Source organism: Streptomyces liliifuscus, from assembly GCF_016598615.1.
Taxonomy (GTDB): Bacteria; Actinomycetota; Actinomycetes; order Streptomycetales; family Streptomycetaceae; genus Streptomyces; species Streptomyces liliifuscus.
In genome coordinates, this window is the sequence record NZ_CP066831.1 from 10,073,140 (window position 1) to 10,130,810 (window position 57,671).

Annotated in this window: 42 protein-coding genes and 5 pseudogenes (2 of these 47 only partly in view); 26 read left to right on the plus strand and 21 right to left on the minus strand. The window is 69.6% G+C overall.

Annotated features, from left to right (window positions below):
• Both JEQ17_RS43970 and JEQ17_RS43975 read right to left on the minus strand, forming a co-directional pair.
• Window positions 1–830: pseudogene (locus tag JEQ17_RS43970) on the minus strand (alpha/beta fold hydrolase) (it extends 42 nt beyond the left edge of the window).
• Between the two features lie 86 nt (window positions 831–916).
• Window positions 917–2,514, minus strand: a pseudogene (locus JEQ17_RS43975) (bifunctional 3-(3-hydroxy-phenyl)propionate/3-hydroxycinnamic acid hydroxylase).
• A gap of 140 nt (window positions 2,515–2,654) precedes the next feature.
• On the opposite strand from JEQ17_RS43975, the gene JEQ17_RS43980 reads away from it, so the two are divergent.
• The 7 genes from JEQ17_RS43980 to JEQ17_RS44010 all read left to right on the plus strand — a co-directional run bounded on the left by JEQ17_RS43980 (window position 2,655) and on the right by JEQ17_RS44010 (window position 9,658).
• The gene (locus JEQ17_RS43980; RefSeq protein ID WP_200400498.1) at window positions 2,655–3,287 is read left to right on the plus strand and encodes a TetR/AcrR family transcriptional regulator; all 633 of its coding nucleotides are present in this window, start codon (window positions 2,655–2,657) and stop codon (window positions 3,285–3,287) included.
• Entirely contained in the window at window positions 3,284–4,072 is a 789-nt protein-coding gene (locus JEQ17_RS43985; protein ID WP_200400499.1) for a 2-keto-4-pentenoate hydratase, read from the plus strand. The genes JEQ17_RS43980 and JEQ17_RS43985 overlap by 4 nt, the downstream gene beginning before the upstream one ends.
• A gap of 217 nt (window positions 4,073–4,289) precedes the next feature.
• Window positions 4,290–5,354 (plus strand): acetaldehyde dehydrogenase (acetylating), encoded by a 1,065-nt coding sequence (locus tag JEQ17_RS43990; protein ID WP_200400500.1) that lies wholly within the window; start codon window positions 4,290–4,292, stop codon window positions 5,352–5,354.
• Complete coding sequence (gene dmpG / locus JEQ17_RS43995) at window positions 5,351–6,496, plus strand: 4-hydroxy-2-oxovalerate aldolase (RefSeq protein WP_200400501.1); 1,146 nt, start codon at window positions 5,351–5,353, stop codon at window positions 6,494–6,496. The genes JEQ17_RS43990 and dmpG overlap by 4 nt, the downstream gene beginning before the upstream one ends.
• On the plus strand, window positions 6,493–7,542 hold the full coding sequence (locus JEQ17_RS44000) for an amidohydrolase family protein (protein ID WP_200400502.1): 1,050 nt from the start codon (window positions 6,493–6,495) through the stop codon (window positions 7,540–7,542). The genes dmpG and JEQ17_RS44000 overlap by 4 nt, the downstream gene beginning before the upstream one ends.
• A gap of 292 nt (window positions 7,543–7,834) precedes the next feature.
• Window positions 7,835–8,815: a pectate lyase family protein gene (locus JEQ17_RS44005; RefSeq protein WP_200400503.1), complete on the plus strand. Its 981-nt coding sequence runs from the start codon at window positions 7,835–7,837 to the stop codon at window positions 8,813–8,815.
• Between the two features lie 60 nt (window positions 8,816–8,875).
• Complete coding sequence (locus tag JEQ17_RS44010; RefSeq protein WP_200400504.1) at window positions 8,876–9,658, plus strand: pectate lyase; 783 nt, start codon at window positions 8,876–8,878, stop codon at window positions 9,656–9,658.
• 194 nt (window positions 9,659–9,852) lie between these two features.
• Here JEQ17_RS44010 and JEQ17_RS44015 read toward each other — a convergent pair whose 3' ends face one another.
• Window positions 9,853–10,722: a sugar phosphate isomerase/epimerase family protein gene (locus JEQ17_RS44015; RefSeq protein WP_200400506.1), complete on the minus strand. Its 870-nt coding sequence runs from the start codon at window positions 10,720–10,722 to the stop codon at window positions 9,853–9,855.
• Window positions 10,719–11,738, minus strand: a complete 1,020-nt coding sequence (locus JEQ17_RS44020; protein WP_200400507.1) for a Gfo/Idh/MocA family oxidoreductase — start codon at window positions 11,736–11,738, stop codon at window positions 10,719–10,721. The genes JEQ17_RS44015 and JEQ17_RS44020 overlap by 4 nt, the downstream gene beginning before the upstream one ends.
• A 216-nt stretch (window positions 11,739–11,954) precedes the next feature.
• Between JEQ17_RS44020 and JEQ17_RS44025 the strand changes: the two genes are divergently transcribed.
• Complete coding sequence (locus JEQ17_RS44025) at window positions 11,955–12,980, plus strand: LacI family DNA-binding transcriptional regulator (RefSeq protein ID WP_200400508.1); 1,026 nt, start codon at window positions 11,955–11,957, stop codon at window positions 12,978–12,980.
• 58 nt (window positions 12,981–13,038) lie between these two features.
• Here the strand turns inward: JEQ17_RS44025 and JEQ17_RS44030 are convergent, their stop codons facing one another.
• Entirely contained in the window at window positions 13,039–14,802 is a 1,764-nt protein-coding gene (locus JEQ17_RS44030; protein ID WP_200400510.1) for a hydroxysqualene dehydroxylase, read from the minus strand.
• A gap of 317 nt (window positions 14,803–15,119) precedes the next feature.
• On the opposite strand from JEQ17_RS44030, the gene JEQ17_RS44035 reads away from it, so the two are divergent.
• On the plus strand, window positions 15,120–15,374 hold the full coding sequence (locus JEQ17_RS44035) for a hypothetical protein (RefSeq protein ID WP_200400511.1): 255 nt from the start codon (window positions 15,120–15,122) through the stop codon (window positions 15,372–15,374).
• Window positions 15,375–15,421: 47 nt separating this feature from the next.
• Here JEQ17_RS44035 and JEQ17_RS44040 read toward each other — a convergent pair whose 3' ends face one another.
• The 4 genes from JEQ17_RS44040 to JEQ17_RS44055 all read right to left on the minus strand — a co-directional run bounded on the left by JEQ17_RS44040 (window position 15,422) and on the right by JEQ17_RS44055 (window position 19,555).
• The gene (locus JEQ17_RS44040) at window positions 15,422–16,288 is read right to left on the minus strand and encodes an NAD-dependent epimerase/dehydratase family protein (RefSeq protein WP_200400512.1); all 867 of its coding nucleotides are present in this window, start codon (window positions 16,286–16,288) and stop codon (window positions 15,422–15,424) included.
• A 119-nt stretch (window positions 16,289–16,407) separates the two neighbouring features.
• The gene (locus JEQ17_RS44045) at window positions 16,408–17,268 is read right to left on the minus strand and encodes a LysR family transcriptional regulator (protein ID WP_200400513.1); all 861 of its coding nucleotides are present in this window, start codon (window positions 17,266–17,268) and stop codon (window positions 16,408–16,410) included.
• 33 nt (window positions 17,269–17,301) lie between these two features.
• Entirely contained in the window at window positions 17,302–17,859 is a 558-nt protein-coding gene (locus tag JEQ17_RS44050) for a GIY-YIG nuclease family protein (RefSeq protein WP_200400515.1), read from the minus strand.
• 73 nt (window positions 17,860–17,932) lie between these two features.
• A complete protein-coding gene (locus tag JEQ17_RS44055; RefSeq protein ID WP_200400516.1) occupies window positions 17,933–19,555 on the minus strand; it encodes a PucR family transcriptional regulator in 1,623 nt (540 codons plus the stop codon).
• A 194-nt stretch (window positions 19,556–19,749) separates the two neighbouring features.
• On the opposite strand from JEQ17_RS44055, the gene JEQ17_RS44060 reads away from it, so the two are divergent.
• Both JEQ17_RS44060 and JEQ17_RS44065 read left to right on the plus strand, forming a co-directional pair.
• Entirely contained in the window at window positions 19,750–20,571 is an 822-nt protein-coding gene (locus JEQ17_RS44060; protein ID WP_234048598.1) for a class II aldolase/adducin family protein, read from the plus strand.
• Window positions 20,572–20,788: 217 nt separating this feature from the next.
• Entirely contained in the window at window positions 20,789–21,430 is a 642-nt protein-coding gene (locus JEQ17_RS44065) for a hypothetical protein (RefSeq protein ID WP_200400517.1), read from the plus strand.
• Between the two features lie 92 nt (window positions 21,431–21,522).
• On the opposite strand, the pseudogene JEQ17_RS44070 reads toward JEQ17_RS44065, so the two are convergent.
• Window positions 21,523–21,930 (minus strand): annotated as a pseudogene (locus JEQ17_RS44070) (serine hydrolase); the annotation flags it as partial.
• Here JEQ17_RS44070 and JEQ17_RS44075 point away from each other — a divergent pair.
• Entirely contained in the window at window positions 21,914–23,056 is a 1,143-nt protein-coding gene (locus tag JEQ17_RS44075) for a sensor histidine kinase (protein ID WP_234048840.1), read from the plus strand. The pseudogene JEQ17_RS44070 and the gene JEQ17_RS44075 overlap by 17 nt on opposite strands.
• Window positions 23,041–23,685: a LuxR C-terminal-related transcriptional regulator gene (locus tag JEQ17_RS44080; protein WP_200400519.1), complete on the plus strand. Its 645-nt coding sequence runs from the start codon at window positions 23,041–23,043 to the stop codon at window positions 23,683–23,685. The genes JEQ17_RS44075 and JEQ17_RS44080 overlap by 16 nt, the downstream gene beginning before the upstream one ends.
• A 457-nt stretch (window positions 23,686–24,142) precedes the next feature.
• Here JEQ17_RS44080 and JEQ17_RS44085 read toward each other — a convergent pair whose 3' ends face one another.
• Entirely contained in the window at window positions 24,143–27,592 is a 3,450-nt protein-coding gene (locus tag JEQ17_RS44085) for a CARDB domain-containing protein (RefSeq protein ID WP_200400521.1), read from the minus strand.
• A gap of 509 nt (window positions 27,593–28,101) precedes the next feature.
• Between JEQ17_RS44085 and JEQ17_RS44090 the strand changes: the two genes are divergently transcribed.
• The 6 genes from JEQ17_RS44090 (at window position 28,102) to JEQ17_RS44115 (ending at window position 38,917) form a co-directional block, all read left to right on the plus strand.
• A complete protein-coding gene (locus tag JEQ17_RS44090; RefSeq protein ID WP_200400522.1) occupies window positions 28,102–32,385 on the plus strand; it encodes a discoidin domain-containing protein in 4,284 nt (1,427 codons plus the stop codon).
• Window positions 32,386–32,485: 100 nt separating this feature from the next.
• On the plus strand, window positions 32,486–33,496 hold the full coding sequence (locus JEQ17_RS44095; protein WP_200400523.1) for a LacI family DNA-binding transcriptional regulator: 1,011 nt from the start codon (window positions 32,486–32,488) through the stop codon (window positions 33,494–33,496).
• Window positions 33,497–33,718: 222 nt separating this feature from the next.
• A complete protein-coding gene (locus tag JEQ17_RS44100; RefSeq protein WP_200400524.1) occupies window positions 33,719–35,137 on the plus strand; it encodes an ABC transporter substrate-binding protein in 1,419 nt (472 codons plus the stop codon).
• Between the two features lie 144 nt (window positions 35,138–35,281).
• Window positions 35,282–36,244, plus strand: a complete 963-nt coding sequence (locus tag JEQ17_RS44105; RefSeq protein WP_200400525.1) for a carbohydrate ABC transporter permease — start codon at window positions 35,282–35,284, stop codon at window positions 36,242–36,244.
• A gap of 21 nt (window positions 36,245–36,265) precedes the next feature.
• Entirely contained in the window at window positions 36,266–37,141 is an 876-nt protein-coding gene (locus JEQ17_RS44110; protein ID WP_200400527.1) for a carbohydrate ABC transporter permease, read from the plus strand.
• Between the two features lie 159 nt (window positions 37,142–37,300).
• The gene (locus tag JEQ17_RS44115; protein WP_200400529.1) at window positions 37,301–38,917 is read left to right on the plus strand and encodes a glycoside hydrolase family 13 protein; all 1,617 of its coding nucleotides are present in this window, start codon (window positions 37,301–37,303) and stop codon (window positions 38,915–38,917) included.
• A gap of 58 nt (window positions 38,918–38,975) precedes the next feature.
• Here JEQ17_RS44115 and JEQ17_RS44120 read toward each other — a convergent pair whose 3' ends face one another.
• The 3 genes from JEQ17_RS44120 to JEQ17_RS44130 all read right to left on the minus strand — a co-directional run bounded on the left by JEQ17_RS44120 (window position 38,976) and on the right by JEQ17_RS44130 (window position 40,360).
• Window positions 38,976–39,467: a nucleotidyltransferase domain-containing protein gene (locus tag JEQ17_RS44120; protein WP_200402032.1), complete on the minus strand. Its 492-nt coding sequence runs from the start codon at window positions 39,465–39,467 to the stop codon at window positions 38,976–38,978.
• Between the two features lie 90 nt (window positions 39,468–39,557).
• On the minus strand, window positions 39,558–39,926 hold the full coding sequence (locus JEQ17_RS44125) for a low affinity iron permease family protein (RefSeq protein ID WP_200400531.1): 369 nt from the start codon (window positions 39,924–39,926) through the stop codon (window positions 39,558–39,560).
• A 17-nt stretch (window positions 39,927–39,943) separates the two neighbouring features.
• Window positions 39,944–40,360: a hypothetical protein gene (locus JEQ17_RS44130; RefSeq protein ID WP_200400533.1), complete on the minus strand. Its 417-nt coding sequence runs from the start codon at window positions 40,358–40,360 to the stop codon at window positions 39,944–39,946.
• A 242-nt stretch (window positions 40,361–40,602) separates the two neighbouring features.
• Between JEQ17_RS44130 and JEQ17_RS44135 the strand changes: the two genes are divergently transcribed.
• A complete protein-coding gene (locus JEQ17_RS44135; RefSeq protein WP_200400534.1) occupies window positions 40,603–40,953 on the plus strand; it encodes a PRC-barrel domain-containing protein in 351 nt (116 codons plus the stop codon).
• 29 nt (window positions 40,954–40,982) lie between these two features.
• Here JEQ17_RS44135 and JEQ17_RS44140 read toward each other — a convergent pair whose 3' ends face one another.
• Window positions 40,983–41,720, minus strand: coding sequence for a DUF6585 family protein (locus tag JEQ17_RS44140; RefSeq protein ID WP_200400536.1), 738 nt, complete (start codon window positions 41,718–41,720; stop codon window positions 40,983–40,985).
• Window positions 41,721–41,924: 204 nt separating this feature from the next.
• Between JEQ17_RS44140 and JEQ17_RS44145 the strand changes: the two genes are divergently transcribed.
• Entirely contained in the window at window positions 41,925–42,809 is an 885-nt protein-coding gene (locus JEQ17_RS44145) for a LysR family transcriptional regulator (RefSeq protein ID WP_200400537.1), read from the plus strand.
• Window positions 42,810–42,877: 68 nt separating this feature from the next.
• Here the strand turns inward: JEQ17_RS44145 and JEQ17_RS44150 are convergent, their stop codons facing one another.
• A complete protein-coding gene (locus tag JEQ17_RS44150) occupies window positions 42,878–44,509 on the minus strand; it encodes an ATP-binding cassette domain-containing protein (RefSeq protein ID WP_200402033.1) in 1,632 nt (543 codons plus the stop codon).
• A 399-nt stretch (window positions 44,510–44,908) separates the two neighbouring features.
• On the opposite strand from JEQ17_RS44150, the pseudogene JEQ17_RS44155 reads away from it, so the two are divergent.
• Window positions 44,909–45,973 (plus strand): annotated as a pseudogene (locus JEQ17_RS44155) (NAD(P)H-dependent amine dehydrogenase family protein); the annotation flags it as partial.
• Between the two features lie 296 nt (window positions 45,974–46,269).
• Entirely contained in the window at window positions 46,270–46,749 is a 480-nt protein-coding gene (locus tag JEQ17_RS44160; RefSeq protein WP_200400538.1) for a carboxymuconolactone decarboxylase family protein, read from the plus strand.
• A gap of 169 nt (window positions 46,750–46,918) precedes the next feature.
• Here JEQ17_RS44160 and JEQ17_RS44165 read toward each other — a convergent pair whose 3' ends face one another.
• On the minus strand, window positions 46,919–48,562 hold the full coding sequence (locus JEQ17_RS44165; protein ID WP_200400540.1) for a GMC oxidoreductase: 1,644 nt from the start codon (window positions 48,560–48,562) through the stop codon (window positions 46,919–46,921).
• A 314-nt stretch (window positions 48,563–48,876) separates the two neighbouring features.
• On the opposite strand from JEQ17_RS44165, the gene JEQ17_RS44170 reads away from it, so the two are divergent.
• Window positions 48,877–49,488: a hypothetical protein gene (locus JEQ17_RS44170; protein ID WP_200400542.1), complete on the plus strand. Its 612-nt coding sequence runs from the start codon at window positions 48,877–48,879 to the stop codon at window positions 49,486–49,488.
• A gap of 333 nt (window positions 49,489–49,821) precedes the next feature.
• Here the strand turns inward: JEQ17_RS44170 and JEQ17_RS44175 are convergent.
• Window positions 49,822–49,905 (minus strand): annotated as a pseudogene (locus JEQ17_RS44175) (IS5/IS1182 family transposase); the annotation flags it as partial.
• Window positions 49,906–49,985: 80 nt separating this feature from the next.
• Between JEQ17_RS44175 and JEQ17_RS44180 the strand changes: the two are divergent.
• Complete coding sequence (locus tag JEQ17_RS44180) at window positions 49,986–53,486, plus strand: NB-ARC domain-containing protein (RefSeq protein WP_200400543.1); 3,501 nt, start codon at window positions 49,986–49,988, stop codon at window positions 53,484–53,486.
• 125 nt (window positions 53,487–53,611) lie between these two features.
• On the opposite strand, the gene JEQ17_RS44185 is transcribed toward JEQ17_RS44180, so the two are convergent.
• Window positions 53,612–55,039 carry an AbfB domain-containing protein gene (locus JEQ17_RS44185; RefSeq protein ID WP_200400545.1) on the minus strand — a complete coding sequence of 476 codons (1,428 nt, stop codon included), beginning with the start codon at window positions 55,037–55,039 and terminating at the stop codon, window positions 53,612–53,614.
• 129 nt (window positions 55,040–55,168) lie between these two features.
• Entirely contained in the window at window positions 55,169–56,353 is a 1,185-nt protein-coding gene (locus JEQ17_RS44190) for a right-handed parallel beta-helix repeat-containing protein (protein WP_200402034.1), read from the minus strand.
• Between the two features lie 284 nt (window positions 56,354–56,637).
• Between JEQ17_RS44190 and JEQ17_RS44195 the strand changes: the two genes are divergently transcribed.
• Window positions 56,638–57,030, plus strand: a complete 393-nt coding sequence (locus tag JEQ17_RS44195; RefSeq protein WP_200402035.1) for a ferredoxin — start codon at window positions 56,638–56,640, stop codon at window positions 57,028–57,030.
• A gap of 114 nt (window positions 57,031–57,144) precedes the next feature.
• On the opposite strand, the gene JEQ17_RS50285 is transcribed toward JEQ17_RS44195, so the two are convergent.
• Window positions 57,145–57,671 carry the 3' portion of a histidine phosphatase family protein gene (locus JEQ17_RS50285; RefSeq protein WP_234048599.1) on the minus strand. Its footprint extends 199 nt past the window's final position, so the window shows 527 of its 726 coding nt (coding positions 200–726); its start codon lies beyond the right edge, outside the window — the gene reads right to left on this strand; its stop codon occupies window positions 57,145–57,147.

Genomic DNA, 57,671 nt, shown 5'->3' on the forward strand with positions numbered 1-57,671 from the left:
GAGCTCGGCCCGCTCGAACTGCACCCAGTGGCCGGTGTTGGCGACCAGATACAGGTCGCAGTTGGGCATGCGGTCGGCCAGCACGCGCCCGCCGCCGGGCCGGTTGACCCGGTCCTCGGCACCCCACAGCACGAGGGTGGGTACGGGGAGACGGTCCAGGCGCCGGTCACGGGTGAAGTCCATCCTCCACAGCGTGCGCAGCGCGTTCGGTCCGGACGGGCGACGCAACGGCGGGGCGGCGACGACCTCGGGGTCGATGCTGGCCCGGTAGCGCTCGTCGATCGCGGAGTCCGGGACGTCGGCGGCGTTGAACACCAGGTACTGGCGGATGAACGTCTCCAGCTTCAGCCGGGAAGGTCCGTCACCGCCGTAGTAGTTGAGCAGACTGTTCAGGCCCGGTGTCGGGAGCGAGCGGGTGGTGCCGATACCGCCGGGCCCCATGAGCACCATGCGGTCGACCCGGTCGGGTGTGTCCAGTGCGAGCCGCAACGCACACGCACCGCCGTAGGAGTTGCCGACCAAGTGGGCGCGCTCCAGTCCGAGTTCGTCCATGACCCCGCGGATGTGGTCCGCGAGATGGCCGAACGGATCGGTACCGTCCATGCCCTTGCCGCTGCGTCCGTAACCGGGCAGGTCCGGGACCACGACCCGGTACTCCTCGGCCAGGGCCGCGATGTTGCGCCCGTAGTTGGAGACCCCGGAGGCGCCGGGGCCACCGCCGTGCAGGAGCAGCAGGGGCGGACCGCTCCGGTCTCGGCGACGAAGATCTTCTTGCCCGCGATGTCGAGCAGGGACTCGCGCATCGACGGCAGCTCGGTCTGTGTGGTCATGGTGTCCTCGCTGGCTGGATCACTGGGACTGGATCACTGGGAGTGGATCGCTGACTGGATCGTTGGGTTGATCGCGGGGGAGGGGATCACTGGTCGGTGGTCGCGGTCGTCGGCCGCGTCGCCGGAGCGAATCCGGGCGGGGGCGGCGGGAGTTGGGCACCCGCGGGAGCGGCGGCGTAGACGTAGGCGTCCGGGCGCAGGGCGAGGGTGGCCGCACGGTGCCGGGCCAGCCAGGGCAACAGGACACCGTCGCTGTCGACGAGGTGCCCTCGGCCGGCCGCGACCCGGCGGGCATGACGGTGAGTGAGGGGACACCCGGTCGGTCCCAAGCGGGCTGGGGCGTGGCCGATTCGCTGTGCAGGAGCAGCCAGCGGTTGCCGAGCACGTCGTCCAGCCGTACGCGGACCCCGTCGGGCCCGGTCACCCAGGGCTGGGGGATCTGGAGTCCGGAAGCCTTGGTGCGGGGGAGCGCCTGCAGACCGGTGGCGTAACGGGCGACGGGTATCCAGCTCGAGTCCTGCAACCAGTTGCCGAAGCCCGGCACACGGTCGAGGAGCCGCAGTCCGGAGTCGCGCACCGCGGCCACGGATCTGCGCCGCTCGGTGATGATCCGCCCGACGAGTACCGCACGTCGGGTGACTTCCCTGACATGCGGTTTCCGCTCGGCCTCGTAGCTGTCCAGCACGGTCTCGGGGAGTTCGCCGCGCAGGACGGCGTCGAGCTTCCAGCACAGGTTGGCGGCGTCGCGCACCCCGGCTGCCATGCCCTGGCCGATCCACGGCGGCATGGCGTGGGCGGCGTCACCGGCCAGGAAGACCCGGCCCACCCGGAATTGCGAGGCGAAGCGCACATGGTGGCTGTAGACGGTGGCCCGCAGGATTCTGATGCTGTCCCGGCTGATTCCGTAACGGGCCACCAGGGCGTACACCGCCTCGTCGGTGGTCAGGTACGTCTCGTCGTCGCCCGGCAGGATCGGGAACTCCCAGCGGTGGTGGCCGAGCGGGGTGGGACAGTCCACGGCTGGCCGCGCCGGATCGCAGTGGAAGCGCAGCCGGTCGTGGTCCGGCCAGGGCTTGATCATCTCCGTGTCGATCACCACCCAGCGGTCCTCGTACGTACGCCCCTCATAGCCGACGTTCAGCTGCGCACGGATCAGGCTGGAGCCGCCGTCCGCCGCGATCACGTACGAGGCGCGCAGCCGGGTCACCGAGTCGTCGGCCGTGCCGACCACCGTCAGTTCGACGCCGGCCCCGTTCGCGTCCTGGCGCAGCCGCACGCACTCGTGTCTCAGCAGCACATCGACGTTCGGGTGGCGGGCCACCCCATCGCGCAGGACCTGCTCCAACGCGGGCTGGTAGATGAACAGTTGCGGTGGGTGCCCGTGCCCGCGCGGGGTCGGGTGCGCGCAGAGGAAGGGGCGGCCGCGGGCGTCGACGAAGTCGAGGGGCCGCTCGGTCAGCATGTCCTGCCCCAGCCGTTCGGCCAGACCGATGCGCTGCCAGATCCGCATGACCTCCTCGTCGGTGGAGATGGCCCGGGCCCGGGTGTAGATCTCCGCGTCGCGTTCCAGCACGACGACCCGCAGGCCCGTCGCGCCCAGCAGGTTCGCCGCGGTCACGCCCGTCGGCCCGTAGCCGATCACCGCCACGTCGTAGTCGCCGCCCTCGCCACCGACTCCGCTCACCAGGTCACCTCGCTGTCGTCCCTGTTCGCGATGTGTTGCGAACCCATTGCTGTAGCGTTTACTCCAATTGGAATGACCGCTACGGTAAGGTGGCTGCAGAAGACGGTCAAGTGCCGGTACGACCAGGAAGGGCACACCCGATGACCAAGCCGCAGACGGCGCGCAGGAAGCGTGCGAACGGGGTGGAGTCGAGGCAGCGCATCCTCGACGCCACGGTGGAGATCGCGGGCGAGCGCGGATACGAAGGCACGTCCATCGCGGCGGTCAGCGCCAAGTGCGGCCTGCCCGCCAGCTCGATCTACTGGCATTTCAAGGACAAGGACGACCTGATCGCCGCGGTCATCGAGCGCAGCTTCGAGACCTGGCTGGCGGCCGTCGAACTGCCGCGGGAGGAGACCGGCACACCGCTTGAACGGGTGAAGGCCATGGCGGCGAACGTGGCGAGATCGCTGGTCGACGCGCCGGACTTCCTGCGTCTGGGCCTGATGCTCGCCCTTGAGCGACGGCCCGTGGAGCCCCGGGGCCGGACGGTTTTCCTCCAGGTCCGCGAAGTCGCCGCCCAGAAGATCGCCGAGGTGGTCGGGACCCTGTTCCCGGACCTGGACGACGAGTCCGTACGCACCCTCACCACCTACGCCGTCGCCGGGGCCGACGGACTGTTCGTGCACCGGGAGCTCAACGGCGACGCCGTCGACCTGGTGGCGCTGTTCGAACTGCACGCAGAGCTGATCCACGACGCGGCGAGCCGCCTGGCATCGAGGAGCAAGGGATGACCCTGACCGCACCACAGCGCGAGGAAGCCCGTCGGCTCCTGCGCGAGGCAGAGCGGCGCGTGGCGCCGATCGACCCGCTGTCGGACCTGCTGCCAGGACTGGAACTGGCCGACGCCTACGCCGTCCAGCAGGGCAACATAGCCCTGCGCCTGTCCGCCGGAGCCACCGTCGTCGGCCACAAGGTCGGCCTCACCGCGGCCGCGATGCAGCAACTCCTCGGCGTGGACGAGCCCGATTTCGGCCACCTCCTGGACGACATGGTCCACCGCGACGGCGGCACGGTGCCCGCGGCCCGCTACTGCCGGCCGCGCATCGAACCGGAGATCTGCTTCCGCCTCGCCCGGCCTCTGCGCGGCCCCGACGTCACCGTCGAGGACGCCCTGGAGGCCACCGAAGCGGTCGCCCCGGCCCTGGAGATCGTCGACAGCCGGATCCGCGACTGGAAGATCACCCTCGCCGACACGGTCGCCGACAACGCCAGCGCGGCCGGTCTGGTCTGCGGTCCCTGGACACCCCTGTCCGACGCACCCGACCTCGCCACCGTCACCGTCGACCTGTTCGTCGACGGCGAGCCCGTCGCCACGGGCAGCGGCAAGGAGGTCCTGGGGCATCCGGCCGCCGCGGTCGCCTGGCTGGCCAACACCCTCGCCGCCTTCGGCACCGCACTGGAGCCAGGACATGTGGTGCTGCCCGGTGCCATGACCACGGCACCCTTCGTCGGCGCCGGCCAGCGGATCGAGGCCCGCTTCAGCGTCCTCGGCCCGGTGTCGGTGACCTTCGTCTGAGGCCTTTCGTCGGCCCTGGCGGGCTTCGACGACTTCGAGAGCTTCGGGGCTTCGGGAGCTTCGAGGACCCGAAGTCCCCGAGGACCCGAGACCCGAGGACTTCGAAGATCCGAGGGCTTCGCAGATCTGGCGACCCCTTACATCCGAGCACCCCGACCGGCCTCGTACATCCGAGGACCTCGACCAGAGGGCCTCCGCGCCAAGGAGCACCCCCTTCATGCCCCCTGCAACCGCACCTGCAACCGCACCTGCACCCGCACCCTGGCCGGTCGCCGTCATCGGCTCCGGCAACATCGGAACCGACCTGATGATCAAGCTCCTGCGGGGTTCCGGCGCCCTCACGATGGGAGCGATGGTCGGCATCGACCCCGCCTCCGACGGCCTGGCCCGCGCAGGCCGGCTGGGCATCGCCACCACCGCGGACGGCGTCGACGGACTCCTCGCCCTCCCCGAGTTCGCGGACATCAGGCTCGTCTTCGACGCCACCTCCGCCACCGCCCACCGGACGAACTGGGCCAGGCTGGAGCCAACCGGCGTACGGGTCCTCGATCTGACGCCGGCCGCCGTGGGCCCGTACTGCGTGCCCGTGGTGAACCTCGACGCCCACCTCGACGCCCCGAACCTGAACATGGTCACCTGTGGTGGACAGGCCACCGTCCCCATCGCCGCCGCCGTCGCGCAGGTCGCCCCCGTCGCGTACGCGGAGATCGTCTCCTCCATCGCCGCGAGGTCGGCGGGGCCCGGCACCCGCGCCAACATCGACGAGTTCACCGAGACCACGTCACGAGCACTGCGTGAAGTGGCCGGGGCCCGGCGCAGCAAGGCGGTGATCGTCCTCAATCCGGCCGAGCCGCCGCTGCTCATGCGCAACACCGTCTACTGCCTTGTCGAGGGCGACTGCGACCACACGGCCATCGAGAACAGCATCCTGGAGACGGCGGACAGGGTGCGGTCGTACGTCCCCGGCTACAGGCTCAAGCAGCGGGTCCAGTTCGACACGTACGGTCCGGACAACCCCCTGTACATTCCGCAGACGGGCGGATTCACCGGTACCAAGGTGACCGTGATGCTCGAAGTCACCGGCGCCGCCGACTACTTGCCCGCCTACGCCGGAAACCTCGACATCATGACCTCCGCGGCCGTCGCCGCCGCCGAGCGGATCGCCCAGCACGCCCAGCACGCTCAGCAGGCGCAGCACGGCCAGCAGGCCGAGCATGCTCAGCCCGCTGAATACGGCGAGCACGCCGAGCACGCAGGGACCGCCGCGGGAGCCCTCCGATGAGCCGCCTCTACATCAGCGACGTCACCTTGCGGGACGGCATGCACGCCGTCCGCCACCAGTACACGGTCGACCAGGCCGTCGCCATCGCCACCGCGCTGGACGAGGCCGGCGTGGACTCCATCGAGGTCGCCCACGGCGACGGCCTGGCCGGCTCGTCCTGCGTGTACGGCTTCGGTGCCCACACCGACCTGGAGTGGATCGAGGCCGTCGCCTCCTCCGTCACCCGCGCGCGGGTCGCCACCCTGCTCCTGCCGGGCATCGGTTCCGTGCACGATCTGCGCGACGCCCACAGCGCGGGGGCGTCCGTCGTCCGCGTGGCCACGCACTGCACCGAGGCCGACATCTCCGCCCAGCACATCGCGGCCGCACGGGAGTTGGACATGGACACCGTCGGCTTCCTGATGATGAGTCACATGACGGAACCTCAGAAGCTGGCAGTGCAAGCCAAGTTGATGGAAGGCTACGGCGCCACCTGCGTGTACGTTGTCGACTCGGGCGGCGCCATGGTCATGCGGGACGTCGCCGAACGCGTAGACGCCCTGCGGCAAGTCCTCGACCCGGCCACCGAGATCGGCATCCACGCCCACCACAACCTCTCCCTCGGCGTGGCCAACTCGATCGCCGCCGTGGAGCACGGGGCCCACCGAGTGGACGCCTCCCTCGCCGGGATGGGCGCGGGCGCAGGCAACGCTCCGCTGGAGGTGTTCGTCGCCGCCGCCGACAGACTCGGATTCGAGCACGGCTGCGACCTGTTCGCTCTCCAGGACGCCGCCGACGATCTCGTACGACCGCTGCAGGACCGCCCCGTCCAGGTCGACCGGGAAACGCTCACCCTCGGGTACGCCGGTGTGTACTCCAGCTTCCTGCGCCACGCCGAAGCGGCCTCGGCGCGCTATGGCATCGACGCCCGAAGCCTGCTCGTCGAGGTCGGACGGCGGGGCATGGTCGGCGGCCAGGAAGACATGATCACGGACGTGGCGCTCGACCTGCTCACCGCACGGGAGGCGGGGAAGGCCGGGAAGGCCGAGAAGATCGAGGTGCCCCAGGTGCCCCAGGTGCCCCAGGTGCCCCAGGTGGCCGCAGAGGGCCAGGAGCCCCAGGTGGCCCGAGAGGCTCAGGAACCCCAGGAAGTTGCCTCATGACCGCCGCCGCGGGCCGCATCGACGTCCACCAGCACATCGTCCCCTCCTTCTACCGAGACCGTCTCATCGGTTCCGGCATCGCCGAGGCCGGCGGCCGCGCCCTGCCCGGCTGGAGTCCTGAAGCGGCCCTGGAGCTGATGGATCTGCTGGGCACGGACACGGCGATCGTGTCCGTCTCCACCCCAAGCACCGCCTTCCTCACGGAACCGAAGGAAGCCGCCGACCTGGCACGACGGCTCAACGACTTCTCCGCGTCCCTGGTCGCCGAACACCCTGGCCGCTTCGGCTACTTCGCCACTCTGCCCATGCCCGACATCACCGCCTCCGCGGCCGAGGCCCGCCGGGCCCTGGACGAGCTGGGCGCCGACGGGGTCACCCTCCTGGCCAACAATCAGGGCGTCTACCTCGGCGCGGACGGCCAGGACGCACTGTGGCAGACCCTGAACGACCGGGGTGCCGTCGTCTTCGTCCACCCGGCCGACCTTCCGGCCCCCGCCGTCGAGAACATCCCCCCGTTCGCCGCCGACTTCCTGCTGGACACGACCCGGGCCGCCTACCTCCTCGTACGCAACGGAGTGGTCCGGCGCCACCCGCGCATCCGGTTCGTGCTCAGCCACGCGGGCGGCTTCGTGCCCTATGCCTCCCATCGCATGGCCACCGCCATCGCGGCCGACACCGGCCGCAGCCCCCTGGACGTGCTGGACGACTTCCGCGGCTTCTATTACGACACCGCGCTGTCCTCCAGCCCCGCCGCCCTGCCGACGCTGCTCGCCTTCGCCCGTCCAGGGCATGTCCTGTTCGGCAGCGACTGGCCGTTCGCCCCCGCCATCGCGGGCCAGTACTTCGCCAACGGCCTCGACAGCGGTGTGGACCCCGGTGTGCTCCGGGCCGTCAACCGCACCAACGCGGAAGCCCTCTTCCCTCGCCTGGCAGGTACAGCCGGCGCGCCGATCGCGGCCCGTCCGGCGCCGATGCGCCTGAGGCAGTCGGCCCAGCGTGCCGTCGCCCGCCTCCTCTTCAAACTCTTCCAGCCCGGCACCGGTTGAGGCACGCAGCGGCGCTCAGGCCTGCCCGATACGGGAGTTGGCCGGATGCGTTCTGCGCGAAGCGTTGACTAGAAAGCGCTTGCCCCTTACGTTTCCCGTTCAGCAGCGTGACCCGCCGCTGGCATCTCGTATATGAGATGCCAGATGCCGGAGGCGTTATGGCCTGGGGACGTGCACTCTCCAGGATGTCGCCGAGAGTCTCGTGCGGAGGCGCTGCGTTCGCAAGGCGATCCAAATGGTGAACATCGTTCACGTACATGAAAACTGGACGCTCTCGAAGGGACGCACCCGCATGCGTACTCTCCCCCCACGCTCCCGTCCGAGGAGACTCGTCGTCTCCACGGTCGCGGCAGCCGCTCTCGCCGTCACCGCCGCCGTCGCTCTGCCGCAGTCCGCGGGTGCCGCCGAAACCTCCCCCATCGGCTTCGGCACCGGCACCACGGGCGGCGGCGGTGCGAGTGCCGTCACCGTCTCCACGCTCGCCGCGTTCAAGACGGCTGTCACCGGCAACACCGCCAAGGTCGTCCGGGTCAGCGGGCTGATTACGCTCACCGGTCAGGTCGACGTCGGGTCCAACACCACGGTTCTGGGCGTCGGTTCGTCGTCCGGCTTCACCGGCGGCGGGCTGCGGCTGAAGGAAGTGACGAACGTCGTCATCCGCAACCTCAACATCAGCAAGCCGCTCGCGCCCTCCGACGGCGTCACCGTGCAGAAGTCCACGAAGGTCTGGATCGACCACAACTCCTTCTCGGCGGACCGCGACCACGACAAGGACTACTACGACGGTCTGCTCGACATCAATCATGGCTCCGACAACGTCACCGTGTCCTGGAACACCTTCAAGGACCACTTCAAGGGCTCGCTCGCCGGACACAGTGACAACAATGCGAGCGAGGACACCGGTCACCTGAAGATCACGTACCACCACAACCACTTCAGCAACGTCTACTCGCGCATCCCCAGCCTGCGCTTCGGCACCGGCCACTTCTACGACAACTACGTACAGGGTGCCGACACCGCCGTGCACTCGCGCATGGGCGCCCAGATGCTCGTCGAGAACAACGTCTTCCGTACGACGAAGATCGCGGTCACGACGAACCGCAGCAGTGATGTGGACGGCTACGCCAACCTGCGCGGCAACGACCTCGGGGGAGCCGCCACCGAGATCTCCCGCACCGGCACCTTCACCAGCCCGCCGTACGGCTACACCGCCGAGCCCGCCTCCTCCGTCGTCTCCTCGGTGACGAGCGGCGCGGGCGCCGGAAAGCTCTGACGACCCCCCCCAACCGATCCCCCCAAACCGACCCCCACAACCGGAAGAAGGCACAGGGACATGACTTCTCCAGCGACCCCGCGCGCCCGCCGACGCGCGCTGACCGGCACCCTGACCGCACTCGGTCTTTCATCTGTCATGATCACGACAGTCGGTGCGCCGCCCGCGAGTGCCGCCACCTGGCCGACGCCCGCCAGTAGCCAGCCCGTGAGTTCGACCATCTCCGTCTCGGGTGTCAGGGACGGCGGCATGGTGCGGTACTACGGCAGCGGTGCCCTGGCCGGTGACGGCCAGGAGGAGGGCCAGGACCCGATCTTCAAGCTCGCGGCCGGCGCGACCCTCAAGAACGTCATCATCGGCGCGCCCGGCGCCGACGGCATCCACTGCGAGGGCAACTGCACCCTGCAGAACGTGTGGTGGGAGGACGTCGGCGAGGACGCCGCCACCTTCCGCGGCGGCTCGACGTACACCGTGACCGGCGGTGGCGCCAAGAAGGCAGCCGACAAGGTCTTCCAGCACAACGGGCCCGGCACCCTGAACATCTCCAACTTCGCCGTCAGCGAGTTCAAGACGCTGTACAGGTCCTGCGGCGACTGCTCCACGCAGTACACGCGCAAGGTGAACCTCAGCAACATCGAGGTGACCGGCACGGGATCCACCGCCCGGCTCGTCGGCATCAACGTCAACCGCAACGACGTGGCGACACTGCGCGGCATCACGATCCTGAACGACTCCAGCCGAAAGGTCATCCCCTGCCAGAAGTACAACAACAACACCGCGGTCGGTACTGGCCCCGACAGCACCAACTGCCTGTACGCCGCTTCGGACATCACCTACAGGTGAGCCGAGGCAGGTGAACCGTCGCGGGGGAGCCGTGACGTGTGAGCCGTGACGTGTGAACGGTGACAGTGTGGGCCGCGACGCGTGAACCGAAGCCCCGGCGGCCGGACGAACCTCACTTCCCCCCACGGAGGTTCGCTCGGCCGCCGGGTGCGTGCGTGTCATCGACCGGCGGGGGCCGCGGCGGTCGGCTGCGGCTAGGCCGCGAGCTCCTTGGTGATGAGGTCGAGCATGAACGCCGAGGACTCGCGGGCCCGTTCCTCCCAGGCGAACACGCAGGCGGTCGCCACCCCGTCGAAGTCCAGCTCGCGCAGGGTGCCGAAGAAGACGTCCCAGTCGACCTCGCCCTGGCCGATGTCGAGATGCTGGTGGATACGGGCGGTCGTGCCGGGCGGGTTGAGGATGTAGCGCAGACCGGACGAGCCCTTGTGGTTGAAGGAGTCGGCGATGTGCACGTGCTGCAGCTTGTCCCCGGCGTAGCGCATCATCTTCGCGATGTCCGCCCCGACTTCGGAGGCCCCGGAGAGGTGGAAGGAGTGCGGGGCGCAGTAGAGGTAGTTCACCCAGGGCTTGTTGATCGCCCGTACGAGGTCGACCGCGGGGGTGTTCTCCTCGCAGAAGTCGTCAGGGTGGGCCTCCAGGTTGAGGGCGATGCCCTCGCGCTCGAAGACCGGCAGCAGCTCGTCCATCGAGCGCCAGAAGGCGGCCTCGCTCGCGGCGGCCTGCTCGGGGCGGCCGTTGAACTCCGAGTTCATCAGGGAGCATCCGAGATCGGCGGTGATCTCGATCATCCGCTTCCAGTAGCGGACGGCGGCCTGTCGCTCGGTCTCGTCCGGCGAGGACCACTTGTACAGCGGCAGTACGGAGGACAGCCTGACGCCGTGTGTGCGCAGGGAGTTCTTCAGCGCGGCGACGCGTTCGTCGTCCGCCCGCGGATGCAGGAAGAAGGGCATGAAGTCGTCGCGGGGCGACAACTCGATGTGCTCGTAGCCGAGTTCGGCGACCGTACGCACCATGTCGTCCATCGGCAGGGCGCGCAGCATGTACGGGTCGAGTGCGATCTTCACGCGGTGCCTCCGTAAAGGGCCGGGCGGGGCTTCATGTCGACGGTGACGACCGCGCCGCCGGAGTCCAGGGACCGCACGGCGGCGTCGGTGATGACGGTGGCGGCATAGCCGTCCCAGGCGGACGGACCGGTGGGCTCGACGGCCGCCTCGACGGAGGCGATCCACTCGCGGAACTCGGTGTCGAAGGCGTCCACGAAGCGGCCCTTCCAGTCCTGCTGGACGGCGGTGCCGTGGCGTCCGGCGGCACGGACCCCGACGGCGGCCGGATCGGGCAGCCGTACGAGACCGTCCTCGCCGACCGTCTCGCACTGGATGTCGTAGCCGTACTGGCAGTTGACGAAGACCTCGAGGTCGACGCGGACGCCGCCGGCGGTCTCGAAGTACATGATCTGCGGATCCTTGAGGTGTGCGAACCGCTTGCTCGTGGCGCGCGGGGTGACCACCTGGGCGGAGACGATCTCGTCGTCGAGGAGCCAGCGCAGTACGTCGATCTCGTGCACGGCGGTGTCCTGCGCGGCCATGCGGGAGGTGTACGCCTCCGGGACGGTCGGGTTGCGGTGGGCGCAGTGCACGATCAGCGGGGTGCCGATGCCACCGGCGGTGATCACCTCCTTCATCTGGCGGTAGCCCGCGTCGAAGCGGCGCATGAAGCCGACCTGGACCAGGCGACGGCCGTGGGCGCGCTCGGCCTCGACGACGCGCAGGCAGTCCTCGGCGCTGGTGGCCAGGGGCTTCTCGCAGAAGACGGGCTTGCCGGCGGCGACGGCGTTCAGGACGTGCTCGGCGTGGGTGGGGCCCCACGAGGTGACGAGGACGGCGTCCACCACGGGGGAGTCGATCAGGTCGGTACCCGTGGGGAGCGCGGTGGCGCCGACACGGGCGGCCACCTCGGCGGCGCGCTCCGCGTCGATGTCGGTCACGGCGGTGACGGTGGCCCCGGTGACGACCTCGGTGAGTCGTCGTATGTGGTCCTGGCCGATCATTCCGGCGCCGATGACACCTACGCGTACGGTCATGGTCGTTTCCTTCGAGGGGGGCGTCGGGGGCGGTGCGATGTCTCGCGGGAAGGTCCTCTGTCGCGCTCTACTAGCGCGCTCTAGTCCGAGTACGATGACCCCTGTCCAAATGTCATGTCAATGGCTTGTTGCTGGGAGATTTCGAGTGCGGCGCCGAGACGGGCGGCGCCGGAGGGCGGTTCACAGGTGGATGCGTCGGGCAGGCAGCGGCCCACGATGGCGGACGTCGCCGCGAAGGCGGGCGTGTCCAGGGCGCTCGTCTCGATCGTCTTCCGCGGGCGACCGGGGGCGAGCCAGGAGACCCGCGACCGGGTCCTGCGCGTCGCCGACGAGATCGGCTACCGCCCCGACAGCGCGGCCCGGCTGCTGGCCCGCGGCCGCAGCCGCACGCTCGGTGTGATGTTCACCGTGCACCAGGCCTTCCACACGGACCTCATCGAGGGGATCTATCCCGAGGCCGAACGCCTTGGCTACGACGTCCTGCTCTCGGCGGCCGCGCAGGGCCGCAGCGAGGCGAAGGCCGTCGAGGCCCTGCTCAGCCACCGCTGCGAGGCGCTGATCCTGCTGGCCTCCGACGCGGAGGCCGCCTACCTCGACGCACTCGGACAGCGCGCGGTGACCGTCTCCGTCGGCCGGCGCGTCCCCCGCGCCCGCGTGGACTTCGTGCACTCGGCCGAGGCCAAGGGTGCCCGCCAGGCCATGGAACACCTCCTCGAACTGGGTCACCGCCGGATCGTGCACATCGACGGAGGCCGTGGCCCCGGTTCGGTCGAACGCCGACGCGCCTACCGGGCCGCGATGCGCCGCCACGGGCTGGAGTCCGAGGTGCGGGTGATCCCCGGCGACCACACGGAGCAGTCGGGCATCGACACCGGCCGCCTGCTCCTGGCCGAGCGCGACCGGGGCCTGCCCCTGCCCACGGCGGTCCTCGCGGGCAACGACCGCTGTGCGATGGGCCTGTTGATGTCCCTGACGCGGGCCGGCGTCGACGTTCCCCACGACCTGTCCGTCGTCGGCTACGACGACAGCCACCTCTCCCATCTGATGCCCATGGGCCTCACCACCGTGCGCCAGGACGCGCTGCTCATGGCGGAACACGCGGTCCGGTTCGCCGTGGAACGACTGGAGAACCCCGAACTGGAGCCACGGGAAGCGGTGTTGGACCCGAAGCTAGTGGTCCGTGGGACCAGCGGACCTCCGCCGGAGCGGGCGACGACCGGAGGGCCGTCGCCGGACGGGTGACCTGCGTACGCGCGGACGCGGTGTCCGACCGTGGGACGGCCAGGTACGACACGTGCTGTCAGCCGATGTCGAACAGGTTCGGCAGTCGCAGGAGGTGGCGGGTCCGGTCGTGGCGTTTGAGCGGCTCGAGTTCCGGGGCCCGGTACAACGGGGTGACGGTGCAGCGCTCGGCGGCCGAACCGACCCTGTCCAGCAGGGCGTTGACGGCCTGCCGGGCCGAGGTGTTGGCGCCTTCCATCGTGGCCAGATCGATGGGCACGGCCACATAGTCGCCGGACAGGAAGAGGTTGGGGATCTTCGTGGCCGATCGCGGACGGTGGTGGAAGGTCCCCGTCGGATGGATGAGCAACTGCTCCTCGTTGACCGGGTTCGGGGTGCCGAGCCCGTCCACCGCCGGATCGAGGAACCAGGAGTGCAGCACGGAGTCCTTGAGGACCGTACGGCCGGTGTCGTTGAGCGCCGCCTTCAACTGCGCCCACACCTCGCGGGCGACTTCGGTGCGGGTGCACTGCTTGGCGGTCTTCCCGTACAGGATGCCGGGCCGGTCCCACTCGGAGACGTCCACCGACAGACAGTCCGCGACCGTGCCGTCGCCGAAGTCCTTGGGGAAGTCGTGGCCCGGCCAGTGCTGGGCCTGGGCGATCGCGGTCAGCGACCACGGGGAGTCGATGAGGTCGAGGTGGCCGTGCAGGATCGGCGTACGTTCCGTGAGATAGAACTGGATGCCGGTCATCCAGTCCGTCTCCAGCCGGTCGCACTCGGCGAGTTGGGGGTCGGCGGCGCGTACGGCGGAGTTCCAGGTGCGTCGGGCGTGCTCGACCGGCATGGCCGAGATGTAGTGGTCGGCGGTGACGGTACGGCGGGCACCGCCCGGGTCCTCCATGACGGCTCCGGCGATCCGGCCCGCCTCAAGGGTCAGGTCCCGTACGGTCCAGCCGATGTTGAACTCGACCCCGAGCGACCTCAGATACGTCACCCAGGGGTCGATCCAGGCCTCGTTGGTGGGCGCGTTGAGGATCCGGTCCAGTGCTCCGTCCGCGCCCCGCCCGAGGAGGTTGAAGGCGAAGGCCTCCAGCAGGGTCCCGACCGTACGGGTACTGGCTTCCTCCGCCTTGGTGGCCACGATGTTGCGGGTGATGCCGATGGCGAGGATCCGCTGGTAGTCGTACGACATCCGGCCCGCCCGTACGAACTCCCACCACGGCATCCGCTCCCAGACCTCGTCGCGGCGTTCGTCGCAGCTGGTGAGGAACACGAGGAAGCGGTTGGCGAAGTAGAGGGCCTCGTGGAGGGGGAGGTTGAAGGCGGTGTCCAGGAGCGAGGTGAGGGCGCGGCGGATCTCGTCGGGGGTGAGTTCGGCCGGGGTGTTGCCGGGCCAGGGGAGCGGGATCCGGATGTCCTCGCGGCCGCCCGAGCGGGCGAACAGCATCTCCTTGGGGGCGACGAGGTTGTCGTGGACGCCGTTGGGGTTGCCGGGGAAGGGGATGCGTCGCATGGTGTCGGGCAGGTTGTGGTAGATGCCCGGGATGAAGCGGAAGCCGTGCTCCCCGGGCAGGGGTTCGCGGCCGCCCGTGGCACTGTTCGGTACGTCCATGCTGCGGGCCTTGCCGCCCAGCGCCTTGCGCTCGTAGACCGTCACCCGGAAGCCGCGTTCGGCGAGTTCGTGCGCGGCCGTGAGCCCGGCGACGCCCCCGCCCAGCACGGCCACGGTCTGCGGGGCGGCGCTGCCCTGGGCCACGGCCCGCTGGGGAGCCGCCAGAGCGACCCCGCCGCCCGCGGCCGCGGCCGTGCCCAGGAACCCTCTTCGCGTGGTGCCGCCCATCGCTCCCCCTTACCGTCGGTAACCACTGGCGCACGAGGATACGAGCGACGCACCGATCCCGGAAGGCGACCGACGAAGCCCGGGTCACTTTGGCTTGATGCCGCATCAGGCCGGCGGCACCGACGGGGTGCGGAGACGGCGTTGGGGAGTCGGAGTGAGAGAGTCGGCCCTTTCAACCTGGTTGAGTGCACGCGTAGTTGGCGGGCGACTGAGCGCGGGAGCGGGCGAAGCGTCTGCTTGGATACAGGATCGATGAACTCCTGCGCGGCGGCTGGCGGATGCGGCCGGCTGAAGCAGGCAGACGAAAGGTGGATCTCATGGGAGCGACGCGGGACCGGTCCGTGGGGTACGACATCCAGGTCCCCGCGGGGCGGACCAGGTGGTGGATCGTCGCCCTGATCATGGGTCTGCCGGCACTTCTCGTAGCCGGCTTCCTCGCCATGATCGTCATCTGGGTGCTGGCCGACGACTCGTCCGAGGCCGAGCGGCGGCCTTCCCACGGCCTTGAGGTGAGCGTGGGGGACGGATGGGCCGGAAGCACTCCCGCCTCGTCCCGTGCATCGGCGGTGTGACACCGAGAGCTCTCCTCGGCGGCGCTCGGCTTCCCTGCCCCGGTGGTTCAGCCCCGGGCGAGTTCGGCCAGGGCGTCGAGACGGGTGGGTGTCCAGCCGAGTTCGCGGCTCGCCCGGGCGCCGCTGAACCGCTGGTCGAGGGCGAACGCCTCGGCGATCGGGCCCATCCGCCGCACGGCCTCCTCGATGGTCAGCGACTCGATCCGGTCCGGGCACCCGGCGGCGTGGCTGAGGGCCCGGGTGACGTCCACCAGCGAAAGGTTCTGGCCGCCGACCCCGGCGTAGACGGAACCAGCAGGGGCGTTCAGGGCCAGGACGTACAGCTCGGCGATGTCGTCGACGTGGACCAGCGCCCAGTGGTTGGAGCCGTCCCCGATACAGGGCACGGCACCCGCGGTGCGCCCCGGCTCGACGAAGAACGACTGCGCCAGTCCGCCGGAGCGGCCGTAGACCAGCCCTGGCATCACCACCACCGGGCGCTCCCCGGTGGCGGCCCGGGCGAGCACCCGCTTCTCGTTCTCCAGCCGCCAGGCGGTGATGCGCGGCGGGCTCAGCGGGGCGTCCTCGTCGACGACCCCGTCGGTGTCGCCGTACACCCACACCCCGCCCGTGTGCACATACGGCCCGCTTCCCACGCCGTCCTGCAGCGCCTCCGCCGCCGCGCGGTCGACGTCGGCGGTGCCCTCGGCGTAGTCCACCCCGAGGTGGATGACCCCGTCGGCCCGGCGGGCCGCCTCACGGAGGACGTCGATGTCGGTGAGCGCGCCCGCGACCGGGGTGGCACCGAGGTCCGACACGGTGCGCGCCGCGCGCTCGCTGCGCGCCAGTGCCGTCACGGCGATGCCGTGCCCGGTCAGTGCCCGGATGGTGGAGCGGCCGATGTAGCCGGAGCCGCCTGTGATGAAGATCTGCATCGCTCTCACGGTCCTTGTGGGTGGACGAGCGGCGGGGAAATCCGCCGCTCCTCCACCCTGGGTCCGAGCCTCGGCCGACGTCCAAGACCTCTTCCGTCAGCACTGATGCCCTCAGAGCATCAGTGCTGAGCAGCGGCGATGTCGGCGAACTCCGGGAGCAGCGGGGAGCGGCGGTCGGCGCTCCAGGCAAGGCAGACCTCGCCCGGACCGATGTCGTCGATGGGCACATGCGCGACATCGGTATGGGTGTAGTAGGCCGCGGTGGACAGCGGCAGGACGAGGACGCCCCCGGACGTCGCGACGTGCTCCAGCTTCTCCTCGACGGTGGCGAACGCGGGCCGGGGCCCGGCCTCCTCGTCGCCCGTCCGCTCGGGGAGGTCACGCCATTCGGGGACGGCGTCGGGGTCCTGCAGCAGCCGCTCGGTCGCCAGATCCGCGATGACGATCGACTCCTTGCCCGCCAGCCGGTGGCCCGCCGGCAGTACGGCGACGCGGGGCTCCAGGAAGAGCGGGCGCAGCTCCAGGCCGCGACGGTCGACGGGCAGCCGTACGAAGCTCACGTCGAGAAGGCCCTCGCGCACCCCTTGGACCTGGTCGCCCCAGGAAGTGCGCACCACCTGCACAGCCAGCTCGGGATGCCTGGCGGAGAAGGCGCGCACCGCGCCGGTCACGGTGATCCCGGGCATGAAGCCGACGGTGAACGCCGAAGATCCGTGCGCGGCCTGCTGCACACGGCGGTGGAGCGCTTGCGCGGCGGCCAGCAGGGGCCGCGCGTCCTCCAGCAGTTGACGGCCGGCGGCCGTCGGCTCGGTGGTCTGCTTGTTCCTGGTGAACAACTGCGCGCGCAGCTCCTGCTCCAGCGCACGGATCTGCCGGGACAGCACCGGCTGCGTGATGTGCAGCCGCTCGGCGGCCCGGCCGAAGTGCAGCTCCTCGGCCACAGCCACGAAGTAGCGCAGCTTGCGCAGATCGACATCCACGACATCTCCCACGGTGTAGACGCCGTGTCCAGCCTAGTTTCTCCCGAGGGCCGGACGCGGGCCGGCGCTCGCGTAGTACCTGGTCCGCGCCTCCCGGACCCGGTCCCGTGCGGGGCCGTGCGCCGCGCCATCGACATTCAGGGGCGGACACAGACCGGAGATGAGCGCGGTCTCGAACGGGACGGGATCGGGATGCTCGGCCCAGGTGAGAGTGAGATGGCGGTGCATCCACTCGGTGAGGCGCTGCTCGTCGTCGGGGATCAGGACGACGCGGTCGGTCCAGGTCGTCCGGTAGCCCTCGGTGGGCATGAGCAGTCCGGCCAGGGTGCGGCGCAGAGTGGATCCGCCGGAGTGCCTCAGATGGTTCCCGGTGATCCGGGTGCGAAGCCGGGTGGCCTTGCCGAGATAGAGCAACCGCCGCTCGGGGTCACCTGAGTTGGCCGGTCCGGAGAACGCGGCTAGGACGCTGGGGGCTGCCCACCAGGCGTACAGGCCCGCGGTCCTGGGCAGCGCGGTGGTCGCTGCGTCAAGAGCTCGCGGAGTGGCAAGCAGGGCGGCGGTGACCTGACGAAGGGCTGCGTCATCGAGCATGGGCCGCACCCTAGGCGAAGTACGGCAAGTGCGTTGTTGTTCTCCGGTGTTGAGCGGAGTCGGCCCGGGCGCCTCACTCGGCGGCCTCGTCGGGCAACCAGTGGAGGGCGAACCAGAGCTCCATGCGTACGCCCGGGTCCTGAAGGTCGACGTCGAGGAGCTCGCCGACCCGTGCCAGGCGGTGGCGCACGGTGTTGCGGTGGACATGGAGGGTCGCGGCGGTGCGGTCCCAACTGCCGTGCAGACTCAGCCAGGTTCGCAGGGTGCCGAGGAGGACCGAGGCGCCCGGCGCGCCGGCCCGGTCGAGCGGGGCGAAGCGGGTGCGGGCCAGATCCCGGGCGTCGGCGGCCGGGACGAGCCCGTGCACGGTGAGCGGGTCCTCGGTGTGGATGACGGCGGGAACTCCGGCGGCGATCGCGCGTTGGAGGGCGCGTTCGGCCTGACGATCGGCATACGGCAGGTCCGATGCCGACGCGGGTGTGCTGAAACCGAGCACCCAGCCCAGCTCGGCCGCTTGCGCCGGAGCCTCGGGGCGGGCGGCCGGTGCGCTGGGGACCAGGGCTTTCAGCTCGGCGCCGTCGACGTGCAGGTAGGGGGTTCGCAGGGCGGTGGCCAAGGCGGCCAGTTGCGCCGGGTCGTCGCCCGGCTGCGGTGCCTGCGTGGAGCGTGGGGGAGTGTGGTGGCCGCGGACCACGACCCAGGACTGTTCGGTTTCCTTTGTGTGGGTCTCTGTCGTGTCGTTTTCCGTTGTGCCGGTGAGCGCGAGGGCGGGTGCGACCTCGGCCGGAGTGGCTCCGAGCATCAGGCGTACGAGTGCGCCCGCGCTGTGGGTGTCGGTGCCCAGGGCGTATCGGTGGCTGGTGAGCAGGGCCAGCAGCACGGTCGCCGTGCCGGTGACCTGGCGGTGGACCAGGGTCGGGGCCGTGGTGGCGGCCTGGCCGAGGGCCAGCGTCGTGGTGACGCCGTCAGCTCCGGGCAGGGTGTGGACGGTCAGGTGGGTTCCGTCCTGGTGATCGGCCGCCGCGGCCGGTGCGGAATGCCCGGCTGGGCCTGTACGGGCGCGGACGCGGGCGATGGTGCGTACGGCGAGGTCACGTACGCGTCCCGGTGTGGGGGAGGCGGGTCGGGGGCCGGCACTGAACAGTTCGGTGCCCCGGGCGTCGTGGAGCACCGCCCAGGCGCCGGTGTGCGCGCTGAGCTGGGCGAGCACGGCCCGGACGGCATCCGGCCGGGCGGCGGCCGTGGCCAGCGCCGACTGTGCTCGCGAGATCTCGCGCAGCTCACGGTTGCGGGCCTCGGCGATCGCCGCGTACGCGGCCTGTCCGACGGCCACGAACGGGGTGGCGGGCGGCAGCCTCAGGAGTGGGAGCCCATGGCGGTCGCAGGCGGCGATGAGCTCGGGCGGAACCTCCTCGTGCACGGGGGCGACGCCGAACCCGAGCGCGCTCACTCCGGCGGCGACGACCTGTCGTACGTACGTGTCGATGCCCTCCGCGTCGCGCGGGAGACGCACTCCCGCGGTGAGGAGCAGTTCCCCGCCCACCAGATACGGCGTCGGGTCCTCGATCTCCGTCGTGCCGACCGTGCTGACCCGGACCAGGTGCTCACCGGCGGGGCCCGCGATGCGCCGCAGACCCAGGGAGGGGTCGGCGAGCAACGTGCTCAGCGGTACGGACGGCTGCTCGGACTCGGTCATGAGGGGACATCCTCCCGGTCCGACGGCATGCTGCGGGACTGCCGGAATCATCCAATGGGCGACTCCATATTGGACAGAACCGCCACTTCGGCGCGAGCGCGTACGCCGATAGCGTCGTGCCACTCCCAGGGCACCGGCCCCCACCACCCCACCACCCCCTCAACCACCGGCCCATGCCGGAAGGAGAGCCGCTCATGACCGAGCTGTCCATGCGCCCCGACCGGACCCCTCCGATCGCTCAGACCGCTTCGAGCGCGGAGGCCGCGGCGGTCGGCGAGGAACTGCGCCTGCGTCGCGAACTCGCGGCGGTCTACCGGCTCGTGGCGCACTTCAGGATGACCGACCTGATCTTCACGCACATCTCCGTCCGGCTCCCCGGCCCGGAGCAGCACTTCCTGATCAACCCCTACGGTCTGCTCTTCGAGGAGGTCACCGCGTCGAACCTGGTCAAGATCGACCTGACCGGCCGTCCCGTCGAGGAATCGCCCCACCCGGTCAACCCCGCCGGCTTCGTCATCCACAGCGCGATCCACGCCGCCCGGTCCGACGCCCACTGCGTCCTGCACACCCACACCAAGGCGGGCTGCGCCGTCGCGGCCCAGGAACACGGCCTGCTGCCGCTCAACCAGATATCCATGGAGTTCTACGGCAGGCTCGGCTATCACGACTACGAAGGCGTCGCCCTCAACCTCGCCGAACAGCAGCGCCTTGTCGCCGACCTCGGTGGTCACCCCGCGATGATCCTGCGCAACCACGGGCTGCTCACCGTCGGCGAGACGCCCGCCCAGGCGTTCCTGCGCATGTACTACCTGGACAAGGCGTGCGAGATCCAGACCGCGGCCACCGCCGCGGGCACCGGGCTCGTCATCCCCGGCCCCGATGTCTGCGAACTGGCAGCACGTCAGCTCGCGGGCGAGGACGACAGCTCGGACCTCCAGGACGACCAGGCGAACGATCTCGCCTGGTCGGCACTGCTCCGACTGGTCGAGCGCATCGCCCCCGACTACAAGGACTGACCCGAAGGCGACTACGGGCCGTGCGCCGACGGACGCCACGACCGGGGCACCCTGCCGGGGTGCGGTGAACGGTCGGCACGCATCCCGACGCTCCAACGGCGAACCGTTCCGCTGTCCAACTCGTCTCCATGTTCGATACGGCGCCGCGACGTGAGATGCCTCGGGGTGCCATCGAGGCGCATGGACGTCCAGGGAAAGGACTGTCGGAACGGTGTTAGTGAGCCACAGGAAAAGGACCGTCGGCTGGATCGCCGGAGGCGCGCTGGCGGCGATGGCCGCGGGTGTCACGGGGTGCTCCGGCGATTCGGACCCCGCCGCCGACAAGGAGCCGACCGCAAGCAGCTCGTCCGCGGCCGACGCGGAGAACGCGGAGAAGACGGACAAGGGGAAGCAAAAGGACGGTTCGGCGGCGCAGCCCTCGGCAGGCGGCCAGTCCACCGCCGAAGGCGCGGTCGCCGCGTGGGTCACCGCGGTCATCAAGGGCGAGCCGAAGCAGGCGTGCCTGCTGATGGGGGAGCCGGCCACCGACTCGTCGCCCGCCCGGGCCGGCACCGCCGAGAGGTGCAACAGCGACGATCCCGAGGTGCGGCAGATGCAGGACAGCATCGGCGAGTTCCGTACGTCGTTCATGCCCGAGCCGCCCACGGACAACCCGAAGGTGGAAGTCGCCACCGTCCAGGCCACCGGTGACAAGGCAGTGGTCCCCGCCGACAAGGTCACGGTCGAAGGCAAGACCCTCGACAAGATCATCCTTTCCCACTCCACCGGGGTGGAGGAAGGGCAGTTGGACGTCAACATGGAGTCCACCAAGATCGACGAGGCCTGGTACGTGACCAATCTCGACTTCAACATCGGCTAGTCCCGCGACCGGGAGGGTTGCCCGGTCGGGTGGCAGGCCGCCGCTCGTGGCGGCCTGCCACCCGCGGCCCGCGCAGGCGTCGTGGGAGAGACTCAGGAGTCGGTCGGCGCGGACGCGGACGCGGGCGTGGTGGGGATCGGCTTGTCGAGCATGGCGCAGACTGCGGCGTTCACCAGGGCCTGGTTGGCGGCGGCAGTCCTGGGGTTCGCGATGCCGAAGACGGTCGTGGTGAAGACCGAGACCGTACGCCGGCCGGTGGCGTCCGTGTAGTCCTCGCTGGAGTAGCCGGGGACCTGGCCCCTGTGGCCCCAGACGGTGCCACAGGGGGTGACCACCTTTTCCAGGCCGAGCCCGTAGCGGCGGTTCGGGAACTCGGACTCCTCGGCGACGGTCGTCTTCATCTCCTTGAGCTGGGCGGGCGGCAGGAGCTTGCCGGACAGCAGTGCGCTGTCGAAGCGGGCCCAGTCTCGTGCGGTGGAGACCATGCCTCCGGCGGCCCACTCCCTGCTGTCGACCGTCCTGGTGCGCTGGCTCGCCGACCTGCACCGCCAGTGGGCCGCCGACCGGCTCGGTGAACCGGTGGCCCGGCCCTACTCGCCGACGCCCGAAAGCGGTTGGGCGGTACGGCTGTGGGCGATGCTGCGCGACCCGGCGACCTGGCGGGACTGGGCCTGGCTGGTGGCCAACTCGATCAGCGGGTGGTTCACGTACGGGCTGTCGTTCCTGTTCTTCCTCTGCGGCTTCCTCTATCTGAGCTATCCGCTGCTGTACGCGCTGACCCCTCCCCAGGTCTTCCGTACGCCGCTGGGTAACGGATTCCGTCTGGACAGCGTCCAGGAGTCGTTCGCACTGGTTCCGCTCGGCCCGGTGTTCCTCCTGCTCTGGTACGCCACCGCCGAGCGGCTGGCGAACCTCAACGCCCGGGTGATCCGCTCCCTGCTGGCGCCCACCGCTCAGGCACAACTACGCGCCCGTGTCGCGCAGTTGGCCGCCTCGCGGGCCGAGACCGTCGACACCCAGGCGGGCGAACTGCGCCGGATCGAACGGGACTTGCATGACGGGGCACAGGCCTGGCTGGTGTCGCTGGGCATGAATCTGGGCCTGGCCGAACAGCTTTTGCCCCACGATCCGCAGGCCGTCCAGCAGTTGCTGGCCGAGGCCCGCGAATCGACCGCCGGCGCTCTGGCCGAGCTGCGTGACCTGGTACGCAGCATCCATCCGCCGGTGCTCGCGGACCGCGGCCTGGACGGAGCCCTGCAAGCCCTGGCCCTGGCCAACCCGATACCGACGACGGTGGTCACCCGCCTGCCCGGACGGCTGCCCGCGCCGGTCGAGTCCGCGGCCTACTTCGCTGTCGCCGAGGCACTGACGAACGCCATCAAGCACGCCAGGGCCCAACGCATTGGGATCACAGTGGAGTTCACGCCCCACCCGGGCACGACAGCCGGGTTGCTGACGATGCGGGTGTCCGACGACGGCCGCGGGGGTGCCGATCCCGACGGCGGCGGCACCGGCCTGCGGGGCATCGCGCGCCGCCTTGCCGCCTTCGACGGCACCCTGATCGCAGACAGTCCGCCCGGCGGACCCACCGAGATAAGGATGTCGCTGCCGTGCGCGTCGTCATAGCCGAGGACCTCGCCCTGCTCCGCGAGGGCCTGATCAGGATCCTCCAGGCCAACGGCTTCGAGGTCGTCGACGCCGTCGACAACGGCCCTTCCCTGATCAGGGCGCTGATGACCCAACGGCCCGACGTCGCGGTCGTCGACGTACGGCTGCCCCCGACCTTCACCGACGAGGGGCTGCGCGCCGTGATCGACGTACGCAAGCGGATCCCCGGCCTGCCCATTGTCGTGTTCTCGCAGTACGTCGAGCAGCTGTACGCAAGGGAGTTGATGTCGGACCGCGCCGGGGAGGTGGGCTATCTGCTGAAGGACCGGGTGCTCGACGTCGGCCAGTTCGTCGCCAACGTCCGGCAGGTCGCCGCCGGAAGTACGGTCATGGATCCCGACGTGGTCGCCGCCCTCCTCACCCACCGCTCGGCGGACCCCCTGCTGCTGGAGCTGACCCCGCGCGAGCACGAGGTGCTCTCGCTGATGGCCCAGGGCCGCTCCAACGCCGCCATCGCCGGCCGGATGTTCGTCAGCGAGAAGACCGTCAGCAAGCACAACTACAACATCCTCAGCAAACTCGGCCTCGAACCGTCCGAGGACGACAACCGCCGGATCCTGGCGGTCCTCGCCTACCTGGAAGGCTGAGCCGCCACCGCCACCGTCGGCAATTACGAATGCATGTCACGGTGGGGCAAAGAGTCGCCGGAGCGGGCTGAAAGGTTGTGACGGGGGCACTCGGCATTTCTGCGGCACCGCTGGGTGCCGCTCCTCGAAGGAAAAGAGAAAACCGTGTACATAGGCCTGGGTACCGTCGTCGTCATCCTTGTCATCATCGCCGTCGTCATGATTCTGCGCCGTCGCTGACGCATGCCCCTTGTGCCAGCGATGCGGGAACGGCCATCACGGCGATTCAAGCCGGTCGACGGAGCCGTTCCCTCGCGGCGACCCCACGCGACGCGTGACGTCGGCGGCGTCGCGCCACCCAGGCCCGTGCCCCGCGCTCCGAGGGGGAGCGCGGGGCACAGGCGTCTCGGGTGATGGTCGGAACAGGGTGTGCCGACTGGTCTCCGGCACCTCTCGCCGGTGGCCGGAGACCCCCGGCTCAGCGGTTCATGCGGGCGGCGGACGCCCCGTTGGGCGTGCCGGTGATGGTGAACTGTGAGCCCGGCTCGATCAGTACGCTCCCTTCGGCCGAGTTCGTGATCGTGACGTTCGTGAGGGTGGCGCTGCCTCGGGCCCCGCTCATCGCGAGGATGCCGGACCCGTTGTTGGAGCCGTCGATCCTGACGTCGGTGATCTTCACGCCCGGCATCGCGCCGCCACCCGTCTTGAACTGGATGCCGTCGTACGTCGAGTCGAAGATCTCGGTGTCACGGATGGTCACGCCCGGGATGTCCTGGCCCTGTGCGAAGAGGGTGATGGCACCGAACTCCTGGTCCTCGTTCCAGAACGCGCCGCCCGTGCGGTGCAGGGCGTTGCCCGCGATGAGGGTCTGCCCGGAGAACGGGAGCGGGTCGTGGTCGGTGGCGAGCATGATGCCGGGGTAGTTCATCGTGTCGGCGATGACGTTGTTCTCGATGGTGTTGCCGTAACCGCCGTACACCGCGATGCCGTTGGCCCGCCACGGCAGCTGGATCGTGTTGTTGCGGAAGTGGTTGTCGTGGCCGACGTCCACCGAGGTGTCCTTCACGTACTTGCTGGCCCACACGGCGAGCGCGTCGTCGCCGGTGTTGCGGAAGGACGAGTTGTAGACGGTGGAGTTGCGGGTGCCGTTGGCGAAGTTGATCCCGTCGGCGTAGGTGTTGCGGATGCGTACGCCGTTGAACTCCAACTCGTCACCGGGGCCCCAGAGTTCGGGGATGTTGGAGTAGTCGCGGCCGGCCCACACGCCGACGTTGGCGTGCTCGATCCACACGTTGGTGATCTTCGTGCCCTTGCCGAAGCGGCCGTTGAGTCCCACGCCGCCCTCGTGATTGCCGTCGCCGCCGCGGATGGTGCCCGAGCCGAAGATGGCGATGTCGGAGATCTGGGTGTTGTGGTCGATGTCGAAGCCGAAGTTGCCCTCGTGCGGGTGGTTGATGCCACCGGCCTGGTGGGGCGGGGTGAGCGTGTAGAGCTGGGAGTGCCACATGCCCGCGCCGCGGATGGTGACGTCCCGGATGCCGACCTGGTTGTACTGGCCCCGGTTCAGCGGGTCGTCGGTGAGGATCTTCTGTTCCTGGCGCCACTGCCCGGCGGGGATCCACACGCAGGAGATCTGGCCGTTCTGGTCGGCGGTGACCGCCCGCTGGATGGCGTCGGTGTCGTCGAGCCCGTCGCCCGGGACGGCCCCGTACTCGGTGATCGAGGTGCAGTTCGCGGGCTTGGTGGCCGCGGGTGCGACCTGTTCGAGGTCGACGAGGTCGATGACGTAGAACGCGGCCGTGTCGCCCGCGTCCCGCTGGAGGCGGAACTTGGTGCCCACCGGGTAGCTCCGCGACAGCAGCGCGTGCGACTCGTCGAACAGCCGACGGGCGTCGCTGCCGGGCGTGTTGGTCAGTCCCTCGGGGTCGTCGGTGGTCCCGTACAACCAGCTGTGCTTCGACGACAGGTTGAGCTTCTGCACGAAGGTGCCGTCGGCGTACAGGCTGATCGTGGCCTGTGCCCCGCCGCCGCCCGCGGCGTCCGGTACGGAGTTGCGCACCACGATCGAGTTGGAGGGAGCCGTCGAGGTGAACTCGACGAACTGGCCGGTGGAGTTGAGCCTGACCGACTTGCGGCCCGAGGACTCGGTGGCGAAGTTGGTGTGTCCGAAGGTCCGCTTGGCGTCGGCGGTGAGCAGGGTGCCCTCGTAGCGGCCGTCCTCCGCCTCCAGTTCGGTGTACGGGACGGCGGCGCCACGGCCGACGACGAGTGACTTGGCGAGCACGTTGTTGTTCTCGTTGGTCTCGCCGACGACCCCGGTGGCGTCGGCGGTGGCCGTGAGGGTGGCCCCACCGCTGGTCGCCGTCCACGTTCCGCTGATCGCCACGTTCGCCGTGGCTCCGGACGCCACCTGGCCGGTCGTACCGTTGAGCGTGGTGGAGCCGACCTGGAGCCTGGTCACGGAGCCGGCCGCCGCCGCGGTGGTGCCGCGGTTGTGCACGGCGACGGTGAAGGAGACGGACGAGCCGACGGCCGGGTTGGCCGGGGTGGTGGTGATTCCGCGTACTTCGAGGTCGGGGCCGGGTGCCTGGCCGACGACCAGCCGGTTCGCGGCGGTGCGGCTGTTGTTGGAGTCGTCGAGTTCGGCGACCGTGTTGCGCGGGTCGACCACGGCCGAGACGCCGTAGTTGCCCGCCGGACGGGTGCCGGCGGCGACGGCCACGGTGGCGGACGCGCCGGGGTCGAGCGCGGGTACGGTCCCGCTGCCGGCGACCGTTCCCTCCAGGCTGACGTCGACGGTCGTGGCGGCCGAGCGTGCCGTGCCCGCGTTGCGGACCGTGGCGTTCACGGTCACCGCGTCCCGCTCGGACGGGGTGGCAGGTGTCCAGTCCAGGCCGGTGACGGTCAGGTCGGGTGCGGGTGCGGCGGTCCCGACGACCTGGAACTCGGCGACCTGGCCGCCCGGCGCCCCGGTGTTGGAGAAGAAGCGGAGCCGCAGGTCGGACCAGCGGCCGGTGACCGGAATGGTCACCGAGTTGTTGTCCCGGGAGGGACTGAAGGCGTAGTCGGCGCGGTCGCGCAGCGAGGTGAAGGCGCTCGCGGAGTGCTCACGGCCCAGCACCTGGATGCTCTGGGTCCTGGCCGCCCACACCTGGTCCGGGTTGAGCTTGACCACCACGGCGTCGACGTCGGCGTTGGCCCCGAGCTTGACGGTGAGGTCGGAGGGATGGCCGGCCGATTCCCAGTAGGTGGAGGTGGAGTCGTCGGTGGCGTTCGCGGCGACGAAGTTGTGGACCGAGGAGGTGGCCTCGACGGGCTTGTTGCGGGCCAGGTTGGTGCCGGTCGGAGGGGGAGTGGTGCCGCCGTCGTCGCCGTACACCTCCAGCTCGGAGAGCTGAGCGGCGTTCCAGCCGGTGTTCCCGGTGATGTGCACGCGGACGTACCGCGCTTCGGCCGGGGAAGTGATGCCGACCGGGACGGTGTTGGCCTGTGCCGGGTTGAACGCCCGGCCGGTGGAGGCCGCGAGCGTACGGAACGTGGAGCCGTCGGTGCTGCCCTGCAGGGACAGTGTCTGGTTGCGGCTCTCCCAGGTGGCGGGCAGTTTGAGCACCACCTCGTCGACGGTCCGGGTCGCGCCGAGGTCGACCTGGACCCACTGCGGGAAGGAGCCGCCCGGCCCCTCCCAGTAGGAGGTCTGGGTGCCGTCGGTGACGTTCCCGGCGGTGTACGGGCCGTTCGAGCCGCCCGCGGTGGCCGGACGTCCGAGCGCGAGGTTGACGACGGCCGCCGCCTTCGCGCGGTCGCTGTCGACCGGGGCGGTGGCGGCCCGGGCGCTCGACGTGACGGCGAGCGGTATCAGCCCGGTCGTCATGAGCGCGGCTGTGACGGCGCCGGTCAGTGACCGGCGGCCGAGGGGTCTCCATCTCATGGGGTCCTCTGTTCCGTGGGGGACGCGGAAGCGCGACAGACGGGCCGGGCACGCAGGGGCAGGCACGGGGGAGTTCAGAGGGGGAGTGGAGTGTCCGTTGAGGAATGCACCGGCCTTGCGCGCAAATTGAGCTGCTCAGTCGATTCTTTGCGGAAACTACGCCCACAGGTTTCTAGTCCGTCTCCGCTTTGTCAACGGTCCCGGTATCACCGGTAGTTGACGTGGAAGCCGCTTGCGTCACTTGCGTGCTCGCTTGCGCTTTTCCGACAGCCCGCACGAAAGTCGCTGGCCCGGTGGTGCAGCAGGTGAGAGGGACTCGTGAGGCCCGCATTTCGGGCATGCTCACGCCATAGACGTACCGTCGGACGTCTGCAACTCTCTGATCGATCGACGCAAAAGAGAGTGCGCGCCACCGCACATCGAAGCGCGACGTACACCCCCACGGACACCCACCCACACAGCCGCCCCGGGGCCGCCCACATCCGGTTCGGGACGGAGATCGGGGACACATGAGACCGCAACGCCGGAGATGGCGGGGGATTGCCGCCGTCCTCACGACCGCTCTGCTCCTGCTGGGTCTGCCGTCGCTGACCGCCACCGCGGCGGCCGCCGGGCCCAACCTCGCCGCCGGACGGCCCGCAACCGCCAGTGGCGCCCACGCCGAATACGCCGCACGCAATATCACCGACGGCAACCAGGGAACGTACTGGCAGAGCGCCGGGAGCAGCCTCCCCCAGTGGATCCAGACGGACCTGGGTACCACCGCCCGCGTGGACGAGGTGGTGCTGAGGCTGCCGGCGGGCTGGGAGAGCCGCAATCAGACCCTGTCCGTCCAGGGCAGCGCGGACGGCACGAGCTTCACCACGCTCAAGACCTCCGCGTCCTACGCCTTCAGCCCCGGCAGCGCCAACACCGTGACGGTGACCTTCCCCGCCGCCCAGGCCCGGTATGTACGGATCGACATCACCGCCAACACCGGATGGCAGGCCGCGCAGCTCTCCGAGCTGGAGGTCCGCGAGTCAGGTGACTCCTCGGCGAACCTGGCGCGCGGCCGCACGCTCACCGCCGCCAGTCACCACGAGACCTATGTGCCGGCCAACGCGGCCGACGGCAACAAGGCCACCTACTGGGAGAGCCGCAACAACGACCTGCCGCAGTGGATCCAGGCGGACCTGGCTTCCTCCCTGCGCGTCGACCGGGTGGTGCTGCGCCTGCCCGACGGCTGGGGAGCCCGCAGCCAGACCCTGAAGATCCAGGGCAGCGCCAACGGCACCGACTTCTCCGACCTGACCGCCTCCAAGGCCTACGCCTTCGCGCCGGGCGACGGCAACTCGGTCACGATCTCCTTCGACCCGACGACCACCCGGTACGTGCGGGTGCTGGTCACCGCCAACACCGGTCAGCCCGCAGCCCAGTTGTCCGAACTCGAGGTCTACGGCCCGGCGAGCGGCGACACCGAGGCGCCGGGCGTCCCCGCGGACCTCGCCTACACCGAGCCCGCCACCGGCCAGATCCGGCTGACCTGGAAGGCGTCCGAGGACAACACAGGCGTCACCGGTTACGACGTGTACGCCAACAACGAGCTGCTCACGAGCGTCGCGGGCACGGTCACCACGTACACCGACAGCCGTCCCGCGAGTGCCACGGTTTCCTACTTCGTGCGGGCCAGGGACGCCGCCGGGAACGTGTCCGGCAACAGCAACACCGTCACCCGCCGCGGCGAGACCGGCGACACCCAGGCACCCACGGCACCCGCGAACCTGGCCCTCACCGAACCGGCCGCCGGGCAGATCAGGCTCGCCTGGAACGCCTCAAGCGACAACACAGGCGTGACCGGCTACGACGTGTACGCCAACAACAGCCTGCTCACCACGGTCGCCGGTACGGTCACCACGTACACCGACAACCGCTCCGCGAGTGCCACGGTCTCCTACTTCGTGCGGGCCAAGGACGCCGCCGGGAACGTGTCCGGCGACAGCAACACCGTGACGCGCAACGGCACTTCGGGCCCCGGCTCCAACCTCGCGGTCGGCAAGCCGATCACGGCCTCCTCGACCGTGCACACCTTCGTCGCCGAGAACGCCAACGACAACAGCACCTCCACCTACTGGGAGGGCTCCGGCCACCCCGCCACCCTCACCGTGAAGCTCGGAGCCAACGCCGACGTCACCTCGCTCGTCCTCAAGCTCAACCCGGACAGCGCCTGGGGCGCCCGGACCCAGAACATCCAGGTCCTCGGCCGCGAGCAGGACGCCACCGGGTACACCAGCCTGGTCGCCGCGAAGGACTACGCCTTCAGCCCGTCGAGCGGCAACAGCGTGACGGTGCCCGTCACCGAGCGGGTGGCGGACGTGCAGTTGCGCTTCACGTCCAACACGGGCGCCCCGGCCGGGCAGATCGCCGAGTTCCAGGTGATCGGCACCGCCGCACCCAACCCGGACCTGGAGGTCACCGCGCTGACCGCCTCGCCGGCCTCACCGGTCGAGTCCGACGAGATCACCCTCACCGCCACCGTCCGCAACAGCGGCGAGGCCGCCGCACCCGCCAGCGCCGTCGCACTGCGCCTGGGCGGCGCCAAGGTCGCCACGGCGGACGTCGGCGCCCTCGCGGCCGGAGCGCAGCGGACCGTCACCGCCTCCATCGGAGCGCGGGACGCGGGCACCTACCAGCTCAGTGCCGTCGCCGACGACGCCGGTGCGGTCATCGAGCAGAACGAGACCAACAACACCTACACCAGCCCCAGTTCACTCGTCGTGCGCCCGGTCAGCAGCTCCGACCTCGTGCCGGTGCTGACCACCACACCGTCCGGCCCGGCGGACGGCGACACCGTCACCTTCAAGGTCGCCCTGCGCAACCAGGGCACCATCGGCTCGGCGGGCGGCGCGCACGGCATCACCGTCGCACTGGTCGACTTCAAGGGCGCCACCGTACGTACCCTGACCGGCTCGTACGACGGCACGATCGCGGCCGGTGCCACCACCGGCGCCGTCACGGTGGGCACCTGGACCGCCGCCAACGGCTCGTACACGGTACGTACGACCGTCGCCGCCGACGCCAACGAACTGCCGGTCAAACGGGAGAACAACAGCGCCACCCAGTCCCTGTTCGTCGGACGCGGCGCCAACATGCCCTTCGACATGTACGAGGCGGAGGACGGCGCGACCGGCGGCGGAGCGGCGACCGTCGGGCCCAACCGGACCGTCGGCGACCTCGCGGGCGAGGCGTCGGGCCGCAAGGCGGTGACCCTCAACAGCACCGGTGAGTACGTCGAGTTCACCACCAAGGCGGCCACCAACACACTGGTCACCCGCTTCTCCATCCCGGACTCCGCGGGCGGTGGCGGCATCGACGCCACCCTCAACGTCTACGTCAACGGCGCCTTCCGCAAGGTGCTGCCGCTCACCTCGAAGTACGCCTGGCTGTACGGGGCGGAGGCAGGTCCGGGCAACTCCCCGTCCGCGGGAGCCCCGCGCCACATCTACGACGAGGCGCACCTGATGCTGGGCGAGACCGTTCCGGAGGGTGCGAAGATCCGGTTGCAGAAGGACACGGCCAACACCTCCCGGTACGCGATCGACTTCGTCAGCCTGGAGCAGGTCGCGCCGATCGCCAACCCGGACCCGGCCGCGTACGCCGTCCCGACCGGTTTCGGCCACCAGGACGTGCAGAACGCCCTGGACCGGGTCCGCATGGACACCACTGGCAGGCTCACCGGCGTCTACCTCCCGCCGGGCGACTACCAGACGTCGAGCAAGCTCCAGGTGTACGGCAAGGCCGTGCAGGTGGTCGGCGCCGGGCCCTGGTACACGCAGTTCCACGCCCCGTCGGGCCAGGACAACACCGACGTCGGCATCCGGGCCGAGAACTCCGCGAAGGGTTCCTCGTTCAGGAACTTCGCCTACTTCGGCAACTACACCTCGCGCATCGACGGACCCGGCAAGGTGTTCGACTTCGCGAACGTGTCGGACATCGTCATCGACAACACCTGGACCGAGCACATGGTCTGCCTCTACTGGGGCGCCAACACCGACCGGGTGACCATCAGCGACTCGCGCATCCGCAACACGTTCGCCGACGCCGTCAACATGACCAACGGCTCGACGGACAACCACGTGGTCAACAACGAGTCCCGGGCCTCCGGCGACGACAGCTTCGCGCTGTTCTCCGCGATCGACGCGGGCGGCGCCGACATGAAGGACAACCTCTACGAGAACCTGACCTCGATCCTGACCTGGCGGGCCGCGGGCATCGCCGTCTACGGCGGCTACGACAACACCTTCCGCAACATCCACATCGCCGACACCCTGGTGTACTCGGGCATCACGATCAGCTCGCTGGACTTCGGCTATCCGATGAACGGGTTCGGCACCGAGCCGACGACCGTGGAGAACGTCTCGGTGGTCCGCTCCGGCGGCCACTTCTGGGGCAGTCAGACCTTCCCCGGAATCTGGCTGTTCTCCGCCTCGAAGGTGTTCCAGGGCATCCGGGTCAACGACGTGGACATCGTGGATCCGACCTACCACGGGATCATGTTCCAGACCCAGTACCTGGGCGGGAAGCCGGTGAACCCGATCAAGGACACGGTCCTCACCGACATCTCGATCACGGGTGCGCGCAAGAGCGGCGACGCCTACGACGCGAAGTCCGGGTTCGGACTGTGGGCCAACGAGATGCCGGAACCGGAGCAGGGCCCGGCGGTCGGTGAGGTCACCTTCAACGGCCTGCGCTTCAACGGCAACGCCGTGGACATCCGCAACACCACCTCCACCTTCAGGATCAACATCAATCCCTGACCCGGTCGCCGAAAGGCGTCCATCGGTCCCTCACGGAGACGGAACGGAGGCACCAAGGCTGGCGCAAGCCGTTTGCGCGGCTTGCGCTAGCCTTGCGCTCATGACGCGACGACTTGCTCAGGTAGCCAAGAAGGTAGGGGTCAGCGAGGCCACGGTCAGCCGAGTCCTCAACGGCAAGCCCGGGGTCTCGGACGCCACCCGGCAATCCGTGCTCACCGCGCTGGACGTCCTCGGCTACGAGCGTCCCACTCAGCTGCGCGGCGAGCGCGCGCGTCTGGTCGGCCTGGTCCTGCCCGAGCTGCAGAACCCGATCTTCCCGCTGCTCGCCGAGGTCATCGGCGGCGCGCTCGCCCAGCAGGGACTCACCCCGGTCCTGTGCACCCAGACCAAGGGCGGCGTCTCCGAGGCGGACTACGTCGAGCTGCTGCTCCAGCAGCACGTGTCCGGAGTGGTGTTCGCCGGCGGTCTGTTCGCCCAGGCCGACGCCCCGCACGACCACTACCGGCAGCTCGCCGAACGGCGCATCCCGGTCGTGCTGATCAACGCCCCGGTCGAGGAACTGGACTTCCCCTGCGTCTCCTGCGACGACGCCGTCGCGGTCGAGCAGGCGTGGCGCCACCTCACCCTGCTGGGGCACGAGCGCATCGGCGTGGTCCTCGGCCCGGCCGACCACATCCCCTCCCGGCGCAAGCTGGCCGCCGCGCAGGCCGCGGCCGAGGCGGCCGGCGGGCCCCTGCCCGACGAGTGCGTGGAGCGGTCGATGTTCTCCCTGGAGGGCGGCCAGGCGGCGACCACCCGCCTGCTGGCCCGGGGCGTCACCGGCATCATCTGCGCCAGCGACCCGCTCGCCCTCGGCGCCATCCGCGCGGCCCGCCGGCGCGGCCTCGCGGTGCCCGAGCAGGTCTCCGTCGTCGGCTTCGACGACTCCGCCTTCATGAACTGCACCGAACCCCCGCTGACCACCGTGCGCCAGCCCATCGAGGCCATGGGGCGGGCCGCCGTGGACCTGCTCTGCACCCAGATCCAGGGCGGTGAGGTCCAGCCCGGCGAGCTCCTGTTCGAGCCGGAGCTGGTGGTCCGCGGCTCGACGACACAGGCTCCTCGGGACTAGTCCGTACGACCGAAGCGCGGTGAGGCCACGTCCGGCTTCACCGCGCTTCGGCTTGCGCGCACGCGCCTCCCTGAGATCAACCGTATACGTCCTTCTGTCAAACATTTACGAAGTCTGAGCGAGATATTGCGGTCACTTGTTCGTGGTGGTTGAGTGTGCGGCGCCCCACATCGCACCGGCGATGAGGGCGCCTTCCACGTTCATGCCCGAAGGGGACCACCCATGAGAAGAGCTCGGTTCCGCCGCACGCGCCGCGCCGGCGCGGTCACCCTCGCCTCCGTGCTCACGCTGACCGCACTCGCCGCCTGCGGCACGAGCAGCAGCGACGACGACGGCGACAACGGCTCCGGCAACAGTGCGAAAGCCGACCCCGCCGCACCGCTGGACCCGAAGACCAAGGTGTCCATCACCATCGACTGCATGCCCCCCGCGGCGAAGGCGGCCGAGCTCAAGCAGTGGAACGAGGACGTCAAGGAGTTCAACAAGAAGTACCCGAACGTCACCATCAACGGCCGCTCCACACCGGGCCAGTGTCTGGAACCGCCGCGCTTCACCGCGATGCTCAAGGCGAAGTCCCAACCCGACGTCTTCTACACGTACTTCACCGATCTTCCCCAGGTCCTCGACAACGACGGCGCCCAGGACATCACCGCGTACGTCAACGACAAGAGCGTCCCGCTGCTCAAGGACATCGACCCCGACGTCCTCAGCTCCCTGAAGAAGGACGGGAAGCTCTACGGCCTGCCCACCAGCAACTACCGCATGGGCCTGCTCATCAACCGCAAGCTCTTCACCGAGGCCGGCCTCGACCCGGACACCCCGCCGACGACGTGGGAGGAAGTCCGCACCGCGGCCAAGAAGATCGCGGACCTCGGCGGCGGTGTCGCCGGATTCGGCGAGTACAGCGCGGCCAACACCGGTGGCTGGCACTTCACCGCGCAGATGTACAGCCTCGGGGGCGACGTCGTCGACGCCAGTGGCAAGAAGGCCGCCTTCAACGACGCGACCGGCAAGCAGGTGGCCGAGAACCTCCACGCCATGCGCTGGGACGACGACTCCATGGGCAAGACCCAACTGCTCAAGTGGGGCGACCTCCAGAAGCAGATCGCCACCGACAAGCTGGGCATGTTCCTCGCCGCGCCCGACGACGTCACGTACATGGTCCAGCAACTCGGCGCCAAGTACGAGAACTTCGGCATGGGGCCGATCCCGGGCGGCGAGAACACACTCGCCGGCGGCAACAACTACATGATCAAGCAGGGGATTTCCGCCGACAAGGTCAAGGCTTCCATCGCCTGGCTGAACTTCAAGTTCACCACGGTCGGCAAGGGCCAGTACGACTGGAAGCGGTCCAAGGCCGACGCCCTGCCCGTGGGGCTCCCGCAGCCGAACCTGTGGCTGAACGGCTCCAAGACCAAGGACGACGCCGCCCGCAAGGAGTTCGCCACCATGCCGGTGGAGAACTTCAAGGCCTTCACCGACAACCCGGTCCCGGGCAAGGCCGAACCGCCCAAGGCCCAGGAGATCTACAAGGTCCTCGACAACGTCATGTCGGGCATCCTCACCAACAAGGACGCCGACATCGACAAGCTCCTGTCCACCGCCGAGTCCCAGGTCAACAAGGTCCTCGCCACCCAGTGACCACGCGGCGGCCGGGCGGTGTCACCGCCGTCCGGCCCGCCCGCGCGCCGCCGTCCACCGGCGGCGCGGGCGAGAGCCCACCTCCCACGGCATGTGCCCGGACCCGACCCGTCCGGCGGCACCGCAGTACGTCAAGGAGCGACCATGTCGGCCCCCATCCTCACCAAGGACCCGGTGGTCAAGGACCGCCGTCCCCGCAGGCCCCGCGCCGGTGCCCCGCACCTCCCGGGCGGCGAGTTCGGCAAGAACCTGCGCCGCAACATCACCGCCCACGGCTTCCTCATCGGCGCGGTGCTCTGCTTCGCCTTCTTCTCCTGGTATCCGATCGTCCGGGAGTTCCTCCTCGCCTTCCAGAAGACCGAGGACGGCCGCGTCAGCTGGGTGGGCTGGGACAACTTCGTCACCGTCTGGAACGACCCGGCCTTCGGCCAGGCCTGGCGCAACACCCTCTGGTTCACCGTGCTGGCGCTGATCCTCGGCTTCGTCGTACCGTTCGTCACCGCCCTGATCATCAATGAATTCCGGCACGGCCAGGGCTACTTGAGGCTGCTGGTCTACCTGCCGGTGATGCTCCCGCCGACCGCGTCGGTCCTGCTCTTCAAGTACCTGTACGACCCCGGGTACGGCATGTTCAACGAGATACTCGGCGTCTTCGGCGTCCCCGCCCAGCAATGGCTCCAGGACCCCGACACCGCGATGCTCTCCGTGGTCGTCGCCTCGACCTGGATGAACATGGGCGGCGCGACACTGATCTACCTCGCCGCCCTCCAGAGCGTGCCCGGTGAGCTGTACGAGGCCGCCGAACTGGACGGCGCCGGACTACTCCGCAAGGTGTGGCACGTCACCGTTCCGCAGACCAGGCTCATCCTGCTGCTGATGCTCCTCATGCAGATCATCGCCACCATGCAGGTCTTCATCGAGCCGTTCCTGCTCACCGGCGGCGCCGGACCCGAAGGGTCCACCACCACCATCGTGTACCTGATCTACCAGTACGCCTTCAACTTCAACAACTACGGCGCCGCGGCGGCGCTCGGCCTGCTCCTGCTCGTGCTGCTGGCCGGCTTCTCGGCCGCGTACACCCGACTCAACCGCGCCGAGCAGGACTAGGGGACCGGGGGAGACACGGACATGTCCACTCGCACACTCATCTCACCCGCCCAACTGGCCCGCCCGCGCGGCAAGGTCCTGTACTGGGTGTGCTTCGCCCTCGTCGTCGTCCTGTTCACGCTGGCCTTCCTCGGCCCGCTGTACTGGATGGTGTCCGGCGGACTCAAGACCACCCAGGAAGCCGTCCAGACCCCGCCCACCTGGGTGCCGGGCTCCGTCCATCCCGAGAACTACCAGCGTGCCTGGGAGGTCATGGACCTGGCCAAACTCCTGATGAACACCCTCTACTACGCCTTCGGCGCGCTCGCCTTCCAACTGGTGCTCGACGTCGCCGCCGCCTACTCGCTCTCCAAACTGCGGCCCGTACTCGGCAAGGCGATCCTCGGACTGATGCTCGCCACCCTGATGATCCCGGCGACCGTCCTCGTCGTACCGCAGTACCTCACCGTGCTGGACGTGCCGATCGTCGAACGCAACCTGCTCAACTCGCCCTGGGCGATCTGGCTTCCCTCGGTCACCAACGCATTCAACATCTTCCTGCTCAAGCGGTTCTTCGACTCGATACCCAAGGAACTGCTCGACGCGGCGGCGATGGACGGCGCCGGCTCCCTGCGCGTCCTGTGGTCCATCGTGCTGCCGGTCTCCCGGCCCATCCTCGGTGTGGTGTCCATCTTCGCCGTCGTCGGCGTATGGAAGGACTTCCTCTGGCCGATGCTGGTCCTGCCGGATCCGTCGAAGCAGACGCTCGCCGTCGGCATCTACTCGCTCGCCACCAGCGTGCCCGAGAACGTGCTGATCGCCTCGCTGACCATCGCGTCCCTGCCCACGCTCCTCCTCTTCCTCGCCTTCCAGCGCAACATCATGAGCGGACTGACGGCGGGCGGCCTCAAGGGCTGACCGAGCACCCGCAGTCCGGCACCACCCGCGCGGCCCGGGCACCACCCGCAGCGAACACCACGCAGGTGCCCCCACCGATCCTCCGTCGCCGCCCCGTTCCCGACGCCTCGCTGTCCGGGGCGGCGGCGGAGACCACCCCTGCCCCGAAAGGACCGACACGTGGCAGCCCCTCAGCCCGGTACGACCCCCGGCCACACCGACGACTGGTGGCGCGGTGCCGCCATCTACCAGGTGTACCCGCGCAGCTTCGCCGACGGCGACGGCGACGGCACCGGGGACCTCGCGGGCGTGCGGTCGAGATTGCCCTACCTCGCCGAACTGGGCGTCGACGCCATCTGGTTCACCCCCTGGTACCTGTCCCCGCTCGCCGACGGGGGCTACGACGTCGCCGACTACCGCACCATCGACCCCGCCTTCGGCGACCTCGACGAGGCCGAGCGACTGATCACCGAGGCCCGCGAGCTGGGCATCCGCACCATCGTGGACATCGTGCCCAACCACGTCTCCGACCAGCACCCCTGGTTCCGGGCCGCGCTCGCCGCCGGACCGGGCAGCCCCGAGCGCAAGCTCTTCCACTTCCGTCCGGGCCGTGGCGAGCACGGCGAACTCCCGCCCAACGACTGGCCGTCACAGTTCTCCGGACGGACCTGGACGCGGGTCGAGGACGGCGAGTGGTACCTGCACCTGTTCACGCCGGAGCAGCCCGATCTCAACTGGGCCCACCCCGCCGTGCGGGAGGAACACGAAGAGGTGCTGCGGTTCTGGTTCGAGCGCGGGGTGGCGGGCGTACGCATCGACTCCGCGGCTCTGCCCGCCAAGGACCCCGACCTGCCCGACTTCGTGGAGGGGCGTGACCCCCACCCGTACATCGACCGGGACGACCTGCACGAGATCTACCGCTCCTGGCGGCGGATCGCCGACGAGTACGACGGCGTCTTCGTCGGCGAGGTGTGGCTGCCCGACTCCGAACGATTCGCCCGCTACCTGCGCCCCGACGAACTGCACACCGCGTTCAACTTCTCCTTCCTGTCGTGCCCGTGGGAGGCGGCCCGGCTGCGCGCGGCCATCGACGACACCCTCGCCGAACACGCCCCGGTCGGTGCGCCGGCCACCTGGGTGCTGTGCAATCACGACGTGACCCGTACGGTCACCCGTTACGGGCGGCAGGACACCGGTTTCGACTTCGCCACCAAGGCCTTCGGCACCCCGGCCGACCTGGAGCTCGGCACCCGCCGGGCGCGTGCCGCCGCCCTGCTCACCCTCGCCCTGCCCGGCTCCGTCTACATCTACCAGGGCGAGGAACTGGGCCTGCCCGAAGCGGAGATACCCCGGGATCGCATCCAGGATCCGATGCACTTCCGCTCCGGCGGCACCGACCCGGGCCGTGATGGCTGTCGTGTCCCGCTGCCGTGGACGGCCGACGCCCCGTACGCCGGTTTCGGCTCACGCACCGAACCCTGGCTCCCGCAGCCCGACGGCTGGCCCGACCACGCCGCCGACCGCCAGGCCGACGAGCCCGACTCCATGCTCAACCTCTACCGCGCCGCACTCGGTCTGCGTCGCGCCGACCCGGCCCTGGGGGACGGACCACTGCAGTGGCTGCCCTCCTCCGACGGTGTCCTCACCTTCCGCCGCTCGCCGGACCTGATCTGCGTCGCGAATTTGGCCGACACTCCGGCCGACCTGCCGGACCATACGGAGATCCTGCTCTCCAGCGGCCCACTGGACACCGACGGCAGGCTGCCCTCCGACACGGCGGTGTGGCTGCGCACATGAGGGCACCGGAACGTGGCAGGCGCCACGCAGGGCTTCCCCGACGCCCTGTAACGGTCGGTCAGAAGTGGGTGGTGACGCCGAAGACCCGTCGGAGCTGAGCCATGTCATGGCGGTCGTGGTCGGCCGGCTCGTAGCCCTGATGGAAGTAGACCTGCTGCTCGGCCGAGAGACAGGGGACGGTGGTCCCCCGGATCGCGCCGCTGACGAAGCACGGGGCGGGATAGACGAACGGGCGGTGCGGGTCCGGGGAGGCCTGCACCGCGGACCCGTCCGCCGCGAAGACCAACGGGTGCAGATCGATCTCGCGACCGCGCGGGTCCGTGACCACGAACCGCACGGGACGCCAGTCGAGCGTCTCCACGAACCCGGCCTCCGCGAGAGCCGCCACGACGGCCTGCTCCTGGTCCTCCCGATGCATCAGGTCCAGGTCACGGTGCCGACGCGTCTGCTCCCCGACCAGAATGTCGATGCCCCACCCGCCGCCCACCCAGACCTCGACATCCGCGGCACGCAACAGGGCGAGAACGGACAGTACGTCAGCGGCGGTCATCACACGGGCACGGTAGCGGCCCGGCGACCGGGCGGGCGAGCGCATTCGTGGTGGCGACGGGCCGGGATCGGCCGGGCCGTACCGGGCCGGTCAGGTCTGCTTCTCCATGCTGATGGCCTTGCGGAGTTCCTCGCTCGCGGCTCCCGGTTCCTCCCGTCGGATCTCCAGCAACGCGGCGGCGATGGCGTCGAGTTTGCGCTGGATGGCGTGCTCGGCGCGCCGTTCGGAGTTCTTCAGCAGGGCCAGGAGCAGTAGTGACACGGCGGACATCGCCTCGCCCACCACCAGCAGCCACTGCGTGGGCAGCTTCAGCGCGTGCGCGGTGATCGCGCCCGCGACCAGAACGAGGCACACGCCGAAGAAGCCGGGGGAACTGGTGAAGTTCGAGGCGTGTTCCGCCAGCCGCGTGAACCGGCCCGGTCGGTCGCCGTCACGATCGGCGGGGTGCTGAGGTGCCATGCGATCGCCGGCCGTTCTCATGAGGCCGGCCGGTCGGCGGGCGCGCCCAGGGACCAGCCGGACACATCTGCGAGCCGTCCGCGCCACAGGGGAGCCGTCGTGGTCCCCGGCACGGACAGGAACGTGACGTCGACCAGGTGGATGAACGAGTGCAGTCCGTCGCCGGTATCCGGCCCCGTCTGTTTCAAGGCGGACCGGACGGTGTGCGCCAGATGCGCCATGTGGTCGGCGCGGTCCTGCGCTCCGGTGGCCGCCGACACCGTGGTCTCCCAACGGTCGGCCCACATGCGGGACCCCACCAGACTGCCTGCGACGATCCCGCCGGGCGTGGTCAGACAGATCGTCAGGCTGGCCTCGGGCTGGGCGTCGATCAGCCGCAGCAGGATCTCCAGATACGCGTCGACCGCCGGTGGAGCGGCGCCGTGTTCACTCACCACAAGTCCTATCTGCTGGTTCGGGTGAGATACGTGTGCCCGTTCACGGCCCCAGTATGTGACCGGCAGTGTCCTGGGCTGTCTGAAAAGCCTCGCTCCGCACAACGGGTTGGATTTGAGGCACGCGGTTCTCTGATGATTACCGTCGAGGGGGATGGGCACTCGGGGCGAGAAGAATTCAAGAAAATATCGGTCGAGGCAATTAATTCGACCGTCAAGCAATTGACGAAGGAGATGTTTTTGTGAGTGCGGACATGTGGGGCTATCTGCCCACCACCGGCTACACCGCCGGCAGCAGCCTGATCGGTTACAAGGTCGAGGCGACGGACGGGAGCATCGGCAAGGTCGACAAGCACTCCGACGACGTCGGGGCGTCCCACCTCGTGGTCGACACAGGGGTGTGGATCTTCGGCAAGCACGTCCTGATCCCCGCCGGCCTCGTCAGCGGCATCGACACGGCCGCGGAGAAGATCTACGTCGACCGGACCAAGGAGCAGATCAAGAACGCTCCCGAGTTCGACAAGGACAAGCACACCGGGGACGCGGGCTACCACGAGGAGCTCGGCGGCTACTACGGCGGCCACCGGGCGTAGCACCTGGCTGCCCGAACGGCCATCTCCGGCTATCGCCGGCAGAGGTTGCCGGCGATGGCCAGCAGGAGGTGCAGGTTGGCGATGCCGCTGACCGGGACGGTCGACCACGGAGCGGACGCGCCGGACCTCATGACGTGGACGTTGCCTCCTCTTACGAGGATCTCCTGGATCTCGCTCCAGGGGAGACGACCCTTCCCGGTGGCGGCCATGCCCGCACGGGAGAGTGAGAGGGCGCCGAAGTCGACTGCCCCGCCCTCCTGGATCGTGTCCAGGGCCGTCTGGCCCTGGGCGCGCAGCACGGCATCCTGCATCCAGGGGCCCCAGGTCTCGGGCTTCTCGTAGAACTCCGTGATCTCCGCGCCGCCGAAGCCCGTGGCGGTCACGGAGTAGACGTACTTGATGGGGGTGGGGGCACCATCGACGAACAGCTGGGTGATGTCCTGGCGGAGTTTGACGGAGTCCCAGCGAAAGGCGGTCATGCCTTCTCCGAGCCGCGGTTGCACGATCAATCCGTGCTCGAAGAGATAGAGGCGCTTGGCCGCCTGCTTTCTGCTGAAGTTCGGGAAGCGGCGCAGCCACCAGAAATAGAGCAGACCGGGCACCAGGAAGAACGCCGAGAATGTGACGAGCACATTGAGGTAGATGACGAACATCGGTATCCCGAGACGCTTGGGAGCGAACGCGCCCTCGAGCGGCCCGAGTTGATGACGGGCGGCCAGAGCGGCGACCTCGGACGGCGGTGACGGCGGTGACGGCGGTGTGGTCATGGGCCTCTGCTTCGGATGGGCGTGACGGAGGTCGGGCAGCTGAGGCCGCGGAGCCCGATTCCCCCGGGACGCCGCGGCGAGAACGACGTTAGGGCGGGGCAATGCATTCCACCAGCGACTGGATTGCATGGAACCCATGCATCTGAGGAATGTGTTGGGGGAAGATGGTGACGACCGCGGGAGCATCCTGGAGACGGGACGGGCATGTTCGAGATCGACGCGCTGCGGCTGCTCGTGGCCGTGGCCGAGACCGGATCGTTCACGAAGGCGGCCGCCCGGCTCAACTACACCCAGTCCGCGGTGTCCCGACGCATCGCCGCGCTCGAACAGCAGGCAGGCGGCCTGCTGTTCGAGCGACTGGCTCGGGGCGTACGGCTCAATCCCGCCGGCCGTACGCTGCACCGGCACGCCATGGAGGTGCTCGACAGGCTGTCGCGGGCGGAGCGGGAGCTGGCCGTGCTGCACGCGGGGCACGGCGGGCTGCTGCACCTGGGCGCGTTCGCCACCGCCAACATCTCGCTGGTGCCCACCGCCCTGCGGGCTCTCCAGGAGGCCCGGCCTGATGTCGAGGTCGTCGCGGTCGAGGGCTGGACCGACACGCTGATGGAGCGCCTCGCGGACGGGGCACTGGACCTGGCCGTCGTCAGCGACTATCCGTCAGGTCTGCCGCCGGCCGACGGGGTCACGACGACCGTGCTGTGCGAGGACGAACTGTTCGTCGCTCTGCCGCGCGGGCACCGCCTGGCCGGAGCGGCGACGGTCGACCTGTGTGAACTGCGCGACGAGGCATGGCTTCACAGCGCGTACGGAGACCGCCCCACCATGCTCGCCGACGCCTGCGCACGGGCCGGCTTCACCCCAAGGAAGATCATCCGGATCGCGGAGTGGACCGGGAAGTTCGGCTACGCGGCCGCCGGGCTGGGAGTGGCACTGGTCCCTTCGCTGGCCGCCCGGGCGGTCCCCGACGGACTCGTCCTGCGCCGCCTCACCGACCCGGCCCTGCGCCGGACCGTACAGGTCGCACTGCCCGCCGACCCCATCCCGGCGGCATTGAAACTGCGGGACCTGCTGCGAGACGCCGCCGACTGAACCGTTCCCGGGGAGGGGGTTCCTGATCGTCAGTCCTGGCGCGGCATCGCGGCGGTCTGACTCAGCGTCTACTCGGCTGCGGTCAGGGGTAGTTCGAGGCGGGACCCGTGGAAGCGTTCGCGCAGGAGCCTGTCGTGCGTCACTACGATCAGCGTGCCGGTGTAGCGGGCGAGGGCTGCCTCGATCTCTTCGACCAGCGCGGGAGCCAGGTGGTTCGTCGGCTCGTCGAGCAGGAGCAGATCGAGTGGACCGGCCGTCACGAGCCGGGCCAGTTCGAGCTTGCGGCGCTGCCCGACGGACAGGTTCCGTACGGGAACAGCGAGGTCGGCGGCGTGGAACAGGCCGAGCGCGAGGAGGGCCTCGGCGTGCTCGTCGGGGTGCCCCGTCCTGCCGGCCGCGAATGCCGCGAGCAGTGTTCGGGCGTCGAAGGCGTCGTCGGGCGCGCTCTGTTGACGCAGGAATCCGACCCGGCGCGGTCGGCGCACGAGACCGACGTCGGGCGTCAGTTCACCTGCCAGCAGCTGGAGCAGGGTGGTTTTGCCGGCGCCGTTGGGGCCGGAGACGAGGAGTCGGTCGCCCGTGGCGAGTTTCAGGGCCGGAACGTACAACCGCCCTTCGGCCAGGACGCCTTCCAGGTGCACTGCCGTTGGTGGTTCCTCTGCGGTCGGCGTCGGCGTCGGCGTCGGCGTCGGCGTTGGTGTCGGTGTCGGCGGCGTCGGCGTGCCTTCGACGCGGCCGGTGAACCGCAGTGGCTGCGGAGGCGGCGGCACGGGATGCTCGATCAGCCGTTGCAACCGCTCGCGTGCGTTGCGGATGCGGCTCTGGGCGCCGTGTGTCCGTGAGCGTGCCCGGAAGGCGCCGGCGCCGCTGAACGCCCGCGGCGACTTACGGGGGATCTCGGCCAGCATGCCGATACCGGAGTCGGCGAGGTGTTCCTGTCGGGCGACCTCGTTGCGCCACTGCTCGTGATCCCACGCCCACCGGGCCCGGGCCGCCGCCTTGGCGGCGAGAAAGCCGGCGTATCCGTTGCCGTAACGCCGTACCGTGCGCTGATCGGGGTTCACTTCCAGGATGGTGTCGGTGACGCGTTCCAGGAACGCCCGGTCGTGCGTGGCCACGACGACCGTGCCCCGATGACGGTGCAGATGCCCTTCGAGCCAGGCCACGGCCTCGTCGTCCAGATCGTTGGTCGGCTCGTCGAGCAGCAGCAGTTCGGGGGCCAGGGCCAGGGTGGCGGCCAGCGCGAGCCGGGAGCGCTGCCCTCCGGAGAGGGTGCTCAGCGCACGCTCCCGGTCCAGTGGTGCGTGCTCGCCGAGCCGTCGCAGGCTCACCTCGACCCGGCGATCCGCTCCGTGCCCGCCCCGCGCGTCGAACTCGGCCACCAGTGCCGCGTAGTGCTCCAACTCGGCGGTGCCGGCCGCGCCCAGTGCGGCCTCGGCGGCACGAATACGGTGCTCCAGGGCGCGTAGTTCGCCCAGTACGTGGTCCACGGCATCGCCCACGCGCGCGGAGGCGGGCAGATCGAGAGTCTGGCGGAGGTGGCCGATCCCGCCCGGTGCGACGACGGTCAGGCTGCCGTTGTCGACCGGCTCCTGTCCTGCCAGCAGCCGCAGGAGCGTGGATTTCCCGGAGCCGTTGTCGCCGACGATCCCGACCTTTTCGCCCGGCCGGACAGTGAGGGACACCCGGTCCAGCACCATGCGGTCGCCGTAGCGCTTGGTCACCTCGGCGAGAGCGATCTGGGACGTGTTGAGCGGGGAAGCGGTGAGAGGAGAAGCGGTGACGGTGGTGTCGACGGAAGCACAGTGCAAGTGCGGTCCTTTGCTCGGTGAACAGGGTCGTGCGGTCGGCAGCTGTAGCCCCGAATGCCGGCCGATGAATGAGAAACTAGACGATACGGTCCGTCTCGTCAAGCTCTTTGGGGGTGCCGCGCCTGGCGTCGAGGTGCGGCCGCGCGCGCTGCCGTGCCCGGCGTCGAAGTGCACCGGCGTGTGCGCTTGAGGTGCTCCGCGGCCCGCCGGAGCCCGCTGCGGGAGGGTGGTGCGGGAGGGTGGTGCAAGGGTATAGAAACTGACGACTCGTCAGGTTACGCTCCGCGCATGATTTCCACGGTGGTCTGGGGAACCGGAAATGTCGGCCGTGCGGCGATCCGTGCGGTCGACGCGCATCCGGCGCTCGATCTCACGGCGGTACTGGTTCACAGTCCCGGGAAGGTCGGCCGTGACGCGGGTGAACTCGCGGGTCTGGACCGGGTTCTGGGTGTCGCGGCGACGGACGATGTCGCCGCGGTGCTGGCAGCGGGGCCGGGGGCGGTGGTGTACGCGGCGTCGGGTGACATCCGCCCCGACGAGGCACTGGCCGACATCGGCACGGCGATCCGGGCGGGTGCGGTGGTCGTCACTCCGTCGTTGTATCCGCTCTACGACCAGCGCAACGCCCCGCCCGAGTTCCGCGACCCCGTGCTCGCGGCGATCGCGGACGGTGGCGGGTCGCTGTTCGTGTCCGGTGTCGACCCGGGCTGGGGCAATGACGTACTGCCCCTGCTGATGAGCGGACTCGGCACGGTCGTGGACGCCGTCCGCTGTCAGGAGATCTTCGACTACTCCACGTACGAGCAGGAGGAGTCGGTCAGGCATCTGATCGGCATGGGTCACCCCATGGACTACCAGCCGCTGATGCTCGCGCCGTCGATCCCGACCATGGTGTGGGGCGGCCAGATACGGCTGATGGCCAGGGCCCTCGGCGTCGAACTCGACGAGATCCGCGAGACCTTGCAGCGCCGCGCGCTCGACACCACCGTGAGCACCCGGACCATGGGTGACTTCGAGGCCGGCACCCAGGGCGCCGTGCGCTTCGAGGTGCAGGGCATCGTCAAGGGTGAACCCCGCCTGGTCATCGAGCACATCACCCGCATCCACCCGAGCTGCGCCCCCGACTGGCCGTCACCGCCCAACGGCGACGGAGCACACCGCGTGATCATCGAGGGCCGCCCGCGCATCGAGGTCACCGTGGAGGCCACCGACGAGGGCGACAACCGCTCCGCCGGCGGGAACGCCACCGCCGTCGGCCGGCTCGTCGGAGCCATCGACTGGCTCGTGGACGCGGAGCCCGGTCTGTACGACGCCCTCGACGTGCCGCTGCGCCCGGCGGTCGGCAGACTCGGCGCGCCCGGACCGCTCGAAGCACCCACGCCGCTCGAAGCACCCACGTCGCTCGAAGCGTCCGCACCGCTCGAAGCGCCCGCGCCGCTCGGAGCGCCCGCGCCGCTCGGAGCGCCCGCGCCGCTCGGAGCGCCCGCGCCGCTCGGAGCGCCCGCGCCGCTCGGAGCGCCCGCGCCGCTCGGAGCGCCCGGAACCAAGTGACAACCAAGTGACATCGACGCCGACAGGCCCTTGTCGGCACCCCAAGGACGCGCCTGCGGCCCCGGCCGAGGCCGGGAACGTGGACGAAGGAGTCCCGGATGAACGTCGACATCCCCGAGGGCAAGCACCCGATCGAGTACGTGTGGGGCGACATGGTCCCCGGCATCGGGCCCGCCGCCGCGAACTTCTCACTGGCCGTCTACGCCCACACGACCCTGGGACTGCGCGAGTTCGAGGCCGCCCGGCTTCGGATCGCGCAGATCAACGGCTGCCTCTTCTGCCTCGACTGGCGGACCGAGCGGGACGGCCACAAGGTCGAGGACGACTTCCCCGACGCCGTCGAGCACTGGCGCACGACCGACGCCTTCGACGACCGCACCCGCCTGGCCGCCGAATACGCCGACCGCTACGCACTGGACCACCACGGCCTCGACGAGGAGTTCTGGGGCCGGATGACCACGCACTACAGCCAGACCGAGATCGTCGAACTGACCATGAGCCTCGGCTCCTGGCTCGCCTTCGGACGGCTCAACCGTGTCCTGGGTCTCGACGCCATGTGCGTACTGCCGGGGCACTGAACCGGTCCGGGGCCGCCCGGCAGACCCGGGCGGCCCCGATCTCGTCCCCCTCTCGTCCCCCTGGTCTCCTTGGTCTCCTTTCGTCCGCCTTTCGTCCGCCTCTCGTCCGCCGTCCGGGACGGGGCGCGTTCGTCTCCGGGCCGTGCACGCGCACGCGCTCGGGTCGTCGCTACAGGTCCGCCGCGATGATCTTCTCGATGTTCCGTTCGGCGAGCGCCGTGATGGTGACGAACGGATTGACGCTGGTGTTGCCCGGGATCAGCGCGCCGTCGATGACGTACAGACCCGGATGTCCGTGCAGACGGCCGTAGTTGTCGGTCGCCTTGTTGAGCACCGCGCCACCCAGGGGGTGGTACGTCAGGTGGTCGCCCCAGATCTTGTAGGCGCCGAAGAGGTCGGTGCGGTAGATCGTCCCCTCCTTGGCGTTGATCTTGTCGAAAATCGTCTTGGCCATGTCGATGGACGGCTGCTTCCAGGCGGTCTGCCAGTTGAGATCGACCTTGCCCGCCGACGCGTTCCACGAGAACTGGGCGCGGTTGGGGTTCTTGGTGATCGACAGATAGAACGAGGCGAAGGTCTCGATGCCGGTGGGCAGCGGCGCCACCTCGGCGAACGCGCCGCCCGCGGCCCAGTTGTCGATGCCGGAGCACGGAATGGACGACTGCACGGCACCGGTGGGGTCCCACAGATGGTTGGCGCGGCCGCACATCACGTTGCCGTTGTCGCCCCAGCCCTTGCCCACCTCGCTGTTGAGGCCCGGCAGCGCGCCCGTTGCCTTGAGCTTGACCAGCAGCTTGCTGGTGCCGACGCTGCCGGCCGCGAAGAACACCCGGTCCGCGGTGACGGTCTTGGTGGCCGTGGTGTTGCCGCCGGTGTCGAGTTGGTCGATGACGACCGTGTAGCGGCCGCCCGTCGCCGGAGCGACCGAAGTGACCTTGTGCAGCGCTGAGATGGAGACCCGGCCGGTCGCCCTGGCCCTGGCGAGATATGTCTTCTGGAGCGACTTCTTGCCGTAGTTGTTGCCATAGAGGATCTCACCCGCGAGCGCGGACTTCGGTACGGTCCCGGCGGCCTCCTGTTCCATGTAGTCCCAGTCGTACACGTCGGGCACGAAGACGAAGGGGAAGCCAGAACGCTGGGCGTGCTTACGGCCGACGCGGGCGTACTGGTAGCAGTCGGCGGTCTCGAACCATGTCGGGTCGACCGTGCCGACCCCGAGACCGGAGTTGGCCCGCGGGTAGTAGACGGAGTACATCTCGTCGGCGTTGACCGACGGGAGGACGGCGCCGAAGTTCTCCCGCCTCGGAGTGACCGCCATCCCTCCGTTGACCAGTGAGCCGCCGCCCACGCCGCGGCCCTGGTAGACGATGATGCCGCCCATCTCCTCGGCGTCCAGGATCCCGGTGTAGCGAGGGACGTCCTTGTCGATGGGGAAGCCGAGGAAGTTGCTGAGCGGCTGCTTCGTCCTGGTGCGCAGCCAGTAGGAGCGGTAGTCGGGGCTCGTCGTGTTGGCGAAGATCTTGCCGTCCGACCCGGGGGTGTCCCAGGCCATGCCCATCTCGATCATGTGGACGTCGACACCGGCCTCGGCCAGGCGCAGAGCGGCCACGGAACCGCCGTATCCGGTGCCGATCACGAGGGCGGGTACATGCGCCCCCGGCTCGATTGCGGCGGCTGCGGCTGTCGTGGCGGCATGCGCCGGCAGTACCTGGCCGGCGAGCGCCGCCGACCCAAGAAGAGAACCAGTTCCAGTGATGAATCTCCGACGAGATACGCCTCTAAGGCGCGTCCCACGTGGGGAATCGTCGTTCATGCGCGGCTCCTCACTCTCCATAGAGTGAAACGGGTTCTAATGCCACCCTCATAAGAAGTCACGCCATACCCTGAGGTAACTTTCAAACGATCACAAATTGGGCATCACGTACACCACGAGACAACAGGACATGACTGGAACACGCGTTGACACGGGGCGCCGCGCTGACCCCCGCAGACGGACAAAGCGCCGCCTGCCGGTCGAGCGGGCCGACGTGGGTGCCGAGCCCTCGCTTGATGCGTTGTCGCTGGTGGGTGCAATGATCGCCGTTGCCGGCGTGGGCACGCTGGTTTCAAGACTCGGGGATGGTTCATATGGACACGTGGCAGGAGCTTTCAGCGTTGGTGGAGGAGCGGCTGAAGGCCATGTCGCGCGGGGAACGCGGCGTGTTTGCTGCTGGTGTCGCGGAACGGCTCATGAGCTGGCACGAGGGACTGCCCACGGACGAGCAGGCGCCGTTCACCGTGGGCCTTCGTCCTTTGTTGAACTCCGTGTGGGAGGGCGTTCTCGGTGACTCGACGGCTTTCTCGGTCGTGAAGCACCGTGTCGCCGAGTACATGCTCAGCGAGTACTGCCACAACGACGGCCAGGACGGGCCCGATGACGCAGACGAGTCTGCCGCAGCGGCGACGTTGTATGCCGCGCATGCCTATCTGTTCGGCTGCCACGACTTCGCCAACTGGGCTGGTCGCCGGGCGGTGGAGGCCGTTGATCAACACCTTGAGTTCCTGGCCGAGCAGGAGGAAGACGAGCTCGTCCCTGATTCGGACGAAGCGCTGACCTCTGAGTTGCAGCGGCAGTTGCGGGACCTCGACCTCATCGCGAACTACTCGAAGGATCTTCGCTACTCCAGCGTGGGACTGCCTATGGACACCTCGATCCGACTGCGCGTGGAGCTTCGAGCTCCTCTCTCCGGCCGTGAGTGAGTGTCCGCGAAGCCGGAGTGACTCGTCGTCCGCCTGGACCAGGGCCACGACCTCATCTGGCCCGTGCTGATCCGCCATCCGATCCACCAGTGGCGCCAGGGCCGGTCCCGCCCCCGCATCACGGCGTATGCCCTCGCCGGCCCCGCTACGGGTTCATGGCGGCGTCATCGAGAACCCGGCCTCGTCTTCAAGGACAGCAAGGCTCGCAGCGCCGCCCTGATCCGCGGTTCCCAGGACCGACGGGCGGACGCCCGTGGACCTCGCCGTTCACTACGGCCATGACCTGGCAATTGAGTTGTCGCAGCGGCACATCAGCGGGTGAGGCGGCGCAGGCGAGGGCGCGACGAACACGATCGCGGCCTGCACCTCACGATCACCGTGTCGACGTCGCCCGCCGCCTTGAGGACGTCTCGGTGAACCCGAGGAACGCCACAGGCCAGTTGTCCGGTGGTGAGGGACTGGCACCAATCCGGTGTCAGAGGGAATGATCAGGTCCCATGGGGTCACGGGGACGCTGGGGGACACGCGCCGTCATCGCCGTGTGCGTGGCGGCTGTGGTGTGGCTGCTGGTGACGGCGGTGCGTGATGGCTGGGGTGTCGCCGACCCGGTGGCGAGTGTCTTCGGTTCGGCGGCGGGACTGGTCGCCCTGGTGGTCTCCTTGCGGGCGGTCCCCGGCGGACCGACGGCCCCGATCAGCCGTCCGGCGCCACTCGAGGTGCCGGAGTGGTGGGTGAACAGAGACGAAGCGGCCATTGTCATCAAGGCCGTCCGCAGGCGCACTGGACGCTGGGGGAGCAGTTCACCGGTAGCGATCACAGCCGGGTTGCACGGGGCCGGCGGGTTCGGCAAGACCAGTCTGGCGAGATACGTGGCCGCCCAGCGTTCGGTCCAGCGCCGGTTCCCGGGCGGCGTTCATCTGGTCACCATGGGTCGGGAAGTGCGCGGCCGGGCGGCCATCGCCGCGAAGGTCGCGGAGGAAACCCGCCTGATCACCGGCGACACCACCGAGAGCGGTTCGGACCCCGAGCGTGCCGGAGCCCGTCTCGGCGCGCTCCTCGCCGGACGGCCCCGCACCCTGCTCATCATCGACGACGTCTGGGAACGCGAGCAGCTCACCCCCTTCCTGCGGGGTGCCGAGCGGTCCTGTGTCCGGCTGGTGACCACGCGCAGGTCCGATGTGCTCCCGCCCGCCGCGGTGCGCATCGAAGTCGACCGCATGACGGTGGAGCAGGCCCGCCACCTGCTCACCCACCGTCTCCCCGCCTCGCCGCGGCGCGAGGTGCTGGAGGAACTGGTCAAGGCGACGGGACGATGGGCGCTGTTGCTGGGTATCGCGAACAAGTTCCTCGCCGAGCAGACAGCCACTGGAGCCGATCCCACCGACGCGGCCAGAACGCTCCTGCGGCGACTGCGCGCCGACGGGCCCGCCGTCCAGGACCCCGACGGCACCCTCGACCTCAACGACCCCGACCAGCGCAACACCGCCGTACGGGCCAGCATCCGCGCCGCTTCGACCCTCCTGCCGCACGAGCAGGCCGAGCAGCGTTTCAACGAACTCGGGGTCTTCGCCGAGGACGAGAGCGTGCCCATCGACGTGGTGGCGGCGCTGTGGAATGCCACCGGCAATCTCGACGAGACCGCCACCCGCGCCCTGTGCAAGCAGATGGCCGATCTGTCGCTGCTCGGCATCGAGACCAGCGTGGCCCACGGAGCCGTCACCGTCCACGATGTCGTCCGCGACTACCTTCGTACGGAACTGGGTCCCGCGGGATTGAGCACCGCGAACGCCGCTCTGCTCGACGCCGTCGCGACCTCCCTGCCCGAAGCCGAGGACGGAGCTGTGGCCTGGTGGCGGGTCACGGTCGGCTACCTGCTGGACCATCTCATCGAGCACTTCCTCGACGCTCGCCGTTCCGCACAGGCACTCACCCTCGCAGGCGATTTCCGGTGGGTCCGCGCGCGACTGCATCAGCGTGGCCCCACCGCTCCCTGGCGCGATCTCGACCGCCTGGGAGCTCCGGCTCAGCTCCTCGCACGTCAACTGGCCCAAGCCGCCCACCTACTCACCCCCACCACCCCGCCGCACGCCCTCGACACGGTCCTGCGCAGCCGTATCACCGGCGCCCCGCACTGGCCCGCCCGCCCGCTTCCCGCCGGCACGCCCGCCCTCATCGACCGCTGGCCTCCTCCGGACCTGCCCGACCCTGCCCTGATGCGCACCCTGACAGGCCACCGTGGTCCGGTGTACGCGGCGGCGTACAGCCCGGACGGTGCCCGCATCGCCACGACCAGTCGTGACACGACCGTACGGATCTGGAGTTCCGCCACCGGGGAGGCCCTTCACACCCTGACCGGTCACCACGGGCCGGTTCGCGCCGTGGCCTTCAGCCTCGACGGCCGTCTGCTGGCCACCGGTGGCCGCGACGCGACCGTACGGATCTGGGACGCGGCCACCGGCCAGGCAGTGCGTACCGTGAGGGGACACGACGGGCCGGTCCTCGCCGTTGCGTTCAGCCCGGACGGCTCTCGCCTGGCCACAGGCAGCAGTGACGCGACGGTGCGCATCTGGGATCCGGCGACCGGCAGGGCACTGCACACGGCGACCGGTCACGAGGGCCCCGTGTTCGCGGTGGCGTTCAGCCCGGACGGCTCGTTCCTGGCCGGCGGCGGTGTGGATACGACCGCACGGATCTGGAGCGTTGCGTCTCTCGGCCTCGACCGCGGGTCGGGAGATGGGCCTTCCAGTGTCCGGGCGTCACACGTGCTGAACGGTCACCGCGGGCCGGTGCGCGCGGTGGCGTTCACCTCTGACAGTTCCCGCCTGCTGACCTGCAGCAATGACCGCACACTGCGGATCTGGGGGCTCAGTGGGGAGGAGGTCGTACATGAACTGTCCGGGGTGGTGCGGGCGGCCGGCTTCAGCCCGGACGGCTCCCGTCTCGCCACCGGCAGCCATGTTGCCGTGGTGCGAATCTGGGACACCACCACCGGCCAGGCGGTGCAAACCCTTGCCGGGCATCGCGGGGCGGTGCTCACGGTGGCTTTCGGCCCGGACGGTGCCCGCCTTGTCACTGGTGGAAACGATCACATCGCCCTCGCTTGGGACCCGACGTCCAGCGGCACACCGGTACCCCTGACCGGCCGCACCGAGCAGTTGCAGGCTGTCGCGTCCAGCCCGGACGGCTCCTGCGTTGCCACCAGCAGCCGCGACACCGCTGTGCCGATCTGGGACCCCGTCACTGGCGAGATCTCACGCATGCTGCGCGGACACCAGGGTGCGGTGCTGGCGGTGGCGTTCAGCCCGGACGGTACCCGTCTGGTGACCAGTAGCAGCGACAAGACTATGCGGTTGTGGGACATGGCCACCGGCGAAACGGTACGCACCCTGCGGGGACGCACCGACCAGCTCCACACGGTGGCGTTCAGCCCGGACGGCGCACGACTGGCCACCGGCAGTCGCGATACGACGGTGCGGCTCTGGGACCCGTCCACCGGCGCGATGGTGCGCATGTTGAACGGTCACCGCGGGCCGGTGTGCGCGGTGGCCTTCAGCCCGGACGGCTCGCTTCTGGCCACTGCCAGCCACGACAGGACGGTGCGGCTCTGGGACCCGTCCACCGGCGACCTGGTTCGCATCCTGGCCGGCCACACCGACCAGCTGCACACGATGGCGTTCAGCCCGGACGGCTCGCTTCTGGCCACTGGCAGCAGCGATACGACGGCGCGGCTCTGGGACCCGTCGACCGGCGCCTTGGTGCGCATGCTGAACGCGCACCGTGGGCCGGTGCGCGCGGCGGCCTTCAGCCCCGACGGCTCCTGCCTCGCCACCGGCGGAGCGGATGAGACCGTACGGATCCACGCCCCTTCGAGCGGCGAGATCCTGACAATGATGCGCACAGACAGCGGCGTGTGGTCGTGCGCCTGGTCCGCGGACGGTCGAGCGTTGTTCGCGGGGACGACGGCGGGGTTGTTCGCCTTCGAATACGTAGCTGGCTGATGTGGCGAGAGGCCGGTGACGTTCGTCTTGGCACATCACGCCGGCCCCGCGCGTGAACACCGACCTGGTGCACGCAGGAGACGTGCACCAGGTTCAGCCGCTACCCGGACGACGTTGCGCGCAGGTCAGAAGGGCGTCACCGCCACGAACGAGCTGTCCTGGCGGAACAGGTCCGTGCCGTCCGACGGGTCGACGCGGAGTTGGTAGTTGTAGTGGCGCAGGTAGTAGCCGGGGTAGTTGTACGACTCCAGGCGTACGGAGCTGCCGGTGCGGGCGATGAAGGTGGCGTCCCTGGCGAACGTCGACGAGCCGTCGTTCGCGTCGAAGCGGCCCCGGAAGTCCCAGTGCCGCAGGTAGTTGCCGGCCGCGTTGCGGAACGAGTAGGCGTTCGCGTCGGCGAGGCCCGCCACGATTGTGAACGTGGACGCCTGCTTCTCCGCGGTCGTGCTGGAACTGGTCAGCACGGGCAGGTTGAGCAGGGCGGACTGCTCCTGCCAGTAGCGGGTGGTGAAGTTGCCCGACTGGAGGTAGCGGGTGACGCCCGTCGGGAGGGTGACGCCGCCGGACACCGTCTCCTTGAGCACCGTGAAGTGGCGTGCCGTCCCCGAGATGCCCGGCAGTTTCTTCGGCGCGCTCCAGGTGGCGAAGGTGTCGTAGCTGTCGCTGTAGTAGTAGCTGCCGTCGCCGTATCCGTCGAAGAAGATCCGCCACGCGCCGTTGTCGAGCTGTATCAGCGCGGCGCCCTCCCGAGTGCCGCCCCAGCCCGCCCAGTTCCCCGTCCTGCTGATCGTGTACGGGCCCGCGAGCGCCGAACTGGTGGCGTACTCGATGTACTTGGACGTCTCGTTCTTCGTGAAGGCGTGATACGTCGAGCCGATCTTCACGACGAACGTGTCGATGTGGTTGGCGCCGATGCCGGACAGTGCCACCGGTGAACTCCAGGCAGTCAGCGCGGAGTTGGTGGCCCTGAGCAGATACGGGGTGAAGATCCACTCGTTGCTGGTCACCGAGCAGGACACGAGGATGTTCACGCTGCCGTCGCTGTCGACGAACCACTCCGGCGCCCAGGCGCGCGACAGGTTCGCGATCGGCACGGTGTAGTCGTACAGGAAGGTCCAGTTGCTGCGGTCCGAGCTGCGGGCGAAGCCGATGGTGGTGCTGGTGTCCTGCCAGGTGTGCGTGGTGTAGGTGATGTAGTAGTAGCCGTCGGTGTGCTTGAAGACGCTGGCGTCGCGGATGCGGTTGGCGGGCGGCGTGTACGCGGACGCCTTGACGAGCCGGAAGTCCGTTGCGTCGTCGGACTGGTAGACGTTCACCGTGCCGTCGTTGCTGTTGAGGAACGGGACGATGGTGTAGCGGGTGGCCGATCCGCGGGGCGGCGCGGCCGCGGAGGCCGTGCCGAGCAGGCCGGGCAGCCCGCCCACGACGAGCGCCGAGACCGGCAGGGCGGCCATCGCCCGCAGCAGGCTTCGACGCGAGGGTGCGAAGGGGCGGGAGGCGCCCGTCGCGTCCGGGGCGGTGGCGGGTCTGTAGGAGTTGTCTGGCGTGATCATGTGCGGCTCTCCTCGTTCGGACTGCGCTGGTGCTGCTGGTGCTGCTGGTGCTGCTGGTGCTGCTGGTGGTGCTGGATGTGCCAGTCCCGTGGGTCCCGGGGTCGTCCGTCCCGGGGCCCACGGGGTGGTTCAGAAGCGGGCTCCGACGGCCGTGCCGTTCTTCGGGACGAGCAGGTCCCGGGCGGGCGGCAGGGAGCCGTCCGACGAACGTGGTCCTGTGATGGCGCCCGTGTTCGTGCTCACGACCGACGACTCACCCCAAGTGCCGCCCAGATCCCAGGAGTTGTCCGTGGACGTGGTGCCGGAGCCGAGTGCCGCGGGCCGGGCGTCCGCGACGGACAGGTTGGCGGTGAGGACCGCCCTTCCGCCCGAGCCGTCGGCGTCGAAGCCCGTGCCCGTGTTGCGGAACGTGGTGGTGCGGCTGAGGGCGAGCGCGCCCGGATTGCCGTTGTCGGTGACTCCGTGCGCCGCGTTCCGGTACGCGAGCGAGTTGCGCAGGGTGTGGGCCACCGCCGGTGCCGGGCTCCCGCCGCCCAGCTTGAAGCCGTTGCCGTCGCCCGCGAAGTCCGGGAAGCTCCAGCGGTTGAAGCCGTTGCCGTACGCGATCGTGTTCTCGACGAGGATCGGCGAGGTGAACTTCCAGGCGTCGTAACCGTCGTCGACGTTGTTCCACAGCCTCGCGCCCCGTACGACGTTGCCGCTCCCGCTGCCCTCCTTGACGGCCAGCCCGTCCGCGCTCTCGCCGTTCTTGCGCGGGTCGCGGTTGCCGTAACTGTCCAGGTTCAGGATCTGGTTGTTCGCGGAGGCGCCCTGGAGCTGGAAGCCGGACTCGTAGTTGTCGTGGGTCGTGAGGCGCGAGAACACGTTGTTGCTGCAGCTGTCGCAGTAGTAGCCGTACGGCCCGTTGACGATCTCCAGCCCTGAGACCTTCCAGTAGGAGGCCTCCTGGTGGACGGCCCCGCGCTCGGCGCGCGGGATGCTGCCGCCGACCGGTGTGTGGCTGGCCGGCAGCTGCTCGCCGTCGATGACGACACGCTCGCCCTGGTAGGAACCGAGGGAGATCGGCTGCGACGCCGTGCCCGAGGTGGTGATCGTGATGTTGTCGGTCAGGGCGTAAGTACCGCCCCGTACGAGGATGGTGTCGCCCGGTGTCGCCCTGTCGACGGCCTTCTGGACGGTCCGCAGCGGTTGGTCGAGGGTGCCGGCGGCGGAGTCGTTCCCGTTGACGGCCACGACGATGGTCGACGCCGCGGCTGCCGGGGTCGGTAGCACCGTCGTCGCCAACACGGCACTCAGCACTGTCCCTGTGAGCATGCCCGCGATGCGCACGAGGCCTCCTTGTCTGCCGATCCGAAGCTTGTCGCGGGTCAGTGGTCGCACACACCGGGTTGGTTGCCGAGGTGTGCGCACCCACCACAAGTGGATCGATATACCGAACGCAGTTCGGTAAACCGGTCAGAACGTAGAGTGCGGCCGTGAGCACGTCAATAACTTCGACATGCTCAGCCACTTCTGGCCCCGCCGTGCCGTGTCTGCACCGTGTCTGCGCCATGCCTGCGCCGTGTCTGTGCCGTGCGAAGGCGGGGTTTGGCGTGGCGATGCCCGGCTACCCGAACCGCGTGTCACTAACAGAGCAGCAGGAACTCGTTCGTTTCCTCGAGGACCGGTTTGCCTGTGCGCAGGCCTGTACCGAGTGCGCACGGGTCTGTGCCCTGCGCGCGAGCCTCGCCGAACTCGACGGCCCCGACGACCAACAGGAGTTGCGGCGCAAGGGCATCCTGTGCGTGGAGGTCTGCGACGTGACCTGCCGCGCACTGGCCGAGCAGGTCACCCAGGCCGAGGCCGGGATGCGCGCCCAGGTGGAGTGGTGCCGTGCCGTCTGCCTGGAGACCGCCGAGGTCTTCGACCGGAGCCCCGGCGCCGAGAAGGGCGCCGAGGCCTGCCGCGGCTGCGCGAGTGCCTGCACGGAGTTCCTCGCCCTGCTGAGGTGAGGTTCCGTGGAACGCCACGCCCGAGGTGCCGCGTCTCGAAGAGCCCCGTTCGAAGAGTCACGTCCCGGGATGCCGAGTACCGAGGAGGTGTTCAGCCAGGCGTTCGCCGTGGCCTCACTCTCCGAGCGCCCTCCCGACCCGTACATTCCAGCGCCCGGCCCGCCCGCTGAACTCCGTCGCGACCAACGGCGGCACGTCGACGCGCCAGAACGCCGACTCCGGGGCCCCAAGTGCCAGCACCACCCCGGCCCGTACGATCTCCGGCTCGACGACGGCGATGACCCGGACGGAGCCGGGTCCTGGCCCCGCCCCCGGTCCCGACCCCGGCCCCGCCCCCGGCCCCGCCCCCGGTCTCGGCCCTGGTCCTGCACCCGAAGCCGAGCCTGAGCCGGACCCGGAGGAGCTGGATCCTGAGGCCCCGGATCCTGAAACCTCGGCGCTCGGATCCGTCACCGTCTCCAGCCACTTCGCCACGCGCTCGCACAGTCCGCTCACCGACTCGCCGCCGTGCGGGGCGGACGACGGGTCTGCCAGCCAGCGCCCCACGGCCTCCGGTTCGGCGGCGCTCACCTCGGCGAGGGTCGCCCCGCGCCAGCGGCCCACGTCCAGGCCGGCCAGGTCGGGGTCGGTGACGGCGAGGG

What these genes read in the sequence shown, in the direction of transcription:
- JEQ17_RS43980 (WP_200400498.1), top strand. Translation starts at nt 2,655, where the DNA reads ATGACCAAGCCGCAGACGGCGCGCAGGAAGCGTGCGAACGGGGTGGAG.
- JEQ17_RS44185 (WP_200400545.1), bottom strand. Translation starts at nt 55,039, where the DNA reads ATGATCACGCCAGACAACTCCTACAGACCCGCCACCGCCCCGGACGCG.
- JEQ17_RS44150 (WP_200402033.1), bottom strand. Translation starts at nt 44,509, where the DNA reads ATGGTGCTGGACCGGGTGTCCCTCACTGTCCGGCCGGGCGAAAAGGTC.
- JEQ17_RS44025 (WP_200400508.1), top strand. Translation starts at nt 11,955, where the DNA reads ATGGCGGACGTCGCCGCGAAGGCGGGCGTGTCCAGGGCGCTCGTCTCG.
- JEQ17_RS44075 (WP_234048840.1), top strand. Translation starts at nt 21,914, where the DNA reads ATGCCTCCGGCGGCCCACTCCCTGCTGTCGACCGTCCTGGTGCGCTGG.
- JEQ17_RS44060 (WP_234048598.1), top strand. Translation starts at nt 19,750, where the DNA reads ATGACCGAGCTGTCCATGCGCCCCGACCGGACCCCTCCGATCGCTCAG.
- JEQ17_RS44195 (WP_200402035.1), top strand. Translation starts at nt 56,638, where the DNA reads ATGCCCGGCTACCCGAACCGCGTGTCACTAACAGAGCAGCAGGAACTC.
- JEQ17_RS44100 (WP_200400524.1), top strand. Translation starts at nt 33,719, where the DNA reads ATGAGAAGAGCTCGGTTCCGCCGCACGCGCCGCGCCGGCGCGGTCACC.
- JEQ17_RS44020 (WP_200400507.1), bottom strand. Translation starts at nt 11,738, where the DNA reads ATGACCGTACGCGTAGGTGTCATCGGCGCCGGAATGATCGGCCAGGAC.
- JEQ17_RS43990 (WP_200400500.1), top strand. Translation starts at nt 4,290, where the DNA reads ATGCCCCCTGCAACCGCACCTGCAACCGCACCTGCACCCGCACCCTGG.
- JEQ17_RS44005 (WP_200400503.1), top strand. Translation starts at nt 7,835, where the DNA reads ATGCGTACTCTCCCCCCACGCTCCCGTCCGAGGAGACTCGTCGTCTCC.
- JEQ17_RS44180 (WP_200400543.1), top strand. Translation starts at nt 49,986, where the DNA reads ATGGGGTCACGGGGACGCTGGGGGACACGCGCCGTCATCGCCGTGTGC.
- JEQ17_RS44145 (WP_200400537.1), top strand. Translation starts at nt 41,925, where the DNA reads ATGTTCGAGATCGACGCGCTGCGGCTGCTCGTGGCCGTGGCCGAGACC.
- JEQ17_RS44105 (WP_200400525.1), top strand. Translation starts at nt 35,282, where the DNA reads ATGTCGGCCCCCATCCTCACCAAGGACCCGGTGGTCAAGGACCGCCGT.
- JEQ17_RS44000 (WP_200400502.1), top strand. Translation starts at nt 6,493, where the DNA reads ATGACCGCCGCCGCGGGCCGCATCGACGTCCACCAGCACATCGTCCCC.
- JEQ17_RS44010 (WP_200400504.1), top strand. Translation starts at nt 8,876, where the DNA reads ATGACTTCTCCAGCGACCCCGCGCGCCCGCCGACGCGCGCTGACCGGC.
- JEQ17_RS44035 (WP_200400511.1), top strand. Translation starts at nt 15,120, where the DNA reads ATGGGAGCGACGCGGGACCGGTCCGTGGGGTACGACATCCAGGTCCCC.
- dmpG (WP_200400501.1), top strand. Translation starts at nt 5,351, where the DNA reads ATGAGCCGCCTCTACATCAGCGACGTCACCTTGCGGGACGGCATGCAC.
- JEQ17_RS44090 (WP_200400522.1), top strand. Translation starts at nt 28,102, where the DNA reads ATGAGACCGCAACGCCGGAGATGGCGGGGGATTGCCGCCGTCCTCACG.
- JEQ17_RS44050 (WP_200400515.1), bottom strand. Translation starts at nt 17,859, where the DNA reads ATGCTCGATGACGCAGCCCTTCGTCAGGTCACCGCCGCCCTGCTTGCC.
- JEQ17_RS44085 (WP_200400521.1), bottom strand. Translation starts at nt 27,592, where the DNA reads ATGAGATGGAGACCCCTCGGCCGCCGGTCACTGACCGGCGCCGTCACA.
- JEQ17_RS44160 (WP_200400538.1), top strand. Translation starts at nt 46,270, where the DNA reads ATGAACGTCGACATCCCCGAGGGCAAGCACCCGATCGAGTACGTGTGG.
- JEQ17_RS44110 (WP_200400527.1), top strand. Translation starts at nt 36,266, where the DNA reads ATGTCCACTCGCACACTCATCTCACCCGCCCAACTGGCCCGCCCGCGC.
- JEQ17_RS44040 (WP_200400512.1), bottom strand. Translation starts at nt 16,288, where the DNA reads ATGCAGATCTTCATCACAGGCGGCTCCGGCTACATCGGCCGCTCCACC.
- JEQ17_RS44165 (WP_200400540.1), bottom strand. Translation starts at nt 48,562, where the DNA reads ATGAACGACGATTCCCCACGTGGGACGCGCCTTAGAGGCGTATCTCGT.
- JEQ17_RS44125 (WP_200400531.1), bottom strand. Translation starts at nt 39,926, where the DNA reads ATGGCACCTCAGCACCCCGCCGATCGTGACGGCGACCGACCGGGCCGG.
- JEQ17_RS43985 (WP_200400499.1), top strand. Translation starts at nt 3,284, where the DNA reads ATGACCCTGACCGCACCACAGCGCGAGGAAGCCCGTCGGCTCCTGCGC.
- JEQ17_RS44120 (WP_200402032.1), bottom strand. Translation starts at nt 39,467, where the DNA reads ATGACCGCCGCTGACGTACTGTCCGTTCTCGCCCTGTTGCGTGCCGCG.
- JEQ17_RS44095 (WP_200400523.1), top strand. Translation starts at nt 32,486, where the DNA reads ATGACGCGACGACTTGCTCAGGTAGCCAAGAAGGTAGGGGTCAGCGAG.
- JEQ17_RS44140 (WP_200400536.1), bottom strand. Translation starts at nt 41,720, where the DNA reads ATGACCACACCGCCGTCACCGCCGTCACCGCCGTCCGAGGTCGCCGCT.
- JEQ17_RS44055 (WP_200400516.1), bottom strand. Translation starts at nt 19,555, where the DNA reads ATGACCGAGTCCGAGCAGCCGTCCGTACCGCTGAGCACGTTGCTCGCC.
- JEQ17_RS44190 (WP_200402034.1), bottom strand. Translation starts at nt 56,353, where the DNA reads ATGCTCACAGGGACAGTGCTGAGTGCCGTGTTGGCGACGACGGTGCTA.
- JEQ17_RS44030 (WP_200400510.1), bottom strand. Translation starts at nt 14,802, where the DNA reads ATGGGCGGCACCACGCGAAGAGGGTTCCTGGGCACGGCCGCGGCCGCG.
- JEQ17_RS44170 (WP_200400542.1), top strand. Translation starts at nt 48,877, where the DNA reads ATGGACACGTGGCAGGAGCTTTCAGCGTTGGTGGAGGAGCGGCTGAAG.